At 43.5% G+C, this 57,671-nt stretch carries 51 protein-coding genes, 2 pseudogenes, 1 riboswitch and 2 other annotated features; of the genes and pseudogenes, 36 read left to right on the top strand and 17 right to left on the bottom strand.

Annotation, left to right across the window (positions count from 1 at the left end; translation table 11 throughout):
* Positions 1–183 precede the first annotated feature (183 nt).
* The 4 genes from dptF (at position 184) to dcm (ending at position 10,590) form a co-directional block, all read left to right on the top strand.
* Positions 184–2,517: a DNA phosphorothioation-dependent restriction protein DptF gene (dptF, locus tag AS888_RS03070; protein WP_061140731.1), complete on the top strand. Its 2,334-nt coding sequence runs from the start codon at positions 184–186 to the stop codon at positions 2,515–2,517.
* A gap of 3 nt (positions 2,518–2,520) precedes the next feature.
* Positions 2,521–3,906 carry a DNA phosphorothioation-dependent restriction protein DptG gene (dptG, locus tag AS888_RS03065; RefSeq protein WP_061140730.1) on the top strand — a complete coding sequence of 462 codons (1,386 nt, stop codon included), beginning with the start codon at positions 2,521–2,523 and terminating at the stop codon, positions 3,904–3,906.
* Entirely contained in the window at positions 3,887–9,013 is a 5,127-nt protein-coding gene (gene dptH / locus AS888_RS03060) for a DNA phosphorothioation-dependent restriction protein DptH (protein WP_061140729.1), read from the top strand. Before dptG ends, dptH begins: the two co-directional genes overlap by 20 nt.
* A 323-nt stretch (positions 9,014–9,336) precedes the next feature.
* Positions 9,337–10,590 (top strand): DNA (cytosine-5-)-methyltransferase, encoded by a 1,254-nt coding sequence (gene dcm / locus AS888_RS03055; protein WP_061140728.1) that lies wholly within the window; start codon positions 9,337–9,339, stop codon positions 10,588–10,590.
* 38 nt (positions 10,591–10,628) lie between these two features.
* Here the strand turns inward: dcm and AS888_RS03050 are convergent, their stop codons facing one another.
* A complete protein-coding gene (locus AS888_RS03050) occupies positions 10,629–11,066 on the bottom strand; it encodes a very short patch repair endonuclease (RefSeq protein ID WP_061140727.1) in 438 nt (145 codons plus the stop codon).
* Between the two features lie 354 nt (positions 11,067–11,420).
* Between AS888_RS03050 and AS888_RS26640 the strand changes: the two genes are divergently transcribed.
* Positions 11,421–12,755 (top strand): hypothetical protein, encoded by a 1,335-nt coding sequence (locus AS888_RS26640; RefSeq protein ID WP_061140726.1) that lies wholly within the window; start codon positions 11,421–11,423, stop codon positions 12,753–12,755.
* Positions 12,756–13,126: 371 nt separating this feature from the next.
* Here the strand turns inward: AS888_RS26640 and AS888_RS03040 are convergent, their stop codons facing one another.
* On the bottom strand, positions 13,127–14,029 hold the full coding sequence (locus AS888_RS03040) for a DMT family transporter (protein WP_061140725.1): 903 nt from the start codon (positions 14,027–14,029) through the stop codon (positions 13,127–13,129).
* A gap of 150 nt (positions 14,030–14,179) precedes the next feature.
* Between AS888_RS03040 and AS888_RS03035 the strand changes: the two genes are divergently transcribed.
* Complete coding sequence (locus AS888_RS03035) at positions 14,180–15,556, top strand: aminotransferase-like domain-containing protein (RefSeq protein ID WP_061140724.1); 1,377 nt, start codon at positions 14,180–14,182, stop codon at positions 15,554–15,556.
* A 61-nt stretch (positions 15,557–15,617) separates the two neighbouring features.
* On the opposite strand, the gene AS888_RS03030 is transcribed toward AS888_RS03035, so the two are convergent.
* Both AS888_RS03030 and AS888_RS03025 read right to left on the bottom strand, forming a co-directional pair.
* Complete coding sequence (locus AS888_RS03030; RefSeq protein WP_061140723.1) at positions 15,618–16,535, bottom strand: aldo/keto reductase; 918 nt, start codon at positions 16,533–16,535, stop codon at positions 15,618–15,620.
* A 492-nt stretch (positions 16,536–17,027) separates the two neighbouring features.
* Complete coding sequence (locus tag AS888_RS03025) at positions 17,028–17,522, bottom strand: L,D-transpeptidase family protein (protein ID WP_061140722.1); 495 nt, start codon at positions 17,520–17,522, stop codon at positions 17,028–17,030.
* Between the two features lie 196 nt (positions 17,523–17,718).
* On the opposite strand from AS888_RS03025, the gene AS888_RS03020 reads away from it, so the two are divergent.
* The 3 genes from AS888_RS03020 (at position 17,719) to AS888_RS03010 (ending at position 19,403) form a co-directional block, all read left to right on the top strand.
* Positions 17,719–18,057, top strand: coding sequence for a hypothetical protein (locus AS888_RS03020; RefSeq protein ID WP_061140721.1), 339 nt, complete (start codon positions 17,719–17,721; stop codon positions 18,055–18,057).
* Between the two features lie 100 nt (positions 18,058–18,157).
* Positions 18,158–18,883, top strand: coding sequence for a ZIP family metal transporter (locus AS888_RS03015; RefSeq protein ID WP_061141039.1), 726 nt, complete (start codon positions 18,158–18,160; stop codon positions 18,881–18,883).
* 163 nt (positions 18,884–19,046) lie between these two features.
* Positions 19,047–19,403 (top strand): hypothetical protein, encoded by a 357-nt coding sequence (locus tag AS888_RS03010; RefSeq protein ID WP_061140720.1) that lies wholly within the window; start codon positions 19,047–19,049, stop codon positions 19,401–19,403.
* A 59-nt stretch (positions 19,404–19,462) separates the two neighbouring features.
* On the opposite strand, the gene AS888_RS03005 is transcribed toward AS888_RS03010, so the two are convergent.
* Positions 19,463–20,281 (bottom strand): 5'-methylthioadenosine/S-adenosylhomocysteine nucleosidase, encoded by an 819-nt coding sequence (locus AS888_RS03005; RefSeq protein WP_397250838.1) that lies wholly within the window; start codon positions 20,279–20,281, stop codon positions 19,463–19,465.
* A gap of 229 nt (positions 20,282–20,510) precedes the next feature.
* Positions 20,511–20,615, bottom strand: a riboswitch (purine riboswitch).
* Between the two features lie 223 nt (positions 20,616–20,838).
* On the opposite strand from AS888_RS03005, the gene AS888_RS03000 reads away from it, so the two are divergent.
* The gene (locus AS888_RS03000) at positions 20,839–21,249 is read left to right on the top strand and encodes an NUDIX hydrolase (RefSeq protein ID WP_081092283.1); all 411 of its coding nucleotides are present in this window, start codon (positions 20,839–20,841) and stop codon (positions 21,247–21,249) included.
* 65 nt (positions 21,250–21,314) lie between these two features.
* Here AS888_RS03000 and AS888_RS02995 read toward each other — a convergent pair whose 3' ends face one another.
* From AS888_RS02995 to AS888_RS02985, 3 genes are all read right to left on the bottom strand, one after another.
* Entirely contained in the window at positions 21,315–21,671 is a 357-nt protein-coding gene (locus AS888_RS02995; RefSeq protein WP_061140717.1) for a hypothetical protein, read from the bottom strand.
* A 124-nt stretch (positions 21,672–21,795) separates the two neighbouring features.
* Entirely contained in the window at positions 21,796–22,719 is a 924-nt protein-coding gene (locus AS888_RS02990) for an NAD(P)-dependent alcohol dehydrogenase (protein ID WP_061140716.1), read from the bottom strand.
* Positions 22,720–22,807: 88 nt separating this feature from the next.
* Complete coding sequence (locus AS888_RS02985; protein WP_061140715.1) at positions 22,808–23,731, bottom strand: LysR family transcriptional regulator; 924 nt, start codon at positions 23,729–23,731, stop codon at positions 22,808–22,810.
* A 410-nt stretch (positions 23,732–24,141) separates the two neighbouring features.
* Here AS888_RS02985 and AS888_RS02980 point away from each other — a divergent pair, with 410 nt between their 5' ends.
* The 4 genes from AS888_RS02980 to AS888_RS02965 all read left to right on the top strand — a co-directional run bounded on the left by AS888_RS02980 (position 24,142) and on the right by AS888_RS02965 (position 28,248).
* On the top strand, positions 24,142–25,425 hold the full coding sequence (locus tag AS888_RS02980; RefSeq protein ID WP_061140714.1) for a GntP family permease: 1,284 nt from the start codon (positions 24,142–24,144) through the stop codon (positions 25,423–25,425).
* 36 nt (positions 25,426–25,461) lie between these two features.
* Positions 25,462–26,238 (top strand): 3-hydroxybutyrate dehydrogenase, encoded by a 777-nt coding sequence (locus AS888_RS02975; protein ID WP_061140713.1) that lies wholly within the window; start codon positions 25,462–25,464, stop codon positions 26,236–26,238.
* Positions 26,239–26,367: 129 nt separating this feature from the next.
* On the top strand, positions 26,368–27,795 hold the full coding sequence (locus AS888_RS02970) for a GntP family permease (protein ID WP_061140712.1): 1,428 nt from the start codon (positions 26,368–26,370) through the stop codon (positions 27,793–27,795).
* A gap of 198 nt (positions 27,796–27,993) precedes the next feature.
* Entirely contained in the window at positions 27,994–28,248 is a 255-nt protein-coding gene (locus AS888_RS02965; protein ID WP_061140711.1) for a sigma-G-dependent sporulation-specific acid-soluble spore protein CsgA, read from the top strand.
* A 41-nt stretch (positions 28,249–28,289) separates the two neighbouring features.
* Here the strand turns inward: AS888_RS02965 and AS888_RS02960 are convergent, their stop codons facing one another.
* Positions 28,290–28,919 carry a hypothetical protein gene (locus tag AS888_RS02960; RefSeq protein ID WP_061140710.1) on the bottom strand — a complete coding sequence of 210 codons (630 nt, stop codon included), beginning with the start codon at positions 28,917–28,919 and terminating at the stop codon, positions 28,290–28,292.
* A 147-nt stretch (positions 28,920–29,066) separates the two neighbouring features.
* Between AS888_RS02960 and AS888_RS02955 the strand changes: the two genes are divergently transcribed.
* From AS888_RS02955 to AS888_RS02935, 4 genes are all read left to right on the top strand, one after another.
* Positions 29,067–29,285, top strand: a complete 219-nt coding sequence (locus AS888_RS02955) for a DUF1659 domain-containing protein (RefSeq protein ID WP_061140709.1) — start codon at positions 29,067–29,069, stop codon at positions 29,283–29,285.
* Positions 29,286–29,322: 37 nt separating this feature from the next.
* Positions 29,323–29,541 (top strand): DUF2922 domain-containing protein, encoded by a 219-nt coding sequence (locus AS888_RS02950; protein WP_061140708.1) that lies wholly within the window; start codon positions 29,323–29,325, stop codon positions 29,539–29,541.
* Positions 29,542–29,582: 41 nt separating this feature from the next.
* Positions 29,583–29,750: a YvrJ family protein gene (locus tag AS888_RS02945; protein WP_260320094.1), complete on the top strand. Its 168-nt coding sequence runs from the start codon at positions 29,583–29,585 to the stop codon at positions 29,748–29,750.
* A 229-nt stretch (positions 29,751–29,979) separates the two neighbouring features.
* The gene (locus AS888_RS02935; RefSeq protein ID WP_221408554.1) at positions 29,980–31,317 is read left to right on the top strand and encodes a DUF3238 domain-containing protein; all 1,338 of its coding nucleotides are present in this window, start codon (positions 29,980–29,982) and stop codon (positions 31,315–31,317) included.
* A 44-nt stretch (positions 31,318–31,361) separates the two neighbouring features.
* Here the strand turns inward: AS888_RS02935 and AS888_RS02930 are convergent, their stop codons facing one another.
* Positions 31,362–31,754 (bottom strand): thiol-disulfide oxidoreductase DCC family protein, encoded by a 393-nt coding sequence (locus AS888_RS02930; RefSeq protein ID WP_061140705.1) that lies wholly within the window; start codon positions 31,752–31,754, stop codon positions 31,362–31,364.
* A 177-nt stretch (positions 31,755–31,931) separates the two neighbouring features.
* On the opposite strand from AS888_RS02930, the pseudogene AS888_RS26635 reads away from it, so the two are divergent.
* A pseudogene (locus AS888_RS26635) lies at positions 31,932–32,205 on the top strand (GyrI-like domain-containing protein); the annotation flags it as partial.
* A gap of 57 nt (positions 32,206–32,262) precedes the next feature.
* Positions 32,263–32,609 (top strand): annotated as a pseudogene (locus AS888_RS26270) (SRPBCC family protein); the annotation flags it as partial.
* A 523-nt stretch (positions 32,610–33,132) separates the two neighbouring features.
* On the opposite strand, the gene AS888_RS02915 reads toward AS888_RS26270, so the two are convergent.
* Positions 33,133–33,615: a hypothetical protein gene (locus tag AS888_RS02915; protein ID WP_155645362.1), complete on the bottom strand. Its 483-nt coding sequence runs from the start codon at positions 33,613–33,615 to the stop codon at positions 33,133–33,135.
* A 325-nt stretch (positions 33,616–33,940) separates the two neighbouring features.
* Between AS888_RS02915 and AS888_RS27025 the strand changes: the two genes are divergently transcribed.
* Complete coding sequence (locus AS888_RS27025; RefSeq protein WP_311316461.1) at positions 33,941–34,126, top strand: YjcZ family sporulation protein; 186 nt, start codon at positions 33,941–33,943, stop codon at positions 34,124–34,126.
* Between the two features lie 57 nt (positions 34,127–34,183).
* Here AS888_RS27025 and mle read toward each other — a convergent pair whose 3' ends face one another.
* A complete protein-coding gene (mle, locus tag AS888_RS02905) occupies positions 34,184–35,023 on the bottom strand; it encodes an alpha/beta fold macrolide esterase (protein ID WP_061140701.1) in 840 nt (279 codons plus the stop codon).
* Positions 35,024–35,326: 303 nt separating this feature from the next.
* Positions 35,327–36,103, bottom strand: coding sequence for a 3-hydroxybutyrate dehydrogenase (locus tag AS888_RS02900; protein WP_061140700.1), 777 nt, complete (start codon positions 36,101–36,103; stop codon positions 35,327–35,329).
* Between the two features lie 234 nt (positions 36,104–36,337).
* Between AS888_RS02900 and AS888_RS02895 the strand changes: the two genes are divergently transcribed.
* From AS888_RS02895 to AS888_RS24840, 7 genes are all read left to right on the top strand, one after another.
* Positions 36,338–37,282 (top strand): 3-hydroxyacyl-CoA dehydrogenase family protein, encoded by a 945-nt coding sequence (locus AS888_RS02895; protein ID WP_061140699.1) that lies wholly within the window; start codon positions 36,338–36,340, stop codon positions 37,280–37,282.
* The gene (locus tag AS888_RS02890) at positions 37,282–38,457 is read left to right on the top strand and encodes an acetyl-CoA C-acetyltransferase (RefSeq protein ID WP_061140698.1); all 1,176 of its coding nucleotides are present in this window, start codon (positions 37,282–37,284) and stop codon (positions 38,455–38,457) included. Before AS888_RS02895 ends, AS888_RS02890 begins: the two co-directional genes overlap by 1 nt.
* A gap of 64 nt (positions 38,458–38,521) precedes the next feature.
* Positions 38,522–40,192: a sigma-54 interaction domain-containing protein gene (locus tag AS888_RS02885; RefSeq protein WP_081092282.1), complete on the top strand. Its 1,671-nt coding sequence runs from the start codon at positions 38,522–38,524 to the stop codon at positions 40,190–40,192.
* Positions 40,193–40,764: 572 nt separating this feature from the next.
* Complete coding sequence (locus AS888_RS02880; RefSeq protein WP_061141037.1) at positions 40,765–42,150, top strand: GntP family permease; 1,386 nt, start codon at positions 40,765–40,767, stop codon at positions 42,148–42,150.
* Between the two features lie 29 nt (positions 42,151–42,179).
* Positions 42,180–42,875 carry a CoA transferase subunit A gene (locus AS888_RS02875; protein ID WP_061140697.1) on the top strand — a complete coding sequence of 232 codons (696 nt, stop codon included), beginning with the start codon at positions 42,180–42,182 and terminating at the stop codon, positions 42,873–42,875.
* A gap of 17 nt (positions 42,876–42,892) precedes the next feature.
* Positions 42,893–43,540, top strand: coding sequence for a 3-oxoacid CoA-transferase subunit B (locus tag AS888_RS02870; RefSeq protein WP_061140696.1), 648 nt, complete (start codon positions 42,893–42,895; stop codon positions 43,538–43,540).
* A gap of 164 nt (positions 43,541–43,704) precedes the next feature.
* Positions 43,705–44,607 carry a peptidoglycan-binding protein gene (locus AS888_RS24840; RefSeq protein WP_260320116.1) on the top strand — a complete coding sequence of 301 codons (903 nt, stop codon included), beginning with the start codon at positions 43,705–43,707 and terminating at the stop codon, positions 44,605–44,607.
* Positions 44,608–44,783: 176 nt separating this feature from the next.
* On the opposite strand, the gene AS888_RS02860 is transcribed toward AS888_RS24840, so the two are convergent.
* Positions 44,784–45,299, bottom strand: coding sequence for a GNAT family N-acetyltransferase (locus AS888_RS02860; RefSeq protein ID WP_397250650.1), 516 nt, complete (start codon positions 45,297–45,299; stop codon positions 44,784–44,786).
* Between the two features lie 143 nt (positions 45,300–45,442).
* Between AS888_RS02860 and AS888_RS02855 the strand changes: the two genes are divergently transcribed.
* The 4 genes from AS888_RS02855 (at position 45,443) to AS888_RS02840 (ending at position 49,573) form a co-directional block, all read left to right on the top strand.
* Complete coding sequence (locus AS888_RS02855; protein ID WP_061140695.1) at positions 45,443–46,903, top strand: sigma-54 interaction domain-containing protein; 1,461 nt, start codon at positions 45,443–45,445, stop codon at positions 46,901–46,903.
* A gap of 208 nt (positions 46,904–47,111) precedes the next feature.
* Positions 47,112–48,548: a lysine 2,3-aminomutase gene (gene kamA / locus AS888_RS02850; protein WP_061141035.1), complete on the top strand. Its 1,437-nt coding sequence runs from the start codon at positions 47,112–47,114 to the stop codon at positions 48,546–48,548.
* A 2-nt stretch (positions 48,549–48,550) separates the two neighbouring features.
* Entirely contained in the window at positions 48,551–48,817 is a 267-nt protein-coding gene (locus AS888_RS02845) for a YokU family protein (RefSeq protein ID WP_061140694.1), read from the top strand.
* A gap of 147 nt (positions 48,818–48,964) precedes the next feature.
* Positions 48,965–49,573 carry a DUF7010 family protein gene (locus AS888_RS02840; RefSeq protein WP_061141034.1) on the top strand — a complete coding sequence of 203 codons (609 nt, stop codon included), beginning with the start codon at positions 48,965–48,967 and terminating at the stop codon, positions 49,571–49,573.
* A gap of 38 nt (positions 49,574–49,611) precedes the next feature.
* Here AS888_RS02840 and AS888_RS02835 read toward each other — a convergent pair whose 3' ends face one another.
* Together AS888_RS02835 and AS888_RS02830 are read right to left on the bottom strand one after the other, a co-directional pair.
* Positions 49,612–50,238 carry a Type 1 glutamine amidotransferase-like domain-containing protein gene (locus AS888_RS02835; protein WP_061140693.1) on the bottom strand — a complete coding sequence of 209 codons (627 nt, stop codon included), beginning with the start codon at positions 50,236–50,238 and terminating at the stop codon, positions 49,612–49,614.
* Positions 50,239–50,269: 31 nt separating this feature from the next.
* Positions 50,270–50,545, bottom strand: coding sequence for a hypothetical protein (locus tag AS888_RS02830; RefSeq protein ID WP_061140692.1), 276 nt, complete (start codon positions 50,543–50,545; stop codon positions 50,270–50,272).
* A gap of 153 nt (positions 50,546–50,698) precedes the next feature.
* Positions 50,699–50,919: a binding site (T-box leader), on the top strand.
* Between the two features lie 31 nt (positions 50,920–50,950).
* Positions 50,951–51,174: a binding site (T-box leader), on the top strand.
* 60 nt (positions 51,175–51,234) lie between these two features.
* Here AS888_RS02830 and thrS point away from each other — a divergent pair.
* Positions 51,235–53,142: a threonine--tRNA ligase gene (gene thrS, locus AS888_RS02825; protein ID WP_397250835.1), complete on the top strand. Its 1,908-nt coding sequence runs from the start codon at positions 51,235–51,237 to the stop codon at positions 53,140–53,142.
* A 173-nt stretch (positions 53,143–53,315) separates the two neighbouring features.
* On the opposite strand, the gene AS888_RS02820 is transcribed toward thrS, so the two are convergent.
* Positions 53,316–53,942, bottom strand: coding sequence for a LysE family transporter (locus AS888_RS02820; protein ID WP_061140690.1), 627 nt, complete (start codon positions 53,940–53,942; stop codon positions 53,316–53,318).
* 245 nt (positions 53,943–54,187) lie between these two features.
* On the opposite strand from AS888_RS02820, the gene AS888_RS02815 reads away from it, so the two are divergent.
* From AS888_RS02815 to AS888_RS26625, 3 genes are all read left to right on the top strand, one after another.
* Positions 54,188–55,414, top strand: coding sequence for an MFS transporter (locus AS888_RS02815; RefSeq protein WP_061140689.1), 1,227 nt, complete (start codon positions 54,188–54,190; stop codon positions 55,412–55,414).
* A gap of 50 nt (positions 55,415–55,464) precedes the next feature.
* The gene (locus AS888_RS02810) at positions 55,465–56,880 is read left to right on the top strand and encodes an amino acid permease (protein ID WP_081092279.1); all 1,416 of its coding nucleotides are present in this window, start codon (positions 55,465–55,467) and stop codon (positions 56,878–56,880) included.
* Between the two features lie 118 nt (positions 56,881–56,998).
* On the top strand, positions 56,999–57,646 hold the full coding sequence (locus AS888_RS26625; RefSeq protein ID WP_260320093.1) for a hypothetical protein: 648 nt from the start codon (positions 56,999–57,001) through the stop codon (positions 57,644–57,646).
* Positions 57,647–57,671: the final 25 nt, after the last annotated feature.

Below are 57,671 nucleotides of genomic sequence, written 5' to 3'. Positions count from 1 at the left end.
AAACAAATGGATTATTACTCTAGGACCATTGTGAACCGTTTGCTATAATTAAACATGAAACTATAAGTATATAGTTTCATGTTTAATTTTTTCAAGGTAGAAAATGATCAGTGTTCATTTTTTTGAATATATATTTTTATAGGCTTTAAAAAAATCTAAAGACATACTGAGGTGTTTTAGTAATTGCAGAATAATAATTTTGGATTTTTAGAGGGGAAGTTTCCGAAATTAGCGGAAATTGGTCGGCAGATTGAAGATGTCTTTTATAATGATCCACAAACGGTTTTAATAAAAGGAAGAATATTTTCTGAAGAGCTATTGAAGGAAATTGCTAAGCAACATGAAGAGCTTGAAAATATAAGCTATTTAAAATTGGTGGAAAGGATCCAACTTCTAGAGAAAGAGGAGATTTTAACAAAGGATATTGCAAGATCTTTCGATACAATCCGTTATTTAGGGAATAAAGGAACACATGAATTCATTGATAATGATTTGGAAAATGCCTTCAAGATGCATAAAAGGTTGTTTGAAGTATCGGTTTGGTTCATGGAACTTTATGGGGATTATTCATTTGTTGCACAAAAATATAAATATCCTCAACCGAAAAGTGATTTGGATATATTTAGTGAACTTGAGGAAAAGACCTCAAGCTTAGAGAAAAAATTGGAATTGATATTGACAGCATCCAAAGCTGCTGCTGCGACAGTTGAAACTGAGAGCGAAGTCCCTGTAAATCGGGAAAGTACGCCACAGCCTAATCTCGTATATGAGAAAGAAATAAGTGACCAATTTGAATTCACTCTTGAAGAAGGAGAAAGTTATTTACTTAAAGAGCTATCGAAACTTAAGGAGTCTTCGCAAGAGGCCATCGAGAATTCAAATCAATTCAGTGGTTTTAAAGAATATTTACATGTGAAAAGGTCGATTCAAGATGATTTGGAGCAGGCATTGAATAGGTCGGTAAGTAGGAATCAGGCTCAGTTGATTTTCTTGTGTGGAAGTGTTGGTGATGGAAAATCCCATTTGCTTGCATATTTGAAAAATAAATATCCTGACTTGGTAAATCAGTTCATGATTCATAACGATGCCACCGAGAGTTTCGATCCGCAAAAGAGTTCTTTGGATACATTGGCTGAAATTTTGAAGCCTTTCAGTGATGAAAAAATTGAAGGTGCTCGAGATAAATTGATTTTGGCCATTAATCTGGGAGTCCTGAATAACTTCATGGAATCACCTTATGCGTTGGAAAACTTCAAGATATTATCTGAATTCATTAAAGCGGCCAATGTCTTTGAAACTTCAACCATTACGGAAAACAAAGAGAATGACAACTTTCATTTAATCAGTTTTAGCGATTATCAACCCTTTGAATTAACGGCAAGTGGATCTGTTTCGGAATATTATTCAACCCTTTTAGAGCGTTTAGTGAATAACACGGAGGAAAATCCTTTCTACCGAGCGTACTTAAGGGATAAGGAAAGGATAAAAGGTTTCTTTATCACTAACTATGAATTACTGATGTTGCCGGAAATTAGAAAAGGAATAGTGGATTTGCTAATTCAGGCTATCATCAAGCATAAAATGATCATTTCAACAAGATCTTTACTCAATTTCATACATGATATCATGGTTCCGGCTAATCAGGAAGTGGATTATATCAATTCTGATGCTGTTCAAAAGACGGAAGGTCTACTTCCTTACCTTCTTTTCGAAGGAAAGGATCGCTCCCATTTGTTGTCAGTGATTTCAGCATTGGACCCAATTCATAAGCGTACGGATGTAGTCGATCAAATACTGATTGAATTGAATAATTCATTGGATATCAAGGATACCTTTAATAAGTATATTGACCTGTCCTCCCTTGGAGATTGGGCAAAGGAAATAGAGGGTGTTGGTGCATTCCATGATTTAACGGAAGCCTCCCGTCATCTATATAATAAGGCGTTAATCCGCTTGGCTTATTTTTTAGCCAATGAAGTGAAGGAAGTCTTTGTGGACAGCGACTATAAGGAATATCTTTCATATTTATATCATTTTAATATAGGGGATAGGAATGGTTTGAGGAGGATAACGAATTTATTGAAAGAATCCATTTTCCTTTGGAACGGTACCCCAAAGAATGATTATGTATATATAGATAAATCGAATGAAAACATTCAAGTGGCGCAATCATTAATGATCAAACCTTATTTTGGGCACTTGGAAAGTGGTGGCGATGGTGTATTAAATAGGTTTCATTTGACGATTCATTTAGCATTTGGTGATGAATCAAGGAGAAATCCTTTCTTTATGGAGATTGATTATCCTTTATATGAAATGTTAGTTAAGTTGTCTAAAGGATATCGTCCCAATAAGAAGGATAAAGAAGATTGCATTCAATATGTTGAATTTATAGATAAAATCATGCAGCACGGAAATAGGGAAAAGGAGTTATTATTCGTAAACCTTCAATCCAATAAAACGTTTAAATTGATTTATGATGATGACTACGAAGAATTCACGTTCAGAAGGGATTAAGTGATGGTTGAGCAGAAAAATTTACAAGAATTAAGAGATTCCTTATCTATCAAGCCTGATAATGCAGGGCTTAAACATACAATCAATCGTAAGAGCACCTTTTTGCCATTTACCACGAGGGGTACGGAGCGACCTAAGTTCCGTAAGGGATTTGAAGGCGTTCTAGGTGAGTTTACCCGTAATATTTCATCAAATCATTTGAGGGAAAAGTTGAATCTTGAGGATTTGATTAAAAATATCAGCCAGGTAGTTGATGTTTCAGAAGAGGATAAACCATTCTTTGAACAAATACTACGCCTGTATTTACAAGATAAAAAGGGCAATATTAAAGTGTTCCACCCACACGTTTTTCAATACCTGCCCTTTAATGAGGGCCCTGAAATGAAAGGGGAACAGGAGATTGCCAAATTTTTGTCCGATGTCTTGATAGAAGCGGATAAGGAATTCGGGAAAATGTTTGAAAAGAATTCATCCGATGATTTAGTGGCGAAGTTAGTATTACATCAACTTGCCGGGGTGGAGAAGACAGATGCTAAAATAAAATATTCAAGCAAACTTCCATACATTTCAAAGATGTTTAAAGAGGATTTCTTGTTTTTGGCGCAACATGAGGATTACTTTAAAAGTCATTATGAAATATTCTTAAGTTATTATTACTTTTTTTATATTAACCAATTGACTTTAAAGATGTCTCAAAAAGCAAAAGGTAAACTCGATTTAAACAATGAAGTTTTTTACACTTTGGATTGGGAAGCAACGAGTAAAAATCGTAAGAGCTATGGTTATGGTTACCAAATGATCAAGGAAGCCGCACGTACTCTATTAATTGATATCAATAGTTTAGAGCATTTGAACTTCTTGATGGGAACGGATGATTCCCAGAGTTATTCTGAATTGCAGCTGACATATGAACAGTTGCCTTCTGATGAAAAAGAGGTGCTATTGGGCCTGCTTAATCAATGGATAGTGGAGTATCGCTTTCATCTAGCTCTACCCGAACAAAACTTACCTGAGAATTTAACATATGAAGATCTGGTTGCAAAGTTATATTCAAGCATTGAAGAGGCATACGAAAAGCCGACGATGCAAGGTCCACGAAATCGGTATAGTTTGTCAATTGAAGAAATCGGAAAAAAGTTCTTCCTGAAAACAAGGGGTTCATTAGGTTACATGTTGAATGTTAGCCAGGATTTATTATTGTTGTTAACCGCACTTAGTTTGAAAAAAGAACGAAAGTCATTAAAGCAGGTTTTCCTTGATTTGGAACTTCGGGGCTTATATTTAGATAGATATTCCCGAGAAGAAATCGTTAAATTATATGATAAATTGAATTTGTTAGACAAAAAGAGTGATAGTGGGGATGCCCAATATGTTAAACCAATTTTATAAATACCTATCTGAGAAATTAATCAATTATTTTAATCAAGTCACTTTACAAGGTGGAGAACGTTTTTATCTGCAATTTGATAATGAGGAACAAGTTAAAGCGTTTTACGAGTTCCTGGAATCTGATGAAACATCAGGCATTTTTAGATATCAGCATCATCAAGGCTCCCCGTATACAACTTTTTCGCTTCAATCCGGAAAAGTAAAAATCGTCGTTGCGGCAACATCCGAAAATGTGACCCCCGATTTCTTGGTAACACTTCGGAATCAAGTGGGGGAACAGAAGGGAATTTGGTCAGGAACGGCATTACTGAGCATTTGTCATGAAACACTGGACAGTATAAGGGGTGGAAGTAGTGACTTACAAAAAGAAGGAATGCCTTTCAATGTAAAGTCAATATTAAGGACTTTGAAAGAAGAAATCGAAAAGAATAAGTTCCTAGCAGCCGATCAAAAAGAGTTGTTGAAATTTCACCTTAACAAAAAATTGGAAGAATCTTTTATTCAATCATCATTATGGGATTATGAAGAGATATTAGGCTTCCTATCACAAGGACAGATAAAAAAAGAAGACTATTCCCATTTAGGACTTTTCTATGACGGGAAATTGGATCAGTATCCTCAAAGCCAAATGAAAAAAAGATTGGAAGAAAACTATGCTTTATTCGAAAAAGTGCAACATATACATGAATACGAAAACCTTCAAAATCAGTTGGAAAAAATATTTGATGATAAAGGTGTCCAAGCCTTACGTAAGGAAAGTTGGAATGAACTAGACTATGGATTTGTGAAGGAATCAGCAGATAATGTAGTAACTGGACGTACTCTTGGTTATATTGAAAGTCCGAAAAAGAAATCCAGTGAAGGGTTATTCTATTGGGAAAAGCCTCACAAAGATACCAAAGTTGGCCAAAGAAAGCGGCATTTGATTGTTTTTAATACAACAAAAGAAAGCCAAGTAAATCTTACCTTTGAATTTGATGAGCGTCTAAAAAAAGAATTCATCCATAAAAAATCCGAAAACTTGTGTAGTGTATCAGGGAAAAAGCTAGTGATGTCCCTAGCTCATGAACCTAAGAGCACCACTTTCCACCAAGTCGTCTATACACATAACAATCAATCGAAATCCAAGTATGATTTCAATATTGCCATTGTTGAATGCGACCAGGATTTCTTGGGGGAAATTAAAACACTATATGAAGTCAATAGTAAAACCAAAAAGATTATTTTAAATAAAAAAGACGAAATGATTACCTTTGGAGATAAAAATTCTGGTAGGAATGAAATATTCGTTGAAGAAGAAAACCAAGTCATCATGGAATCGGATCATGGGATTGAAATTTCAAATGCCTCTTCAGCTTGGAATGATGATAACTTACATTTCCAGATACAAAAGAATGGAGCTCTAATTCCATTCAATATAAAGGAAGAAATCTCTAGGGTAACACCCATTACGGGAAGAAGAATATGGAAACTTAAAAGGGAACAGTTAGAGGATTTCCATTTTGATGTCGAAAATAATAAGTTAAAACAAAACACACGTGAGTTTTCGGCACGTGAAGAAATAAAAGTATATTTATTGGATGAAAAAGAGTGGGTAGGTAAAGGACTTTTCCATGCGAAGCGAGAGGTAACTGGGCTTGAAGGTTTTAATCTTGATTTAAACGTGGAAATTGAACGGGCTTATAACGATTTGCTTGGGTATTATAAATCGCGAAACTTATTACCTAGTCTTTCATATATGAACGAAGAGCTTTTTGATTTATCCTTAAAGTACGTAAATTCTTTCATTGGATTGATTTCGGGAATTCAGGAGAATGTAATTTTGGCGGAACAATCCAAGAACTTATTTAAACTTGGAACAATCATAGAAGAAGATAAAATTTCATTTACACCTTTACACCCTTTAAATGTGGCATATCAATTGGAAATCAATAAAAGGTTGAAGAATGAGCCAATAGAATTGCATATATTGGATAGGCTACATCCCAATAATTTACTTCCATATATTTATGGGGAGGATAAAGAAATCTATCGCCCAATAAATCAGAAAGATGCTCCAGAATGGATGATTTATGAGCCGATGCAAAAAGTGGCAATAGGTGAATCAAATGCGTTCCTAGCTAATGTAGTGGAGGAAAAATTAAATCAATTCGTGCAGCACTTCCCTTTTCTATTTTTAAAACAATCTAAATCACCGATTCAAATAAATGTAATTAACATTAGTAATGATCATGAGGTGGTTAGAGGACTCATCAATTTCATCAAAAAGCAAATTGATAAAAAAGGTGCATCTGAAATCGTTCCGATTGAAGTTGCCCTTTATGATGATAAAGCTTCCGTCAGTGCCTTCGAAAAGTTTTCCATGAATGACGATGTGGAAGAATTTGAAGCAACGTTCAATGTATCATTAACTACCAAAAAATTGGATGCAGTTGATGTTTTAAGGTTGATTCGGGAAAACGTGCTCTATTATAAACCATTGAATGTAAATGAATATGGTTATGCCCATATTTCGTTTTATAAAATGATATCGAACGATTCACCAGCTAAAAATAAAATCCAGGATATTGATACTGGCTTGTCATTGAAAGGGCTTCTTTCATCCATATCATTCTTGGAAACGGAGAAGGATTATCGTACTGGTTTTGGGTTGAAGAACGCTGAACATCAAACCAATGAACTTATCTCTATTGCCATTTGTTTGAATGAGTTAGCCAGCAACCTCGATAGCGGGGGTACCAACCCTTATCGTAAGGATGAAACAATTGTTACAAGAACAGCCAATTATGATGAAGATATACTGAATCAATTGTATGATACGTCATATTGGGTGACTTTTATAGAACCTAATGTTGATTTGAACTTTTTCCAAAGTGCATCCCGGAACCTATTGGTAATTCATTATAGTGATCAATATTCGTCCTCCACACAGTATGATGCAATCACCGTTACGGATAAATCAGCACAATATAAATTAATAATCGAGCAATACCTAGCTGGTCAGGAAATCAATGCTCAGCCAAGTCAAATTGAAACGGCAATTCGTGGGTTCAATAGTTTGAATGGAGAGTGGCTACTCCGGATAATCGGCAGTAAAGGACAATTTTCCCGAGAAAAGGTAAGTATCATTTCAGCGATACGTTATATCCTCAGTACTTTGGATCACGAAAACATTCTTTGGGTACCTATATCATTAGAGGAAGTATTACGTATTGCAGGAGCAGTAAGGTTAACGAAAAGTGAAGGTGTATTTTCTGCGAAAAACCTTAATGTCAAAGGTATGCATAGTGATGATTTGCTTTTGATTGGCATTGAAACCAGAGGTGAGGATACCTTTGTGCATTATTATCCAGTAGAAGTGAAAATAGGTTTTAATCAAGAATCGACTATCGTTAAAGCAAAAGAGCAAATTAACAAAACTCAACAATTGTTTAAAACGCAATTAGCCAAATATAATGAGGATGACCAAGCATTATTCAAAAATGAATTCTTTAGGAACTTCTTCATCCAATTGTTATTGTCTAATGCTGAGAAATTGATTGATAATAATATCTGGCCCGAAAAGGATTACTCCCAAGTCCATTCCCTTAAAGAAAAATTGTTGAATGATGATTATCAATTAAGTAACCATCTTCAACCGTTTATCGGAAAAGGAGCGGTGTTATCCTTTAAGAAGGAACAAACATGGAGAGCGGTTAGACTGGATGATGATATTTTGGTCGTCGATTTAACTGAGGATGATGGATACTCAGGTGTGATCACTGAGATTGAAACCCTTAAAGCTAATATTAGAAGTGCAAAAACAGACATTAAACCAGAAAGTTTACTGTTCCATAAATATCGATTTAAAATAGTGGAGCCCACTGATCCACTGCCCGAAGATGTTACGGGAATAACTGGTATAGAAACACCAAAACCAAAACCAGAACCAGAACCAGAACCTGTTATCGTGGACCCGAGTATTCCAAACATTCCTGAGTTGAAGGATGTTAGGGTCCTTTTAGGAACTGTAGAAGGATCCGCAAAAAAAGTGTACTGGGAATACGGTCATCGAGAACTAGCAAATCGCCATATTTTGATTTCTGGAAAGTCAGGACAAGGAAAAAGTTATTTCATCCAATGTTTATTATTGGAATTATCCAGAAGCGGAATTTCCAACATCATTTTTGATTATACGGATGGATTTAAAAATTCTAAACTTGAGCCACAATTCAAAGAGCAATTAAGTGGGAGTTTGGAACAATTCCTCGTTGCAAGGGATAAGTTTCCGATCAACCCTTTCAAGCGTAATCAAAAGGAACTTGATGAGGATGAATACATGGATGAGGATAACACGGACATTGCAGAACGAATTAAAGGTGTATTCTCGTCGGTATACAAAGATTTGGGAATCCAACAGCAAAATGCCATTTATGAAGCTGTACTTCGCGGGTTGGATAAGTATGGGGACAGCATGGATTTAGAACTGCTTTTAGTGGAACTTGGGGAGGACAATACAGGTCCAGCCAAAACTGCACGGTCCCAAATCAAGCCACTTATAGATAAAAATCCATTCAAGAGCGATGGCGAATATAATTGGCAAAAAATTTTATCTCAAAAAGGTAAAGTGTTCATAGTTCAGCTTACAGGCTATAATCGGGATGTTCAGATGATGATTACTGAATTCATTTTGTGGGATTTATGGAATTATCAATTAAACCATGGAGATAAGACTAAACCTTTGGCTGTCATTTTAGACGAAGCCCAAAATTTGGATCACCGTGAAAAGTCTCCAAGCGCTAAAATTTTGTCGGAAGGAAGAAAGTTTGGCTGGTCAGGTTGGTATGCCACTCAATCATTCAGAGGTCAGTTTACCATCGATGAAATTTCCAGGTTGCAAGGTTCGAGTCAAAAAGTTTATTTTATGCCACCCGAAAATGAAATTAGTTCAATAGCCGCCAATCTCGCTCAAGATAGTCTTGCAAGAAAAGAATGGGAACGCAAATTATCCACATTAAAAAAAGGGCAATGTGTCGTTTCGGGACCTATGCTTCAGGACGATGGTACATTGAAACATAGTATGCCGATTGTAATTGATATAAGTTCATTGGATGAAAGATTGGAATGAAATACAGAAGGCTCCTGTTTTCTAGGAGCCTTTTAATATTTTTATTTTGTCTATCGTCTTGATATCATTTACATTGTACCCTTTCTTAATTAATGCTGCGGCATTTATATTTTAGTTCTCCATAGTATGGGTATTTAAAAATGGAATCATTAATTCTTTTACTATTACTTCTTTACACTTTAAAATGATAGAGATAGGATATATAATATTAAACTATTATACTCAGTAGCAAAGAGAATTTAAATAAATTATTTAAGGTAATCCTTGATTCTTTAGGGGATTATCATTCATTATAGGTATAAAAGCCGAAAGGATGTTCGGTCATGATAAATGCAATTGAATTGTTTGCGGGGGTCGGGGGGTTTCGCCGTGGCCTAGAAGCTGCAAAAGGATTTGAAGTGGTTTGGGGTAACCAATGGGAACCATCAAAAAAATCACAGGATGCTTTTGAATGTTATGCAAGACAGTTCGAAAAAGGCGTTCACTCCAACGAAGATATTACAACAGTGGACGAAAAGATGTTTGTAAATAAAGGGATTGAATTAATTGTAGGCGGATTTCCCTGTCAAGATTATTCAGTTGCCAGGGGTCTTTCCGGAGAAAAGGGAATCCAAGGTAAAAAAGGGGTGCTTTTCTGGGAAATAATGAGGCTAGTGGATGGAATCAGGCCAAAGTATATCTTGCTGGAAAATGTGGACAGATTATTGAAGTCACCATCGAAACAGCGGGGAAGGGACTTTTCCATCATGCTGGCAAGCTTCAGGGATAAGAATTATTCGGTTGAGTGGAGAGTAGTTAATGCCGCTGAGTATGGACAAGCCCAGAGGCGACGCAGGGTCTTCATTTTTGCTATAAGGAACGATACGCCGTATGCCATAAGCAGATTTAACGAAGGTGAAGCCGCCATGCTGCATGAGCGAGGTTTCTTCGCAAATGCATTCCCGGTGAAGTTGGAAATTTCCACAAAGCATAAGCCCGATTGTTTCATGATGGAAGAAGATCTTTTGGAAATATCGGATTCATTCTCGAAGACTTATTTGAATGCAGGGATAATGAGAAATGGCAAGGTTTATACTGAGCAACTGGTTCCCATAGAGGAGAAACCACGTATGTTAGGTGAAATCTTACAGTCAGGTGTCGATGAAAAGTATTATTTGAACGAAAGTGCAATCAACAAGTTTAAAGAGTTTAAAGGGCCGAAAAAGATTGAGAGAATTGCTGTGACTGGGCATAAATATACCTTCTCCGAAGGTGGGATGGCTTTCCCGGATGCTTTGGATAAGCCCGGCCGTACGATGTTGACAAGTGAAGGGACAGTGAATCGGAGTAGCCATGTGGTGGAAGACCCTGAAACGAAAAGGCTTCGCATCCTTACCCCGGTGGAATGTGAACGATTGAATGGGTTCCCTGATCATTGGACGGAAGGAATGTCCGAACGGATGAGGTACTTCTGTATGGGAAATGCCTTGGTGGTCGGACTTGTTGAAAGAATGGCCAAGCGAATTCTCGAAATCGAGGAAGAAGATGCGGAAGCCATTAAAGTGAATCCACAACAACTACAACTTAGTTTATATTAAATTTAGAGTGGTCCCTGGAAAAATTTTCAGGGGCATTTTTATTGTGTCTCATCTTCCTTGGCATTATCGATGAAAGTGGTGATTTTTTCGATGGTATTATCAAAATCCTTCCTTATTTCATGCTCCCATATTCGCAGGATATGCCAATTTCCATCTGTATAATATTTTGTGATTTCTAAATCGCGTTCTTGGTTTCTCTCAAGCTTCTTCACCCAGAAATCTATATTGCTCTTTGGCATTTTTCCGTGTATCGGGCAAAAGTGCCAAAAGCACGAATCGATGAATATGACGACTTTATACTTTTTGATGGCGATGTCTGGTGTTCCCATCATCCCCCTGACATTCCTCCTGAATCTATACCCCCTGTGCCATAGTTCATGTGAAACGAACGTTTCCAGCTTCGAAACGGCTTTAATGGTTGACATGATTTTACTCCGGGTATCTTTCGTCTCTGGTAATCGTGCTTTATTTTCCATTTGAAGAGTCCCCTTTCAGGAAGAGAAGTGTTGTCCATACTTTAATAGTACCAATTCTTCAGGTTTTCAAACATTGATTTAATTTCAATTTTAATTACTATATAAGAGAAAATTAAGAGAAAACTGTAAATCCGTAATAGTATATATATAATGGTATATATGTACCGTTATAATTCTGGATAAAATGAATTTTATTGAAAAAACAATGAGTGAAGAAGAAGCGGTAGTTCAAATTGAATCGAGATACAAAAAGGGTTATGTTGATTTAGGGACCAATAGCTCATCAAGTCGAGATGCGAATAACCAAAAATTTCAAGAGGTAATTAGACTATAGAATTAAAAGGAGAATAAAAAATGATTGAACCAAAAGCTTATGGATCATTTGTTAAAAGGGGAGAAAATATTTATAGAACATCAGCTTTCATTCAGTGGGGAGATTCGAAAGAGTCTATAGGGGCATGCATTTTACAGAATCCCGGATCAGCCAAACTTGATAAAAAATTAACTCAGTTACTTGATACAGTGGGTTCCGCCAGTGGTTGGTTAGCAGAAGATCCCACCATGAAACAGTTAGTGTCCATTGTCGAAGGGATTTATGGCGTAGATAAGCCTATTTCAGGTCGATTCCATATCTATAATATTTTCAACCTACAAAGTCCTACCTCAGTGAATGCCATTGATCATTTGGAAAATCTTGTCTCATCCGGGAAATATGACAATTCCGAATCATTAGTTAAAACAGATGAATTAAAATTGCATCCTTGGATTCTTCTTGGCTGGGGTGTTAGACAAGAGAATGGTTGGAAGAACTATCGACTGATAAAGGAGAAATGGCATAATCTAATAAGAGAATCAAAAGTACCTTGTTTTGGGAAAAAGCATCATAAAAGTGATGACTACTATCACCCATGCCCTCTCATTTCATCAAACAGACCCATGATGGCAAAAGAGCTGATAACGTTATACAAGCAGAAGTTTTGTATTCAACGATTTACAAGCTACGCAACAAAGCCTAATTTAATTCTCGAATCGAAACAGGTCGAAAAATATGACGATAAAGATGAACACTTCCATGGATGGTATAGGACGCCTGAAAATCCTGAATCAATTGTAAAGGGATTTTCTCACTTGAGCATCCAAAACGGTTATAAGCTAAGGGCGTATCAATTCAGTGATGGTGGTGGTAACGGAAATGGAATCGTGTGGGCAATTCCTGAAGAAAAGGAGTTACAGGATTCTGCAGATTGTGAGCGGTTGGATGAGTTTCTATCACCGCCAAAACCGGCAAATGCATTGTCGGATTATATGCAAGTCATCGAAGGAGATAAAACCCCTTTATCTTATTTACAGGCAGCGATCTCATATCATGAATTAAAAGAATTTGGAGCTCAATGGCATGGTACATCTTGGGGCAGAAATGTTATCTTGCCACAGCAAGAGGAATCAGGAGAAGAATCATTTGGGCGTTACATATATAATGAATGGGAAATGATCGAGGAAGAGCCTGAAATAAAAGAGCCTTATTTTTATTACAGTAAGGAAGGCAACCCCGTCATTGTATTTCAAACCATAAATGATATCGGCACAGTCACATGGAATAAGTACGTACATGTATTCAGTAAAGATGACTATACATTAAAAGTTGAACAAACATGTATTGCTACAGGAGGTTGTGGAATTATATTCTAATGGGTGGATTTATTGAAAGATACTTGGATCAAGACACTCCCCCAGATATATAGTCCTCATTTTTATGGGTGCTTGAAAAGACTAAAAGAGATATCCCGCCCCAGGGATGTCTCTTTTCCCAATGAACTTATAACACTCATCATCCCCTCATGCGTTACTACTTCTATCATACACGGTCCAAGACAATCCACTATCTGTTTGACGTCAGTCGCATATGTTAGACTTGAAAAGCTTAAACAGAGGTCATAAATATATGACAAATTATATTATTGGCCAACAAACATGATTTGACTTAGAAGCAGTAGAGAAAAAAATAGTGGCTACCATGTTTAACAAATGGTAGCCACTATTTTTTCATGAAAACCCACCCATCACCCCTCCCGAGCTACCTCCACTTTCTTCCTTACACGAGCACCCTTCCCAAAAACAACCGAAAGTACCACGATCACGGCGATTACAATCGTAAAATAGGTGATGGATTCGTTTAGGAATAGGGTGGCGAATAGGATCATCAGAAAGGGCTGCAGGTATTGGATTTGGCTGACTCTGGCTATTCCGCCCATGGCCATGCCGCTGTACCAGGCGACGTAGGCGAGGAATTGGCTGACGATGGCGAGATAGATGAAGCTGATCCAGGCTTGGATGGGCGCATGGAGCATTTCCGATGTTACGCTTAGGGCGACCGGGATGATGAAGAAGGGGGCGCCGATGATGATTGCCCAGGCGATCACCTGCCAGCTGCCTAGTTCCTTCGCTAATTTTCCACCTTCCGCGTAGCTGAGGCCGAGGATGATCACGGCTGTGAGTAAGGCCAGGTCGGCATATTGCAGGGAACCGAATCCAAGGTGGAGGGCATAGATGATGACCGCCAAGGAGCCGATTGCGCTTGAGATCCAGAATTTGAGCGAGGGGATTTCGCCGGCCCGAAGCATGGCAAATCCGGCTGTCGCTAATGGCAATAGCGCCACTTCCACTGCGCCATGGGAAACGGGCAGGTCTTCCATGGCCCACGAGGTGAGGAGCGGAAAGCCTAAAACGGCGCCGAGCGCAACGATCAGGAGACTTTTGAATTGTCGGGGTGAGGGGAATTTTTCCTTGCGAACGATCAATACGACCGCGACTAACATGGCCGCAACGACCGTTCTGCCTAAGCCGACGAGCGTCGTGCCGAAATGCTCGACGGCAATCCTCGTGGCAGGGAGCGTCAGGCTAAAGCAAATCACCCCGACCAATCCCACTAATAACCCCATTTTTTCTCTTTTTTCTCCCTGCATTCTATCCAGCTCCCATTCTGTTAGTTGTTTCAGATTTGTACCATTTATCAAAATAGTTTTGCTATAATTAACATAATATGAGTACAGAGATGAAAAATAAACCAGTTTTTTGTTAATCTGTCCTGGTACAGATGGAGGGAGGGCGACAGAATGAGCTCGAAATACGAAAAGATCATGGCGGACATGAAGCGCCGGCTGGAGGAAGGGGTGCTTACTGCAGGGAGTAAGCTTCCTTCTGTTCGGCAGGTGTCCGTGGATTATGGCTGCAGCAAGAACACGGTCATGAAAGCTTATGATGAGCTTGAAAAAGAGCATGTCATTTATTCGGTTCCGAAAAGCGGATATTATGTGGTCAATGACTTTCAACAAGCGAGGGAGGAGCAGGAGGTGATTGATTTTTTGTCTGCCGGTCCGGATAAAAATATCATGCCTTATGTGGAATTTCAGCATTGTTTGAATCAGGCGATTGACCAATATAAAGAAGAGCTTTTTGCCTATTCCGATCCACAAGGGCTGTACTCGCTGCGCGTGCAATTGGTGAAATATCTGCAAAGTTTACAGGTGTTCACCGAGGCGGAAAGATTGGTCGTTGTATCTGGCTCGCAGCAGGCCCTTCATTTATTGGTATCCTTGCCGTTTCCAAATGGGAAAAATAATATTTTAATTGAACAGCCTACGTATTTCGGCTTCATCGAGTCCCTCCATCTGCAGCAGGCTACCGTTTTTGGTATAGAATTAACGATGGAAGGAATCGATCTTGAGCGGCTGGAATACATGTTTCGAAATAATGATATAAAATTTTTCTATATCGTCCCGAGGTTTCACAATCCGCTTGGACATGGTTATACGAATCGTGAAAAGAAAAAAATCGTTGAGCTGGCGGAAAAATACGATGTCTATATCGTCGAGGATGATATTTTAGGAGACCTTGATCTTGATTCGAAAGCTGATCCGTTATTTTCCTTTGATCCTTCGGGGCGGGTGATTTATATTAAAAGCCTTTCGAAAATTTTTCTCCCGGGGTTAAGGATTGGTACGGTCGTTCTGCCAGCAATCATGATGAGGGATTTTTTGCAGGCTAAATTCTGTATGGATTTTACGAGCTCGGCCCTTTCCCAAGGTGCGCTGGAGATCTATTTGAAAAGCGGGATGTTCAATAGCCATCTCAAAAAGGTAAAAGAGGTGTACCGGAAGAAGATGCGCATCGTGCAAGAAGCCTGTGAAGCATGGCTGCCGGCTAACACCAGTTTTTCGAAACCAGCTTCAGGTTTTTATCTTTCGATCAGCTTGCCTGAGAATGTAAAGGCGAAGCAGGTCGTCCAGCTGCTGCACGAGCAGCATGTCTATGTGGATGATGCCTCCAGGATGTTTTTACCTCCATATAAAAAAGAAAACCTGATCCGATTGAGTATCTCCCAGGTGAATGACAGCCAAATTATCCCGGGGATCAAGCTGTTGGCTGACTGTATTGCCGTCCTTGACAGCAGGAAAAATCGTAGGCAGCCCACTAACTTCTTGCCCATTTAGGATTACCGCCACAAAAATAGAGCCCTCCAAAATTTTATGGAGGGCTCTTCATTATAAACCGTTACGGCAGCACATTGCCTGCCGCGCGATAGATGCTATACCATTCTTCGCGTGTTAGCTTGATTTCGGTTGCCTGGCAGCAATCCCTTAAGCGGCCTTCATTCATCGTTCCGATGACCGGCTGCATATGCGCGGGGTGGCGCAGGATCCAGGCGATCGCGATCGTCGTGTTGCTGACGTCATATTTGCGAGCGACTTCATCAATCTGTTTGTTCAATTCAGGGAACTTCTCGTTTCCGAGGAATACGCCTTCAAAAAATCCGTATTGGAACGGTGACCAAGGCTGAATCGTGATATCGTTCAGTCTGCAAAAATCGAGCACACTGCCGTCGCGGTTCACGGCTTGTTCATTTTCCATGTTCACATTAAAGCCATTGGAAATCATGTTGGCGTTCGTGATGCTTAATTGCAGCTGGTTGGCCACGATCGGCTGCTTGACCGATTTTTTCAGTAGCTGGATTTGCATCGGATTTTGGTTGGAAACGCCGAAATGACGCACTTTTCCTGAGTTTTCAAGAATATCGAAGGCTTCCGCCACTTCTTCCGGCTCCATCAACGTATCCGGGCGGTGAAGGAGGAACGTATCCAGATAATCCGTCTTCAGGCGCTTCAGGCTTGCGTCCACCGATTCGAGGATATGTTCCTTGGAAAAGTCGAACATCCCCTTGCGTATGCCGCATTTGGATTGCACGATGATCTTTTCCCGGATGCTTGCGTTCATCCCGATCGCGTCGGCGAATATTTCCTCACATTCGCCGCTGCCATAAATATCGGCATGGTCGAAGAAGTTCGCGCCCAATTCCAGCGCCGTTTGCACAAAGTGCTCCGCCTCGGTCTTGTCCAGCGAATTGATTCGCATGCAGCCGACTGAAACGACCGGCACCTCTAATGTACTGCTTCCAAGTTTCATTGTCTTCATTGAATGATATCCCCCTTATTTGTAATCGCGTACATGGTGTGTGAGTCCGTCACCTGCAAAGAAGAAATGTGCCAGGCCTGTCTTCACGTCACGAGTAAATCTGCCTCTCTCTTTTTGATTGTGACACACACTGCCAGTAGTTTTCAAGATTTAGCAACCGGTTACAGAATTCGGTTGATGTTTGGCGGATGCAGGTGGTGCCTATGAAGCAGGTTATTGTGACGGAATTCCTTTACATACTGGGGCAGCGCCAATGGCATTCTAAACTAAATCTAAATTAATGAGAACAAAAGGCGCGCGACGCCTGCGGGAAAAACGTGACCAATTAATTTATAGGGGGAGGTGTAGAAAGCGCCGAGGAGGCTCCCGGACCTCCTCTTGATAAGCGAGTGCCTGGAGTTGGAGTGAAAATGCAACATTACAAATTTATACAATCTAAAAAAAGCAGGCCAAACTCTACCATCATCGAGTTGGCCTTTCGTGTTTTAACCTCTACGGATGAATCGTCACCAATGTCCCGATCGGAACGATTTTAGATAATTCCTCGACATCCTTGTTGTGCATGCGAATGCAGCCCTTGGATACGGCTCTCCCGATCGAGCTTGGATCATTCGTTCCATGAATCCCGTAATGTTCCTTGGATAAACTCATCCACATCGTACCGAATGGGCCGCCGGGGTTGGGGTCTTTATTGACGATGATGAACCGGCCTACAGGGGTTCCGAACAATATCCTGCCAACGGCGATCGGGTATTGTTTTTGCAGGACGCCATCCTTCAGCAGCCTGAGTGTACGGTTGTTTATCGAGACATCAATTTGATAGGGAAGGGAGTCAGGTGGTGGAAAGCCGGGTATGACGATTGCTTGACCAGGGTAGATGACGTTAGGGTTTATGGTCGGGTTAGCCAGGATGATCGCTGCCAGCGGCGTCCGGTAGTCTTTGGAAATCTGCCCGAGCGTTTCCCCTTGCTTGACTGTATGGATCATCTAATCACCTCCATCGGATATCTTCGTTACCTTACATTGTATGTAGAGGAGAAAAAGTGTTTCGTGAAGCTGTTGTTATCTGTTTTTAATAATACGTATTGGTTCAGTAAATAAGCAGAAAAGGAACCGACATGAATGTTTGATACAATGAATTTTTTATCGAGTTGGATTTGACAGTGAAAGAGGGGGAATATAGGTGGAGGAGCATGTGAAAAAGGCGCTAGTGGAATGGAATGAAGAAATTAGCGATGTGCTGAATGGAATTGAAAAGGAATATGAGGACGTGAAACGGGAGCTTCAGGTTTATTCCTATAAATTCAATATCACCAAGCAGGTTGTCCAATCGACGATCAATGATGAAATTATCCGCAACATCCGTGAGATGTATCATAAACCGTTTGAACAGAAGCTGAACGAGTTGAAGGGATCGATCAAGGAGCTGGAGGAAAAGAGAAAGGTTTTCCACATGTTCGTTGATAAGATTGCGAAGGTTAGTGAAAGGGAGGAAGATAAACCGCAGGCATCCACCATCTAAGAGGGCGCCTATATCCCCGCGGCGCTGCTTTGCTTTGTCCTTGTTTACATACGGCACCAACATGGGTATCATGCTATAAAAAAGGAAAGTAGGGTATATGATGTGGAATGCGGTCTTTTGGGGAGGGGTTTCAGGTTCTGCTGTCCTGCTTGGCGCACTTGCGGCCATTTTCATTCCGATCAAGAAAAACGTCATTGGCTACATCATGGCATTCGGAACGGGGGTGCTGATCGGGGCGGCTGCTTATGAGCTGCTTGCCGATTCGGTGGATGATGGGGGCATCTGGGCAACGGCAATCGGCTTTATAGCCGGGGCCGTCGTGTTTACGGTCCTGGATTTCCTTGTTTCCAAAAAAGGTGCCGATCAACGGAAACGATCGAATAATAGCTCGTCGAAGGAAGCGGGCCTGGCGATTTTCATCGGGACGGTGATGGATGCCATCCCGGAGTCGATCATGATTGGCGCCAGCCTGTTAAGCGGCGGCTCGGTAAGCTGGCTGTTGGTGATTGCCATCTTCATCAGTAATATTCCCGAGGGGCTCTCTAGTACGACAGGCTTGCTCAATAGCAACTATTCCAAAAAGAAAATCATGCTGCTGTGGTTTTCCGTGCTGGTCATCTCGTCCCTATCCTCGATGGGTGGCTATCTGTTCCTCGACCATGCCCCGGATTATGCGATGGCAGCGATGGCAGCCTTTGCAGGCGGCGGCATCATCGCCATGATTGCGTCCACGATGATGCCGGAAGCCTATGAAGACGGAGGGCCGATCACCGGGATATTCACCGCTGCCGGCCTGCTCATCTCCTTGATTCTTGATTCGATGTGAAGCATGGAAGGGTCCCCTTGAAAAGTTGGGGACTTTTTTTGTGCCGGATCACCATGATAAATCTATCATCATCGAGAAAAATTGCTGGTGTTAAAATACCATTTCAAAACATATATTCAACTAATGCGATGGATTAGATTTTAGACATTGGGGAGATGGAGAGATGAACTTCGAGATGCAAATAGCGAATATGCTGGCTGATCAAATCAAGGGTTTTATTGAATTCGTCCAAAAACACCATCAAGATAAGAACAATATCTTTTGTTTACATATAGATAAATTGTATCAATTGAAGCTGCTTGTCGAGGAGTTTAAGTTTCAAGTATGGGCCGATGAATTGAAAAGGATCAACCGGTTCACCTGGGATGAAAACTACACGCATTTATTGGTTGATAGATTCAGAAAAGGCTATATCATCATCGAAGAATACGTAGGAAATAACTACGATGATTTATTCATTTTCACCGCCAGACTGCACACATTGAACAGCCTCAGCTTGATATTGTGCGGCGAGGAATGAGGCTTTCCACAAGGAAAGAGGCGCTAGATAGTGGTCTGCGCCTCTTTTGCATATAGAGCTTATTTGCTTGAAACCGTGGAGATATATTGTTTGACCACTTCATACACATAGCCTTGATTGGCGGTTGCTGTATTCGGGTTATATGTACCGCCATTCACTTTATTATTGGATAGCACCCGTATCCCTAGGAAGGGCACATCGTACGCTTTGGCGATTTGGGCAGCGGCGGCTCCTTCCATCTCTTCTACGGATGTACCATATTTCGTATGGAACCATTTGATCCGATCGACTTCATTATTCCAAACGTCCGCTGAACCGATCGTGCCATCGACAACCTTCCCTTTTGTGTATGTTTCCTTAACGGCATGTGCGGCCGCAAGCAAATCCTTATCACCTTCGTAGAAGCGTGGTTTTTCAGCATTAGGATCTTCCCCTGCACTTCCTTCAGACGCCATTAGATCCATCGGCTTCCATATAGTTGGATCGATGCCCTGGTTTTCAGCTTTATCTGCCGTTTTTAATGAACCTAGGTTTACCGTTTTTTGGCCCAAAACAATATCAAAAACGTTTAAGCTTGGGTCATGTCCTCCGGATGTTCCTTGATTGATGATGGCGATGGGGTTATACTTTTCAATCGCCACGGCAGTAGCGGCAGCGGTATTTTCCATCCCTTTACCCGTTTTCGCAACGATGACAGGGTAACCATCTAAAGTTCCCTTATAAAATACGAAATCCCCTGATTTTTCTTCTTTCACATCTTCCAATTTTTTCGCGAAATGTTCAGCCTCGATCGGCATCGGACCTTGAACCATGATCGGCCTTTGCGCCTTTTTTTCTTCCGTTTCATTTTTTAGTGTCGAACTGCAAGCTGCAACCATCGACACAAGCAGTAATGTAATGATGCCTACTATCGAATACTTTTTCAACAGGATGTTTCTCATCGTAATCTCTCCTTTATATTGGATGCACCCGCAGGTTTGGCCTGAAAGAAAAAAGCTCCAGAACGGCAGAATGATCCTGTCTCCTGGTGCTGCGAGCGTCAAAGCATCGGATAATAAAGCAAAAGCGAAGAACATGCTAAATCATGACCTGCTCAAATAAGAAGAGCGGGAGGATGCTTCAACTCGTAGACCAGTTCTTTCAGATGGGAACCAGGTAGAAACGCTCGGACCATATTTCCAAGCCTATACGAGTAATGATAGGTACGATTATCACTTTGCTAATATAACAAAGGAATGATCGAATAGCAATGAAAAAAGTGAACGTTCATAAAATAGTGTTGCATAATGTTCGTGTTTTGTGTATGATTTTTTCGAAAACTCACAAATTCATTGAGTGGAAAAAGGATTTTTGTAATGGTGAGAAGAGTGAGACAAATATAATGGGTGTACTCTTTTATGTTAATGGGAGGGATAGTGTGAGGAATAGAGGGTCAATGATCTTAATGGAAAAAGATAGCGTAGCCTTGATTAGAAGATATAGGGAAGGGACTGCTTATTATGTCTTCCCTGGGGGAGGCATCGAGAAAGATGAAACGCCTCAAACAGCGGCAAGAAGGGAAGCCTTTGAGGAATTGGGGCTGGTGGTGAAGGTTAAAGAATGCCTGTCAGTCATTCATTATAATGGGGTACACTTCTTTTTCTTAGGCGATATCGAGGAAGGTGTTCTCGGAAAGGGAAAGGGAGAAGAGTACACGGAGGAAAACGGAGTAAGAGGAACCTATCAGCCGTTGTGGGTGAAACTAGAAGACCTTTCAACGTTGGATGTACGTCCAAAAGAAGTAGCCGAAAAAGTGCAAAGCTTATATAGAATAAATTCAGAAAAACCTACGGAAAAATCCGTATGAGGTCATTTTTTTCTATCCTTTGATTTATAGATAGAAAAAAAGAATAGGTGCAGAAATGGCTGCACCTATTTTGTGACCCACCATAAAAAGATGACTATAGCGATGAGGGCAGAGATGATACGTAGCACGGCTTTCCATTTTGATGAAGCGTATAACCATACAAAGACACAGCTCACTATCATTCCAATTGAAAAAAACACAGCGCTTCCCGTTTTCAACCATGTGAATTCAAAAATCGGATGAAGCAATAAGAATACGAAGCTGAGTGCAACTAAGCCGTATGTAGCGGCAAAACGCTTACTCGCAACTTCAGTCATAAAGTCATGTCTTTCTTCCTTCGACATCTTTTTATAGCTCCGCCGCATCATGAAGGCTGGAATGACAATGATTAAAACGAGTCGTACAATGGCAACTATTTTCATGAAATCCTCCCGGAATCCCTAGCTACCTTCTATACGTTTATTCCTGGTTAAAGTTTCACCATGCATACGCTGATTGGAAGTAAGGGGAAAGCGGGTTAGGATTCAAAAAGAGAGTGATGTTATGTCACAGTTCGTCATGATTAATGGTTATCACGACATTTCCCTTTTTATGTCCTTTTTCGACATAGCGATGGGCTTCGGGAATTTGCTCGAACGGGTAGCATTTGTCGATGACCGGTTTTAGCTTTCCTGTTTCGATGAGTCCTTTGAGGTAGAGTAAATCGTCGGTAAGGATTTTGGCTATTCCTTGGCCCTCGACTGACACGTAGCGGCCATTCGGAGTTAGGAGCTTCTTGCAGCTTGCCTTGGAGCTTTTTCCGACTGCATCAAAGATGACATCGTATCGCTCCGGGCTTTTCGTGAAATCCTCTTTGGTATAATCGATGAGTTTATCGGCTCCGAGCGATTTCACCCATTCAAAATTGGCGGCACTGCATACGCCGGTAACCTCTGTGCCTACGATTTTGGCAAGCTGTATCGCCGAAGTCCCTACAGCTCCGGAAGCACCGTAGATGAGCACCTTTTGCCCAGCCTCGATTTGTCCTTTTCGAAAAAAATGCAGCGCTGTCGTTCCTCCGAATGAGAGGGCGGCCGCCTCCTGATAGGAAAGGTTGGCCGGTTTCATGGCCACGGCCCTATCCTCAGGCAAGCATGTGTATTCGGCATAAGCGCCAAAATTCATGCCTGTCATCGCAAAAATCGCGTCGCCGTTTTTGAATTTTTTCACCTTCGCTCCCGTTTCAACCACTTCCCCGGCCAGCTCCACGCCGAGGATGGCTTTGCGCGGCCTTGTAAGTCCCAGGAAGATCCGCATCGGGAGCCAAAGCAAGAAAGGGCTATGGAAACGGCGGACTCTTATGTCTCCTGAGGCAACTGTAGTCGCATGTATCTTTACGAGGATTTCATTGTCCCTCGGTGTGGGTTTTGCCACCTCCTGGAGCTCCAGTACATCGGGTGAACCATATTTGGTGCATACCATTGCCTTCATAAGCCAGTCTCCTTAGGAATCGAATCAATCTGTTCATCTTATGATGAAAGCCTCCATACATGCAAAAAAGCAGTGAATTTCGTAAATTTCACTGCTTTTCCTTTTCATTTGGATGATTGTCGCACTGCACGAAATGAATCCCTTCCTCCAGCAGCTTCAATAACTCTTTCAACGCGTAGGATTGGTAGGCGTCTTTTTTGGTGATGATCCCAAGTTTCCAATAAAGATTCGAGTGTTTTAGCGGCTTGATTGTAACATTTTCATTGTTTTGCTTACGATAGATCGATCTGGGCAGGAGGGTGATGCCCAGCTTGGATGAGACGAGCTCGATGATCAAATCCCATTGTGAGCTTTGGTATGAGATGTCCGGGGTGAAGCCATCCTTTTCACACGCCTGAATGATGTAGTCATGCAGGGTGAAGTCTTCTGAAAAGAGGATGAATTTCTCATCTTTCAGTTCAGCTAAAGAGACAGCGGGTTGCTGCGCAAGTCTGTGTTCTTCATGAAGGAATAAGACGAATTCGTCTTCAATGAAGGGGGAGATATGGAAGGTTGCATCACTGGCCGGCAATACGACGATGCCGAGATCAATTTCGCCATCTTCGACAAGCTTGCCGATCAGCTTGGCTCCAAGCTCCACCAACTGAAGGGAAACCTTCGGATAGCGTTCCTGAAAGCTGCGGGCAATTTCCGGGAAAAACAAGGTGCCGATCAGCGGAGGGATGCCGATTTTCACCTCGCCGGTCGTAATGTCCCTCAGGTCATCGAGGAGCACGTTCAATTCCGATAATGCCGCGAAGGCTTTTTGGCTTTGCTGATAGACGATTTGACCGGCATCGGTAAGGCGGAGGTGTCTCGTAGAACGGTCGAATAGCTCGACACGCAGTTCTTCCTCTAGTTTTTTGACAGCTTTACTCAAGGAAGGCTGGGTTAAATAAGATTGGGCCGCGGCATTTGTAAAGCTCTTGTGAAGGGCTACCTCCATGAAGGATTTTAAGTCTCGGAATTCCATATCTCTCTCGCTCCTATTTATTCGCCTTTGGCATGGATTGTATTCTTTTTATTCATTTTACTTATAAATTAAGTGGATGTAAACTATATGAAGATAAAAAAAGCAAGTATATATTACCCTATATCAAAAAAACATTCTCTTTTCTAAAAGGATCCAAAACAAGATTGCATTCTTTGTTAGTAGATATATTCCTTACTTATTGCTTGGCTTATTCATCTTTTTCGGAATACGGTCAAGGAATGGCTTTAAATTATCTTGGCATAATAAAAGAGAGTGTCCTGATAGATCATGTTTACAATTCTTTATGGGGTAGAGGCTGAAGTTTTCAGCCGAGAGAGATTTACACATCAAGGGGGAACTGGGATGGAAAGCAAAATGATTGATATCACCATGAAAAGAGGTGGTTCCGTGTGTTAAGTATCATTGTTGGCTTAGTATTGCTGATGGCTTTAGCCTATTTGGGATGGTCCATTATTTGGGTAGCACCATTGGTTGCTGGAGTAGTCGCATTAATGAGCGGATTGAATGTATTCGATACGTATACGGGCACATATATGACCGGATTGGTCGGTTTCGTACAGAAATGGTTCCCGATCTTCTTACTCGGAGCGATATTCGGGAAGTTAATGGAAGAAACGGGCGCAGCGAAATCCGTCGCCAAGAAGGTAACACAAATCATCGGTAAAAAGAGGGCGATTCTGGGTGTATTGATCGCTTCCGCTTTATTGACATATGGCGGCGTTAGCTTATTTGTCGTCGTGTTTGCCGTTTATCCGATTGCGCTGGCTCTCTTTAAAGAAGCCAATGTTACGAGAAGGCTGCTTGTTCCGACTTTCGCGCTTGGGGCATTCACGTTCACGATGACAGCCATACCGGGTACACCGCAAATTCAAAACCTGATACCGATGGAATATTTCCACACGACCCCAACTTCGGGGATGATCATCGGGATCGTCACTTCATTAATCATGGCCGTTGGCGGGTATTTCTGGTTATCTTATAGGGAAAAATCACTTTCCGCCAAGGGAGAAGGCTTCATCGCAACGGACGACTCGGTCACGGCTTCAGCCGAGGACGAAAAAATCCCGAACTGGATCTTGTCTTTGGTTCCGCTTCTGATCGTTGTCCTATTACTTAATGTTGTGAAATTAGAGCCGATTTATGCCTTATTATTAGGGGTCCTGAGCATAATGCTCATTAATATCAAGGATTATAAAAAGTTCATATTCTCTGTGAACGAGGGAGCAAAAGGGTCGGTTATGGCGATCCTGAATACGAGTGCTGCCGTTGGATTTGGCGCTGTCATTGCGGTCATACCTGCATTCGATAATATCACTTCCTGGCTGCTGAATATTTCCAGCAATCCGCTCGTTGCCGAATCACTTGCCGTCCAGATCATGGCCATCATTACAGGTTCTGCTTCGGGCGGTATGGGTATTGCGCTTAATGCACTTGGCGATACGTTCTACAGCTTGTCGCAATCGACGGGAATCAGCCCGGATGTATTCCACAGAATGGCCGCAGTTGCTTCAGGTGCATCCATTTTCCCGAACAACGGCGCGCTATTAACACTTCTAGCGGTAACAGGTTTAACACATAAAGAAACATATAAGGATGTTTTCATGGTAGCCTTCATCATCCCGACCATTGCGATGATCGTCGGGATTATCATGGGTGCCATCGGAATCGTCTAATCAATAAAAACGTATACAAATAGGAGGAAATTTATCATGGTTGAAAACAAAGTCGTCATCATTACAGGTTCTGCTCGCGGTATTGGATTTGAAATCGGCAAACATTTCGCTCAAAGCGGAGCGAAAGTGGTTCTATCCGACATTAATGAAGAAATGGTAAAGGAAGCGGCAGCATCCCTTAAAGCGGAAGGCTTCGAATCGATCGGTATCAAAGCCGATGTAACGAAAGAAGAAGATATCGTAAACATGGTGAAGGAAGCTAAAGAAACATTCGGTTCCGTAGACATCGTCATCAACAATGCCGGGTTGCAGCACGTATCGCCAATCGAGGACTTCCCGACTGAAAAATACGAATTGATGATCAAAATCATGCTGACGGCACCGTTCATGCTAACGAAAGCCGTATTCCCGATCATGAAGGAACAAGGCTTCGGACGCATCATTAACGTTTCTTCCATTAACGGAGTCATCGGCTTCGCAGGTAAAGCGGCTTACAACAGTGCGAAACACGGGGTGATCGGTTTAACGAAAGTTGCTGCCCTTGAAGGTGCAGAGCACGGAATCACGGTCAATGCATTATGTCCTGGATATGTGGATACACCGCTTGTTCGCGGACAAATGGCAGACTTGGCGAAAACACGCAATGTCCCGCTTGAGGATGTATTGGCAGAAGTCCTTCTTCCATTAGTGCCTCAAAAACGTTTATTGGATGTTAGTGAAATTGCTGATTATGCATTGTTCTTGGCAAGCGATAAAGCGAAAAGTGTAACAGGACAAGCTGTCGTCATCGATGGCGGCTACACAGCTCAGTAATAGGAATAACGTATAACAAACTGAAGGTGAACCCTTCCGTCCAATTTAAATGGACGGAGAGGTTCACTTTTGGCGTATATATGACTGATTTGGGGGAATTTTTCAAAGTTGGATTAAAGGGGGATTTACATGGACTTACTGATTATTTTACTATCGTTAGGATTGCTGATGTTTGCAGCCTATCGCGGGTATTCCGTTATTTTATTTGCACCCATCTTTGCACTTTTACCGGTTTTTTTCATCGATCCGAGTAACATCCTTCCGTTCTATTCGGGTGTATTCATGGAAAAGATGGTCATTTTCATCAAAAATTATTTTCCCGTCTTCCTATTAGGGGCCATATTCGGGAAAATCATTGAAATGTCGGGAATCGCCGAATCGATTGCGAAGACGATCGTGCGCCTGATCGGGGCCAAACAAGCGATGCTGACGATTGTCCTCTTGGGTGCGATCTTAACCTATAGCGGCGTGAGCTTGTTTGTAGCGGTGTTCGCGATTTATCCTTTTGCCGTTCAATTGTTCAAGCAAGCCGACATTCCGAAAAGGCTGATGCCTGCAACCATCGCACTTGGTGCATTCACGTTCACGATGGATGCGTTACCCGGCACACCGCAAATCCAAAATGTCATTCCAACAGCCTTCTTTGGTACGGACATTTATGCCGCTCCATTACTTGGCAGCATAGGCGCCATTTTTGTCCTATCGGTCGGCTTGACGTATTTGGAAAGCAGAAAAAGGCGTGCCAAGAAAGCCGGAGAAGGCTATTATGGCACGGCGGAGGAAAAGGAGGCGGCCGCTGAATCGGAAAAAGGCGAGCCAGCTCCGGATTTACGAACCAATCAAACGGCATTACGGCAAATTTTAGCCTTCGTCCCCCTTGGATTAGTGGCCCTCATGAATAATTATCTATCGAAAGCGATACCGAAATGGTACCCGAATGGATTTGATTTTTCAGCAATCGGGCTTGAAACCTATTCCGTGGATGTAGCGGCCACCGCTGCCATCTGGGCGGTTGAAATCGCCTTGGTCGTCGGCATCATCACGGCCCTTGCTTATGATTGGAAACGAGTGACGAAAAACATGAAGGAAGGCCTCAATACCAGTATTGGTGGCTCCTTGCTTGCCGTCATGAACACAGGATCCGAGTACGGCTTCGGGGGAGTCATTGCCGCCCTCCCAGGATTCGCCAAAATCAGCGACAGCATATCCGGTGTATTCTCGAATCCGCTCGTCAATGGTGCCGTCTCCACCAGCGCACTCGCAGGCATAACGGGATCCGCCTCAGGAGGAATGGGAATTGCACTAAGCGCCATGGCCGACAAATACAATCAGGCCATCGCCGCGGCAAACATCTCACCCGAAGTGATGCACCGCGTCGTCGCCATGGCATCAGGCGGCATGGATACCCTCCCGCATAACGGAGCCGTCATCACCCTGCTTGCCGTCACCGGACTAACGCATCGACAATCATACGGCAACATCTTCATGATCACCGTCATCAAATCACTCGCTGTCTTCGTCATCATCGCCCTCTACACCTGGTTTGGCATCGTGTAATGATGACACAGCATGAACTCGCGAGAAAAGTCCGAATTGGCGAGTAAAGCGCCGAAACTCGCGCGAACCCGAAAAAGGACCCAAGCGTAATGGGTCCTTTTTTTATAAAACTCGAAAAATAAAGCAAGGAATGCATCCGCCCATAATAGGGGAAGGTATATATAAGCTGTAAACCTAACAGGGGAGAGGGATGGAATAATGGATCGTACGCTTGGTTACTTACGTGAGATCTTGTCAAACTATACGGATCAAAATCCTGCAGCGCAGGGCATATATAATAAAATCAAGGGTGGCCATCTTCAATCAGAAGAAGATCTCATCAATGTGCTTACCGGTAAAGAAGCCAGTTTCCTGAATCATATCCTGCCGCAGGAAATCAAGCATGCCAAAGAGTCCAGTGATACGGAGCGGGTCACTCAATTATCGGAAGTTTATGAACTGATTTTGATGTAATGAAACCTTGTCCATGATGTGCATGGACAAGGTTTCTTTCGTTAATCCATTTCGCTCAGTTTATCCATGTGGCTTGCGATCATGGCGATGATGGTGCTTGCCTCTTCCTTGCTGAAAATAAAGTTCGTTTCATCCTTTAACATGTCATCATCCGCTGTTCGAATCCGATTGATGCGCTTTAGCACGCCATCACCGGTTTCCTGGACGATTCCGAATTGATAGGTGACCTCCACTTCATTTTCCTTCATATAAGCGGTCACTTCAGGCGTTTCCCAATCGACATCAATTTCGTAAATCTCCACATCATCATGTTCTTCTAATGCATCGGCATCAAGATCATATTCATCGTCAGTGTCGTTTTCTTCCAAATAGATATGGAAGCTTTCGTGCACAGCATCCACGATATCTTCAATATCAGCCAAAACCACCTTGCTGACCTGGCCCAATTCCTGCTCGAAGAATTCGAGGTAAAATTCTTCATTATGCGGATCGAAAAACACCGAGGCGAAATAATCCCTCTCATGGTCATCGAGCTCTGTATAAAATTCGATGCGTGGATGCTTAGATCCCCGCTCCACGATCATGCTGCCATTTCGGTCGTACTCATCGCAAATCGAGGTAAGATGATCCTGCAATTCTCCGCTTATTCTGTCGAACCATTCTAATGACATGACTGATCCACTTCCTTTCTCGAATATTATTTCCCATTAAAAGGTGAACATATCGTTCCAGTTAAAACCAAATGCCAACTTTTTACTAAGACCATGCTACTTTCGGCTCGGAATAATGTATATAGAGTGCGAAAGGGGGTGAGAGACATGGCCAACCAAATTCCAGTATCCAGTACGCTCCGGGTCGATTTTGAAACAGGGCTGAATGAAAAAGGGAACATTACCTTCAAACGTAAATCCTTCACCAACATCAAGACCGAGGCGACGGCTGATCAGTTATTTTCAACAGCTGCGGCGATCGCAAGCGTGCAGACTTATCCATTGGGCGAAGTGACGAGGGTCGATACGTATTCATTGATGGGCTAATTGGTGCATGAAACCGACCGGAGGGAGGTGATGTCAAGTGGCTAAAGTGTTGGAAATGATATTCGAGACGGAGGAAGGAAAATCAGCGACGATTGCCGTAGAAAATCCGAAAAATCCGATTCATGTAAATACGGTTAAACTGGCAATGGAACAAGTCATTGCTGGGAATGCTTTCATTTCTGCCTCAGGTGGATTCGTTGGCGTGAAGGGAGCACGGCTTGTTGAGCGGAATGTCGAGGATTTGGAGCTTAACTAACTTAGGAAGTGTTTCCTTGACCGTACACCCTGGAAGGTGAGGTGAAGAAAAAAGTGGATCAAATCCTGCCGTTTGTCAGTGATATTGGGTTTCCGATCATTGTTACCCTTTATTTGCTTCATCGGATTGAAACGAAACTGGATACCTTGAACGAAACGCTTGTAGAGCTGCCAGATCGTCTGCGAGAGGGGATTCCAAAATCGGGATAAAGAAGGGGGAAAGCATCATGAGTGGTAGCATTCATGATGCTTTTTTCGACGAAAAAATGAATAGACATATAAAATCGCCGTTAAATGTAAACAAGACCGTGGGCATGCACTTCCTCATTTTTTTTAGGTTAATGAACGTGGCAGCACATCGCAAAGTGTGCCCCGAGTTTAAAATGGGTAAAGGAAAAAAAAGATACACCTATCAAAGGAAGAGGTGTTGATGATGTGGATGACTCATTTTTCATTTCCAGGCTTAAAACAACGTGGAGTTAAAATCACCACTCGGCAATCATTGCTGGCTCTCGGGATTGCAGGGATCGCTTATCTCGTTTCGCATAAGAGGCTGCATCGGGCCGTGATCAAGACGACGTCCTTGATGTGCAAAATTGAACGGAAGGAGACTGCCATAAAGCTTGTCTGGCCGGATGAAGGGCGATTTTACCGGGTATTTAGAGGTTTACAGCCGATTTATAGCGGGAAGGAGCCTTATGTAGCGGAACAAGGTCTGGCAGCAGGAACGATCTATACGTATATGATCGAGAGCCTGGATGGGGAGAAGCAAGTCAAAAAAAGGATGAAAATACAAACATCGACGACCGCCGAGAATAAAAAGGAGGATAATATCCTTTTGGATCTGGTCTTCACGACGATTGTCGCCAAAGGTCAAATCAGCCTCGAATGGGAACCGATTAAAGGGATAGAGGAATACATGATTTTCCGGAACGGCGTAAAGGTCGGGAAGGTGCATGGATGTTCCTTCAGTGATCGGAGGATTAGCGAGAACCAAGGATACACGTACACGATCAAAGCGAGGCGTCCCCTCCCGCGTTCGGAGCAAGAAACATATGCCGTTAAATCGTTTTTGGCGAGTATGGTCGGCGTCTTTAAAAAAGGTTCTTCCCAAGCACAGGCAGCGATTGAGGAAATAACGAACACCAAAAAGGTAGGACCCGTGAAGCAGCTGTTGCAATCGGTTAAAGAAAGCAAGGCGGATGACCAAAAGCTGAGACATTGGCGGCTTCGTTATTCCACCTTTTTACCGGAGGAGTGGCTGAAGAACCCCAACCTTGCTTCCAAGGTTCCATATTTTAAAGGGGACAATCGGGGCTTCGATCCCGATTCATCCCGCTATAGGACCAGGGTCGATCTGACGATTCAAGAGAAGGAGAAGGATGCGGAAATCGAGTTTTCCAAAGCGGTCGGAAAAAGTGAGGCATACGACAAGGATTTTGTTTTTCTCGAGGAAGGTGTGGCATCTGACGAAGACATTGTAGTGAAACACGTGTTAGCCAATAAAGAGAAAACGACGATTCAACTGACACACTCTGTCGGGAACCCGATCATTCTTTCTCCTGCGGTGGATTATAAAGTGATCGGGACCTTTTACCGAAATGGCGAAATCAATATTGCCGGCTATCATGACCAGGCACCCCATCACGAAGTTTATCTAAAGGAAACAGATGAACAGGAGTGGGAGCCCCTGCATCAAGCGAAGAGTAAAGGCCTTGAAATGATGGCCCGCCCGACGGCCAATCATCTATGGAGATATTCCACCTTTATACAATGAAAAGGACGGAGAGCCGCTGATGGCTCTTCGTCCTTTTTCTTTTCTTATAAAAAGCGCTTCCGAACACTAGGCGATGGCAGCATACAGCTTTCTTCCTTCTTCCCGAACCATTTGTACCGGTTTTTGGCAATGAAGTCATAAACCATATTCCGGATGAAGCTTGGAACGACGATGAAACCGTAACACAGCTTCCATGCCCCTTGTAACCTGCGGGAAATCCTCAAGGCTGCAGACGATTTATAATGGGCTTGGTCCTTCTCGATCAGCACCATGCTATCGATGTCCGCAGGAACATCGTACTTTTTCAGCAGCTCCTGCCCTGCCTCGCTTTGAAGAGAAGCAAAATGAAAAAGCCCCTTCGGATCCCGCTTTATAATGAACTGCACGCTCGCATCACAAAAGTTGCAATCCCCATCAAACAATATCACCGGATTCATGAACATTCCTCCTAAAGAGAGACGTTTATTCCATTCCTGCCTATATCATACACTACCCGTTTTGGGAAAGCGAAAACGTATGGAACTGCATGGAGTTTTAAGATGGTGGAAATGAGGGTTTGTTCCGGAAAAGTCACTAAATGGGTTGGAGTGAGGAGCGCGTTTATATTTATTGGTCCCGATCATTTAACTCAGCTTGAAGTTGATGCATCTGCAAGGGCATGTTCGAAGCAGTCGGTCCCTTTCCTGATCACTGCAAATTATATGGGGACGCATTTATTCTGAGTGGTTTCCGTTATCAAATTATGAACAAATAGAACTGCCGGAAATCCTTTGGAACGAAAATAAAGATAGTACTTCACCAACATTTAGAAGTGAAATATGTATGCCTGTGGAAAAGGTGGATCCAGGCAAAGGAACTATGAAGGATCCAGGAATAAAGGGTAGGTAATATGTACAAAATCTAGCTATAATGATGGTTAGAAGGGGTTTATATTAGGAGGTTGAAAGCGTGGATATCCATACCAAAAAGACGGCGAGTACAAAGGAAATTGCTGTTGATGTGTGACAGAAGGGTTATTGGAGGAGGGAGATACTGTAACTTGGGAAGCCGTTCACGTTGGAATCAAACAAAGGCTGAAGGCCCAAGTGACATTAATGGAAAAACCAAATAAGTTTGTGGACATTATGGTGAAGGGAGCCTTCCATTCCTTCTAACACACACATCTGTTCATAGATGAGCAGGGCGGGACTATAATGATAGATAAATTTCAATTTAAATCACCGTTCGGTCCAATTGGAGTTTTAGCGGATAAGTTGTTTTTGGAGAAAAAGATTGCTGAGAATATGCACTAACCTTTTTAAACCAGAAGGCTGGAATTGCAATTGACTGGTGGAATAAAACTCTGCGAGTAATAGAATACCAGTTATTAAAGAACAATCAGGTGCGTTAGCTGAAGATCGAAGCTGTTATTTATCACCAGCACCTTTGTTGTCAGCAATTGGCTCGGCTCAGCGGTACAACCTTGTTTTAGGCCCGCGGATACAACCGGCCTTTGATTATCGTTACGATCAAATCGTTTGGCAGCGATTGGATCTTTTATTGTTTAATATAAGAATAACACAATCAGAACAAATGTTCCAGTGTTTAGTTGCGGATTTATTACATTTTTTTGAAAAATTACTCAATATGTTTTCGGGCTCTATGGCGGGACGTGCCATCAGGTTAAAACAATACGACTATTTTGTGTCAACTCTACCTTATCTATGAGTTGCTTTGGCGGCGTTTAATAGAGTAAATGAACTGCAGGATAAAAGAAGCTAATTTCTTTTATCCTTTTCATTTTGCCACACTGCAAACTGGTCAGGATAACAGAGGTCAGGTATTTGACGGATATACGTTAATGATTTCATCCAGTGCAAAAAAGAGTATGGCGCAAATAATCGCCGGTATAAACAAGCCTGGCATGATGAAGTATGTAATCAGTCCAAAGGCTATATGAATGAATCCAGATAACCAGGTACGGATCGTGAAAAACCTGATTGAAATAACTTCAGCCATAAGCGAGGCGGGTAAGCCGTAAATGAAATTTCCCAATAAGCTATAAAAAAGCACAGCCATAAGAAGGGAAAGGTGATCACCAGATAAAATGGATGATGGTTCTTCGAAAATCGAGATTAGAAATAGGCCCAATGTAAAGGTCAATGAGGAGTACAGTGCCGCTTTCATTTTTCTGCATTTGTCTTTGAACATAAGCTTCCTGATTGAAGGGATTGAAAATGCCATCGTTAGGGCAGCAAGTGAAGCCTTGATGATTATCGGCGTTTCTGAAACAAGTACGATTAGCAACACAATCAGCATGGAGAAAACAAAAATATAAGAATTTCCTTTTATCATACATACCTCGAGCCTTTTTAGCTTCATTGTACAATAAGCCGAAGCTAGCAGGAATGGGTTACATGCTCATTTTTTCGGGCCATGGAGTGAGTCACGTCTTCTTTCACGATAAGATCTCCGTCATGAAGGAGGCCCGAAACTAAAAACGTCCAGTTTGCTCTTGAGAGGTAGTTGTGGGTGGTTCATACAAAGTTTCTGGTGATTATTGTGTCATTATCCTAATTAGAACATAAAGTGAATTAACCCATTTAATTTTTCAAGTTCTAAAACAAATAAGGAGATGTTTCTATTGTCTAATTGTGGTCATGAATCAAATTGCGGTTGCGATAACGGTGTTGGCGGTTTTGGTGGAGGTTTCGCTTTTATAGTCGTTTTGTTTATCCTCTTAATCATTGTCGGAGCGGCTTGCTTCGGCGGCGGTGGCGATAACGGTGGCGGTTATGGCGGCGTTCAAGGATATGGCGGTTACTGCTAAAACGTATTAAGAAAAGCCGACCTTTAAATGGTCGGCTTCTTTTATGGCTGATTCTTATCATGAAGTAAGCTTTTTAACGGAATCGATGATGTCATCCCAGTCTTCACGATGAATTTCATGCCCCGATCCCTCAAGTGTCACGAATGAAGCTTGAGGGATTGCTTTTGCAAGCGCAAGTCCATGTTCGTATGGCAAGGCTGGATCTTCTGTCCCGTGGATGATGAGGACAGGCGCCGTGATCTCCCCCATTCGATCGTAATATTCGTCCCCGCCGGCAAGCATGGCATGATTGAATCTGCTTGGCAGCTGTTTGGCGCGCTCTGCTTCTCTTTTAGCCAGTTTATACATTCTTTCCTGCTCATAAGGTTTCGAACCGGCCAGCGTTTTCCAGCCATCCGCAAGAAAGGCGATGACCGACTCCTTGTTTGCCCAATCCACGGAAGCGCTTTTCGCGTGATGATCCAATATGCTTTGGTCCATTGGCGGCAGTTCTTCCATGACAGTCCCGAACACACTTGATGCGATGAGCGTAAGCGTAGTGACGCGTTCCGGATATCTTAAGGCAAGGATTTGGCCGATCATACCGCCCATGGACATGCCGACGATATGAGCTTGCTCTATGGAATGAGCGTCCAGGACACCCGCGGCGTCGTCAGCCAAGTCCGTTATGGTATAGTTGGAAGTGCCGGGTTCATAAACGGTCGATCGTCCCAAATCCCGATGATCGTATCGAATGACAAACCTCCCCTGCTCGGCGAGGCGGATACAAAAGTCCTCATCCCACCAATCTAAAGAAGACATCGCTCCCATGATCAAAAGCACAGCAGGGTCTTTGGAGTTTCCGAAACTTTCTGTACATATATCGACTTTATTTATTTTCACGATTTGTTCACTCATGTTTTACCCTCCGTATTAAATATGATTTAATTGCGCAAATCCATACATTCTTTCCGGAGCATGATTGGCCAGCCCTTTTAATTAGCGCAGTCTAACCCACTTAATAATCATGACGAAGCCTCCTTTTAAGGGTCGTATCCCTATATTACTGTAACATGAGGGAATTCTTTGTTCCACCATTTTCTTCCACTTCTTTTCCGATCCAAACGACTGTCTAGTTATCCCATGAATACAAAAAAGCCCGAATGATGAGCACCTTTGTTGGTGTTGTTTAATCGGGCTTATTGCTGATATATTTTCTTTTTATTGAGCTGTATATCCGCCATCCAATACAACTGCCTGGCCTGTGATGCCCCGTGCTTTGTCGCTTGCGAGGAAGATGGCGTAGTCGGCAATTTCACTAACATCCAGAAGGCGTTTTTGAGGCACTAGCGGAAGAAGGACTTCTGCCAATACATCTTCTAGAGGAACATTGCGTGTTTTCGCCAAGTCTGCCATTTGTCCGCGGACGAGCGGAGTGTCTACATATCCAGGGCAAAGGGCATTGACGGTTATGCCCTTTGCGGCGCTTTCCAAGGCGGCGACTTTCGTTAAGCCGATGACACCATGTTTGGCGCTATTGTATGCCGCTTTGTTGGCGAAGCCAATTAGACCGTTGATGGAAGAGATGTTGATGATCCTGCCGAAGCCTTGTTCTTTCATGATGGGCAAAACGTTCTTGATCGCGATGAAAGGAGCGGTCAGCATGATTTTGATCATCAGTTCGAACTTTTCGGTTGGAAATTCTTCAATCGGCGCCACATGCTGAAGGCCGGCGTTATTAATGAAAATATCGATTCGTCCATATTTGTCTTTAGCTTGATTGATCAGTTGGATGATATCGTCTTCAACGGTTACATCTGCTTTTAAGCCGATAACGTCCAAGCCTTTGTTTCTTAGATCTGAAGCAGCTTTTTCAACTGTGTTTTGATCAAGATCGGATAAAACGACCTTCGCGCCATTTTCGGCAAAAATCTTTCCAATTTCAAACCCGATTCCTCTAGCCGATCCGGTAATGATCGCCACTTTGTTGTTAACCATCTTACATTCCTCCAAAAAAAATGTAATGGTCCAATCTGTCCATTTAAAAAAAAGGGAGATTCCTCAAGATAATGTTGGAAATGAATAGGGAAGTTATAAAAATATGGGTTAGGTTAATGAGTAAGAGTCTATCATGATTTTTGGCATAACAAAAGAATTTTGTTTTTTCGTTATCGGTGGCACGAATATTGCATGAATGAAAGGTGAGGACATAAAACGGAAAGGGGAATTAGGATGATTAACAAAATAGCGATTATCGGTTCAGGTGTCATGGGGAGTGGGATCGCGCAGTCATTTGCCGTTAGCGGGTATTCCGTCACGATTAACGATATCCAGGGAGAATTCTTAGCGCATGCCAAAAACCGGATTTCTGAGAATCTATCCCTGCTGATTGCGGAAGGGGTGTTGACCGATCAGGAAAAGCAAGACGCTTTGGCGAATATTACCTATAGCATTGATTTGGGAGCGGCCTTAAGGGAAGCCGATTTTATCATTGAAGCGATCCCGGAAGTCATCGAGCTGAAGTTGAGTCTCTATCAGCAAATGGAGAACATCATCAAACCGGATGCGATTGTTGCTTCCAATACATCGACTTTTCCGATTTCCCAATTGATGGAGAAGGCTTCGTTTGCAAACAGGATGGTGATCACGCATTTCTTCAATCCCGGCCATCTGGTTCCATTGGTTGAAATTGTTCAGCATGACGAAACAAAACCGGATATCGTCGAGACAACCCTTGCTTTGATGCGTAAAATCGGCAAGTCTCCGATTCTCTTGAAAAAAGAAATACCAGGCTTCATTGCCAATCGCCTCCAGACTGCCTTGATGCGGGAAGCCTTTCATCTATTAAAAGAGGGTGTTGCCGATGCTGAGGATATCGATACGGCGATAACGGCCGGACCAGGCTTTCGCTGGGCATTTACCGGGCCGATCGAGATTGCCGATTTTGGCGGACTGGATACATGGCAGCGTGTTTTTGATAATGTTTCACCCAAGCTTGATCAGAGTAAGGAAGCTCCTGTGTTGATTCGTGATTTGGTGGAGGAAGGGAAGCTTGGGGTAAAGTCGGGAGAAGGGATCTTTACGTATGAAGGATCTGCCGCTTCCGAGAAAATCGATGAGCGGGACCGTCATTTCATTAAACTGGCAAAATTAAAAAGGGAGAAGGAGGAAGTATGATGAGAGAAGTAGTGATTGTAGGCGCAGCTAGGACACCGGTTGGTACATTTGGAGGAAGTCTTGCCAATGTTTCAGCGGTTGAATTGGGAGTTGTGGCAGCCAAGGAAGCGATTAAACGGGCAAAAATCCCGGCTGATTTGATCGATGAGGTGTTGGTCGGGAATATCCTGTCTGCTGGATTAGGGCAAAATGTGGCACGTCAGGTTGCGATTCATGCAGGCATTCCGGAAACGACGCCGGCTATGGCCGTTAATAAACTTTGCGGGTCCGGACTCCGTACAGTCATAATGGGAGCACAATTCATTGCCCTTGGTGATGCGGATGTGATTCTTGCTGGAGGGATCGAAAGCATGAGCAATGCCCCGTATTTACTTCCCAACTATCGCTTTGGCCAGAAAATGGGGAATGCCGAAGCCGTGGATTCCATGACGTATGATGCCTTAACGGATGTCTTCAACCAATATCATATGGGCGTGACTGCGGAGAATATTGCCGAGCAATGGGAAATCAGCCGGGAAAAGCAAGATGAATTCGCTTTGAATAGCCAAATGAAGGCTGAAAAGGCCCAGCTTGAAGGACGGTTTGCAGATGAAATATCCCCTGTTGAATATAAACGCCGCGGAAAGACGATCTTGGTGGACCAGGATGAACATCCGCGTCATGGGCTGACGATCGATCAGCTAACGAAGCTGCGTCCTGCTTTTAAGGAAAACGGAACGGTGACGGCCGGCAATGCATCGGGAATCAATGATGGGGGAGCGATGCTGGTCCTGATGTCCAAGGAAAAAGCAGACGAGCTGGGACTGGAAGCGCTGGCAACGATCAAATCCTATGCCAATGCCGCCCTCGATCCGAAAATCATGGGCTACGGGCCAGTTCCTGCGACAAAAAAAGCTCTAGAGAAAGCGGGAATGACAATCGATGAAATCGATTTGCTGGAAGTGAATGAAGCCTTTGCGGCGCAGTCACTCGCCGTGCTTCATGACCTTGAATTGAATCCGGGGAAAGTGAATGTGAATGGCGGGGCGATTGCATTGGGTCATCCGGTAGGTGCATCTGGTGCCCGCATCTTAGTGACTTTACTGTATGAAATGAAGCGCAGGGACGCAAAAACCGGCCTTGCCACCCTATGTATTGGCGGCGGACAAGGAACGGCGCTGATTGTGGAGCGGTAATCCCTTGACTTCAATTTCCTATGATATAATGAGGGAAAATTCAGACGGGTTAAGGAGAATAAGGATGGCAAGCGATAGTGAAACTGTTCAGTTGGAATTAGTGAAGGCGATAGTGGAAGAATTGCCTGTAGGTGTTTTGGTAACGAAAAACGAAAATGAAATCTTTTTATGCAATCGCATATTATCAGAGATATTCCCTGAGGATCAATTTGATCGGCAAATAAATGTGCTGATGGAAAAAAAGCTTAGACCAGCTGTCAATACGCCCATCCGTTTGAACGATCACAATGGGATTGTCAGAAAAACCATCATTCAAATCGGTGCTGAGCAGTATCAGATTTATCTACTATTGTTTACGAATAATAAAAGTGATTTTCTTAATGTCGATAATCATGAAGAAATTCTGTTCAAGGATATCATTGAATTTGCCTATGACGGGTTGGTGATGGTCGATACGGAGGGGTATGTCCAAATGCTGAGCCACGCTTATGCGGATTTTCTGGGGGTCGATCAGGAAAGCTCCATAGGGAAACATGTAACGGAGGTCATTGAAAATACGCGGATGCATGTGGTCTCCAAAACAGGCAAGCAAGAGGTCGCCGAATTACAGAAAATAAAAGATAACTATATCATCGCGACACGCTCCCCCATACGGAAACAAGGTAAATTAATAGGAGCGGTCGGGAAGATTCTTTTTAAGAATGTCGGGCAATTCACCGCTCTTTCCAAGCGGATAAACTCACTTGAAGTAGAGCTGAAAAAGTACAAAGGTGATTTTCGCGAGAGGAATAAAGCCTCCTATACGTTTGATCATTTGATGGGCAGAAGTCCCGCATTCATGGAAGTGAAAGGTCAAGCCAAAATTGCCGCGAAAAGCGATTCGAATGTGTTGATCTTGGGCGAAAGCGGAACGGGTAAGGAGCTGTTTGCCCATTCCATCCATAATGATAGCAGACGGGCGATGGGCGTGTTCGTCAAGGTGAACTGTGCCGCCATCCCGGCAGAGCTGCTGGAGTCGGAGCTTTTTGGCTATGAAGAGGGTTCCTTCACTGGTGCAAAAAAAGGCGGAAAAGCAGGGAAGTTCGAAGCAGCTGAAGGGGGAACGATTTTTCTCGATGAAATCGGTGAGCTGCCGCTGCATATGCAGGTGAAGCTGCTTCGTGTGCTCCAAGAAAAAGAAATCGAGAGGGTCGGATCGACGGGAAGCATTCCGATTGATGTCCGGGTAATCGCTGCAACGAACCGCAATTTGGATGAAATGGTCTCAAAAGGGGAATTCCGGCTTGATATGTATTATCGGCTAAAGGTCATGCAATTTCAGGTCCCTTCCCTGAAGGAGCGGCCGGAGGACATTGAAATACTGGTCAATCATTTTGTCGAAAAGTACCAGAGCCTCATGAAAAAGCGTGTAATCGGGATGAGCGACCAAGCATTACGGCTGCTGCGACATTATGGGTGGCCGGGCAATATTCGTGAGCTGGAGAATATCATTGAACGGGCAATGAATATCGTGGAAGAAGGGGAAAGGATATGTTCCAAGCACCTCCCGAAAGAAATCACGGGTCAGAAGGAAGCGGTCACGATCCGCACCTTAGCCGAGGTGATGGATGAGACCGAGCGGGCTGCCATCCTTTCCTGCCTGGAAATGACTTCTGGCAATAAGTCGGAAACGGCAAAGAGACTAGGGGTCAGCCGAACGACGCTTTATGAAAAAATGAATAAATATGGTTTATGATGATAGGAAAATAGCTGTTTGCCCATCTATTTAAATGTTAAAATATTGGTAATTGGGTGGGCATCCGCTCAGAAGCAATCCCGGAAGCGTAACGTTTGCGCCTATTTTATCCTTTCAAAAATCGTGGTGTGTCAGGGAATCCGTACATAAAACAAGATAGTTTTGAGATGTTGTATGAAAAGGCTTACACTTTTTAACCTTTTCTGCTTATCTGTAAGGAAAACCTGACAGTTACCAGGGATTTTAGCTTGTCCCATTTATAAAAACGTAACGAATAGACCTTGAAATCAAGTTGGCACGACAATTGCATTATTAAATTAGTGAATGGCCAATCTGTCATGATAAATGCTGTTTGCACGTAAAATGAAAAGAAAATTCATCATTCACCAAGAAAGTTGAAAGCGTTATCAACGCTTGGAAAGTTTGGGGAGATCATTCAGCTTGACTTGGGGAAGGCAGGCTTGGATGGAACAAAGGAAAAAATATGGGATTTAGGGAGATTGATATTTTTTACTAAGAGATTTCCGTCTCATTTTGGGGCAAAGGGAGAAAAAAGAAAAGGGGGAAATGAGTTGGTGATTCAAATTTTAGCCATTGTCGTGGCGCTGGGACTTTTAATCTTTTTAGCCTACCGGGGCTATCCGGTCATTATCATAGCGCCGCTTGTTACATTGTTGGCGGTCATATTATCCGGCGGTCACTTGCTGCCGAGTTATACAGAGACATACATGACGTTCGCCGCTAACTATATAAAAGCGTTTTTTCCGATATTTTTATTAGGGGCCGTATTCGGAAAGGTCATGGAGATGAGCGGTGCAGCAGCATCCATTGCCAAGACCATCGTAAAATCACTAGGCTCGAAGCAGGCCATCCTGGCCGTCGTGCTTGCCTGTTCGGCGCTGACATATGGCGGGGTTTCACTGTTTGTCGTGGCATTCGCCGTTTATCCATTTGCAGCAGCCATTTTTAAAGAAGCCGACATTCCAAAGAGATTGTTGCCGGGAACGATAGCCTTAGGCGCTTTCACTTATACGATGGATGCTCTTCCTGGAACACCTCAGATCCAAAATATCATTCCAACGAATTATTTCGGAACGGATACCTATGCAGCTCCCATCATGGGGATCATTGGCGCAATCCTTGTATTCACAGGAGGAATGCTTTGGCTGGAACGCCGTCGTAAACAAGCGGTGGCAAATGGGGAAGGGTACGGGGAAGGGCATATCAATGAACCCGAAAGTGCAGAACAGCAAAACCTGCCTAACTTCTGGCTCTCCCTCGTACCGCTCATCCTTGTCGTCGCTTTCAACTTCGCTTTCAGCCGCAGCGCCATTTCGGTTAAGCATTGGTATGACGGATCGATGCTGAAGGAAACATTCAACATTGCCGATGTAAGCACAGTCACTTCATCGTGGTCGCTGATCGTTGCCCTCACAATCGGTATCATAGCCGCCATGCTTTTGAATGTCGGACGCATAAAGGTCAAATTGGCAAGTGGTTTGACGGCTGCTGCGATGGGATCTTTGCTTGCCATATTCAATACCGCATCTGAAGTCGGTTTTGGGAATGTCGTAAAAACGCTTCCTGGATTCTCGGTCATTCAAAACTGGGTGTTCAATGCAAGCGGCAATCCACTCGTTTCCGAAGCTGTTGCCGTCAATGTACTGGCAGGGATCACCGGATCGGCATCCGGCGGACTTTCGATTGCGCTGGAAGTGATGGGAAGTCACTATATGCAGGTGGCCCAAAATGTCGGGATCACCCCGGAAATGCTTCATCGAATTGCATCCATGGCATCCGGCGGGATGGATACGCTGCCGCATAATGGCGCCGTCATCACCTTACTTGCCATTACGGGGCTGACACATCGCCAATCGTACAAGGATATCTTTGCGATTACGGTCTTGAAAACAGTGACCGTGTTCATCATTGCTTTTGGAACATCATTGTTTATTTAAAAGAATAGATTAGGAATGGAGATGGGAAAATGAGTAAATTGTTATCATCTTTTGACAGCGCTATTGAACATATCGAGAATGGAGCTACCATTATCGTTGGCGGGTTCGGATTAAGCGGAATTCCAGAAAAACTAATCATTGCTTTGCGTAACAAAGGTGTAAAGGATTTGACGGTCGTCAGCAACAATTGCGGGGTCGATGATTGGGGTCTGGGACTTTTGCTTGAAAATAAACAAATCAAAAAAATGATAGCCTCCTATGTCGGGGAAAATAAATTGTTCGAGCAGCAATTTTTAAGCGGCGAGCTGGAGGTCGAGCTAGTTCCCCAAGGAACGCTTGCTGAGCGATTAAGAGCGGGCGGAGCGGGCATTCCTGCCTTTTATACAGCCACGGGAGTGGGAACGGAAGTCGCCAAAGGGAAGGAACATAAAGAGTTCGATGGCCGCACATACATCATGGAAAAAGGGATCGTCGGGGATTTTGCCTTTGTCAAAGCTTGGAAAGCGGATCATTTCGGTAACCTCGTATATCGAAAAACAGCCAGGAATTTCAATCCTGTCGTTGCCACAGCGGGGAAAGTCACGTTGGTCGAAGTGGAGGAGCTTGTGAACACAGGGGAGCTTGATCCGGATGAAATTCATACTTCAGGAGTTTATGTACAAAAAGTGCTTGTAGGAAATGACTATGTAAAACGTATTGAAAAACTTACAACTGCTAACGCATAAAAAGGAGGAGTATTCAAATGACAAGACAACTGATTTTAGAACGGGCCGTTAAGGAAATCCAAGATGGGATGTGTGTGAATTTAGGGATCGGGATGCCGACCTTGATTGCCAATATGATCCCAAATGACTTCAATGTCATGCTTCAATCGGAAAATGGCTTACTCGGAATCGGACCTTACCCACAAAAGGACGAAGTCGATCCGGATTTGATCAATGCAGGGAAAGAAACGGTAACGGCCAAAGCGGGCGCATCCTTTTTTGATAGCGCTGAATCGTTCGCGATGATCCGCGGCGGCCATATCGATCTAGCCATTTTAGGCGGGATGGAAGTTTCGGAGACTGGGGACTTGGCCAACTGGATGATTCCTGGCAAGATGGTCAAAGGAATGGGGGGCGCAATGGACCTCGTCCAAGGCGCAAAACGCATCGTTGTCATCATGGACCATGTGAACAAGCATGGTGAATCCAAAGTGAAAAAGAGCTGTACATTGCCATTGACAGGAGAAAAGGTCGTCCACTGCCTGATTACCGAATTGGCTGTTTTCCATTTTTCCGAAGCGGGAATGGAATTGATTGAATTGCAAAATGGCATAACACTTGATGAAGTGAAAAGCAAAACAGAGGCTGACTTCACCATAAGTCCCTCTATTGAAATCAGGGCATAAGATTAATAAGAACTATTAGACTATTTCCATTCGCAACCAGGCGAATGGAAGTGGTCTATTTTTTGTTGCACCTCTTTTGTTTCATGATTCCTCATGCTACTTTTCCGTTAAAAAGGCTTATATAAAGGGTGATGGAAACGTAAAAAGGAGGGATGGCATTGAACGTGGAATTACGAACATTATTGGATCGATCAGTGAAGAAGATGGGTATAGGGATGGATGCAGTAGTGAAGGCATCAGCATTGGAGATGATCGAACGGGCTTATACAGAAGGGATCGCTGTACAAATAAGCGCAGGTTACCGCTCTTTGGAAGAGCAAGCCGCGCTTTATGGTCAAGGACGAATCTACAGGTACAATGGAAAAAATTATAGTGATCCGGCTAAGCCTGTTGTGACGAACGCTAAGCCAGGCCAATCTTATCATAATTTTGGACTGGCCATCGATTTCTTCCTTGTGAGTGATGATGGCAGGAAAGCGATCTGGACGGTGGATTCAAGGTGGCAGCGTGTGGCTGCGATAGGTAAAAAGTTAGGATTCGAATGGGGCGGAGATTGGCGTACATTCAAGGATTATCCCCACTTGCAAATGACGGGTGGCTTAACCCACATACAATTACAAGCAGGGAAGAAACCGCATCTTACCAACCTATTCAAAACAACAAAGGGCAGTAAAGGAGATAGCCAAATCATTTCCATTCAGGAAACAGTAAATAGCCGCTATAAAACGAATCTGGCGGTCGATGGTTTTTTCGGCCCCAAAACTCGATCAGCTCTTTTAAAAGGAGTACAAACGGAGCTTAATAAGCAATATAATCATAGACTTGCGGTCGATGGAAAATGGGGGCCAAAAACCAAGGCTGCGATGGTCACATTGAGTATAGGAGCTACGGGCCCTATCACATGGATACTGCAAGCAGCACTCTATATGAAAGGATTCGATCCCGGGCCACTTGACGCACGATTCGGCAGCAAAACCGAGGCGGCATTATCCAAATTTCAAAAAGCAAGCAGCATTTCTGGGGATAGCCAAGCCAACAAAGAAACATGGAATAAATTGCTTGCTTGATAGAGTATGATCTTGGCGGATAGGATGGTAAACCCATCCTGCCCGCCTGAAGGCTAATTCGTCCCAGCCCAAGAATAATTCGTCCTATTCGGGAATCATTCGACTTTCCCGGGAAATAAATTCACCTAAACCTAACAGAATTCGACTTTTCCCACTGGAAAACAGCCGCTATTGTTTCATTCAAGCTCCAAGCACCAATCATTGCATTGCATGAGGCTCCCTGGCGGATATTCGAATTCACATTCGGAGATGAGATTGAAATCAAGCTTGCGGCAAAGGGCATTGGATGCGGCGTTATGGACGGATGGAAATGCGTGAATGGAGCTGTATTTGCGTTCGTCCTTGAGTTTGGCGATGACAGCCCTGACGGCTTGTGATGCAATGCCTTTCCCCTGGAAAGAGTGGAGGACACTCCAGCCGATTTCATACACATTTTCATCGTTCCAGACGGTTTGCCAGTAGCCTACGGAACCAACAGCTTCGTCCTTTGGCAGGATGATGCTGAACATGCATCCCCTGTTTCCGATTTCAAGGTATCGTTTGTGGCGTTTTTGGATTTGTTCTGCACTCTCTGGACCACCAAGATGCTCCATCATTTTCGGTTCATTGAGTTGAAAAAGTAAATCAAGATCCTTCTCTTCCCAAGGTTTAATTTCTAATTTGGTTTCATTCCTTTTTAAAATACCATTCACCCCCTTTTATTTATAGGTTTCCCTGTAGAAAGGGAAACTCCTTTCTTCTCTTCAGAAGCTTTATCATTTCTATGATTCTATTTACCATTAAATGATATAATTTACAGGTAATTCTATCAAGTGACGAGAACGGAGATGAAGAAATGAAATCTTCAGTCAATCAGTTTTCCACGCAATTTGAATGGATATTGAATGTGATAAATGTGGGTGTCCATATCGTGAATAAAGATGGGGATACGGTTTTTTATAATGAAATGATGGCACATATCGATGGGCTGGCTCGCGAACAGGTGCTCGGGGAGAATATCTTTCAGCTTTACCCGTCCTTGACCGATGAGTCGAGTACGCTGCAGGCGGCGTTGGACAAGGGCATCGAAACGAATGAGTCGATTCAAACGTATGTGAATGTAAAGGAGAAAAAGATAACGTCGATCAATAGCACGTATCCACTATATGAGGATGGCGAGATCATCGGGGCAGTCGAGATCGCCAAAGACATTACCAAGGTCATGAACATGTATGACCAAATCGTCGATTTACGCTCCCAGCTTGCCGAGACCTATAAGAAAAATAAGTACTTCGAAGGGACGGCGGCTTATCATTTCAGTGATTTGATCGGGAGCAGTCCCGCTTTTCAAGAAGCGATATCATTGGCCAAAAAATCGGCCCGCAGCCATTCCCCGGTCATGATTTATGGACCGACGGGAACGGGGAAGGAATTGGTTGCGCAAAGTATCCATAATATAAGTGCCCATCGCCATCAGCCATTCATTGCGCAAAACTGTGCGGCCGTCCCAAAGGAATTAATGGAAGGTCTGTTGTTTGGCACGACGAAAGGGGCTTTCACGGGAGCAGTGGATCGACTCGGGATTTTTGAACAGGCCAATGGCGGTACGCTGTTTCTTGATGAATTGAATAGCCTCGATCCTGGATTGCAGGCGAAATTGCTGCGGGTGCTGCAGGAGGGTGAGGTGCGCCGCGTCGGAGGGGCGCAGGAGCAAAAAATCAATGTGAAGATCATTGCGGCGATGAACATTTCTCCAGAAGAGGCGCTAGAGCGGGGAATCATTCGCTCCGATTTGTTTTTTCGCCTGAATGTCGTGACGATCGCCATGCCTTCTCTTAAGGAGCGTAAAACAGATATAGCGGAAATCGCCCATCACTTTATTCAGAAGTTCAACAAATCATTTTTTTCGGACGTGCGCGGGATCAGTCAGAAGGCGATGAATCGGCTTCTTCAGTATCCGTGGCCCGGAAACATTCGTGAACTGGGCCATGCCATCGAATTGGCCTTTAACGTCATGGATGCTGGGGAGGATATGATTGATGAGCATCACCTTCCGGCCTATCTTTTTCCTTCAGGCAAATACACTCCCCCCAGTGCACAGAGCCTGCCGCCCATATTAACGGACAAGATGGATTTACCTGTCGTCCTTGAGGAACTGGAAAAGGAAATGATCATCAATATGTTCCGGAAATACAACGGGAATATCAGCAAAACGGCTGAGTCCCTCAATATTACCAGACAAGGATTACAATATAAGTTAAACAAGTACAAGATTGAAAAGGTGTATACGGCGGAATGGAAGGAATCAAGAGGATAGAAATGAAGGTAAAGTATTTTGTATGAGATGCAAAGAATTTGGCTGCAAAATATTGGGCGTTTAGAAAAGAATTTTGCGGCCCGCACGCCCGCATTCCCCTCTTATTCTGATGTTTTCCTTCTCAAAAGAGTTGGCATCATTCTTGCGAGAGTATATCGATAAGTTCTTAGAATAAGGGGAGGGGATTTTTAACATGAACATGATGGGAATGGAAATAAAACATAAAGAGTACCTTGGCGGGCGCAGGCATTATCATGATATCGAGCTTTGGAAGGACGTCAAGGAAGAGCAGTGGAACGATTGGATCTGGCAATTGACCAATACGATCAAAACCTTGGATGATTTGAAAAAGGTCGTCAATCTGACTCCGGAGGAAGAGGAAGGAGTCCGGATCTCGACGCAGACGATTCCTTTGAATATAACGCCCTATTATGCTTCTTTGATGAATCCTGATGATCCTCGCTGTCCAATTCGTTTACAGTCGGTACCGCTCTCGGCAGAAATGAACAAGACGAGATATGATTTGGAGGATCCGCTCCATGAGGATGAGGATTCACCAGTTCCAGGCTTGACGCATCGGTATCCGGACAGGGTGCTGTTCCTCGTTACGAACCAGTGCTCGATGTACTGCCGATATTGCACGCGCCGCCGTTTTTCAGGCCAGGTGGGAATGGGCGTTCCAAAGAAGCAATTGGATGGAGCGATCGAATATATAAGAAATACACCGGAAGTGAGGGACGTGCTGATTTCCGGAGGGGACGGATTGCTGATCAATGATAAGATCCTCGAATATGTATTGAGCAACTTGCGCGCCATCCCGCATGTGGAGATCATTCGGATCGGTACACGGGCCCCGGTCGTTTTTCCGCAGCGGATTACGGAAAATTTATGCAATATTCTGAAGAAATACCATCCGATTTGGTTAAACACCCATTTCAATCATTCGCTTGAACTGACCGATGAAGCGAAAAAGGCTTGCGATATGCTGTCCATGGCAGGCGTCCCGCTCGGTAATCAGGCGGTCATCCTCGCTGGCATCAACGATAGTGTCCATATCATGAAAAAGCTGATGCATGACTGTGTCATGGCCAGGGTAAGGCCTTACTACATTTATCAATGCGATCTATCCGAAGGGATTGGCCATTTCCGGGCCCCGGTTTCAAAAGGATTGGAAATCATTGAGGCGCTGCGTGGCCATACATCGGGATATGCGGTGCCGACCTTTGTGGTGGATGCGCCTGGCGGCGGAGGAAAGATAGCCCTGACTCCGAATTACCTGCTATCCCAAAGCCCGGATAAGGTCGTATTGCGGAACTTCGAAGGTGTCATCACGAGCTATCCGGAGCCGAAGAATTATGTTTCCGGCAGTGCCGACGCGTACTTTGATGAAGTGTATGGCACCGAAGACCGAAAAGCAGCCGTGGGGATATCCGCGCTCATGACGGACGAAAAATTCAATTTGGTGCCAGAGGGCTTGCGCCGTCTTGATAAGAGAAAGGCCTATGAAAATGCGGCAGAACATGCCTCATTGAAGGACCGTCGCGATAAACGGGATGAAATGAAGGAGAAATTGAGGAAAGCGCAAGAAAAAAAGAATGCCCTGGCCCAAAGTGAACCAGTGGAGCCGGAAGGCAAGGAGGGATGAAGATGGACTGCTTGTGGTGCAATGCCCCTAACGTTGAAGAAAGTGAAAAGAAGGACTGTTTCTGGATCATGCCCGATGGGAAGCGATCGATAAAGCTCCTGCAGGTTCCTGCCATAAACTGCCCGGAATGTGGGATATATGTGTCCGATCATAGGAATCAGAAGGTGGATGAGGCCTTATCCATACATGATCTGAGTCAATATCCTGACGAGTTCGCCTATGATCAGCTTCTTGCGGCGCCAGTCAAGCAACTATTCAATTGGAAATGAAATCGCGGGAGAAGCGGATGATAGCCATCCCTTCTCCCGCAATCATATCTCCCTTTCGCTTTTTAGGTAAATGGATCATGAATAATCGGCTAATTTCTGCAGTATGATGGTTTATGTATGATATTACTGAAGATGAAAGGAAACGGGATGATGCAAACGAAAGAAGCATATCGCGGTACAGGAATTGGAGTCATTTTCATGGCGTTCTTCGGTACGCTGTGGGCAGGTATCGGTGTAATGGGATTGCAAGAATGGGGCTTTCCGTACGTGGAACTCGCCGCCATACTGGTTGGATTCCTCCTGCTTATCGGAGGCATTTCACTGTTACATGCGGCACAAGAAATGCCGCATCAAATTACAGGGAAGCTGAAGCGAATCCGATTCTGGTTCAATATCGTCTTCATCGCCGAAGGTTTGCTGATCGGGGCAGCCATAGCCATCTGTAACGCGACCCATCAAACCGATCTTATACCTGGCGTCATCGCTATTATCGTGGGCCTGCATTTCTTACCCCTGGCATCGCTTTTTCAAATCAAGCTCTACTATTTGACCGGAACGCTGCTTTGCTCGTTGGCACTTATCACGTTACTGGCCGCTCCAAGCGCCTTCATGCTTGGAGGTCATGAAATTACTGCAAAATTATCACTGCTCGGCTTTGGCTGCGCCCTGATCTTGTGGTCCACTGGACTTACCTTAATGCTCCGTGTGAAGAATGCAACGGGATCGGTTGGTCACACCGAAGACCATCCAAGCTGAATAACTTTCTCAAGAATGTTTCCAAGCAACTCCTTCACTCAGGGAAAGCGTGTACCATTTTGAAAGAAGTATATATCATTCACCACTTTATAGAGTTCGCCGTTCTTTGTGAAAAGGGCACTTCCATCTGGAATGGCATATATTTTTCGTTCAGTTGAAAGGGGAAGCAATTCTCCATCTATCTTAGCTTCGTAATGGACTTCAACGCTGAACTCAACTAATGCCAAGCCTTTGATCATTATCGTTTCTGGATAGTCTGTATCTTTCGTCATTATGCAATCCGTGCAGAAGGCTAACGAACCCGCACTATATCCAATCAATAAGCCATTAAAGTTTTTCAAGATCGGTGTAAGGCCTTTATTTTCCATGACAGTGATCAATCGTTCTGGCCTGCCGCCAATAAAATAAAGAGCATCATATTCGTTTAGGGCTTGTTGCATCTCTTGCTCCGAAAGGTTTTCTCTCAATAAGTCAACACTAGCATGTTCCATGATGGAAAAGGCTTTCTTGACGGTTGCCAGCCAGCCTTCGTACCGGGAAACATCGGTTGCAAACGGGATTATTAAAATTTTGGCATGGGGCTTCATCATGTTTGAAAGTTCCAGGTACACTTCAGCTAATTCGGAATTCGCGTGATTGCCGCCGCCAATGAAACAAATGTCCATCTATGGATCGCCTCCCAGTCGTTAGAGCAAATTAATTCCTCATCCATGTTAACAGCCTGATGATTTGAAAGGGTTCATTCCAAACCAGGATGAAGCTTAAAAGAAAGAACGTGGCGACAGCCAAAAATTTCGTCTTTCCTTTTTCCTTTTTGAATATGGCCGCGAAACTTAATAGCATGCCGAGTAATAATGCCCCGAATCCGAAGACCATTAAAAAATCGAAGGCTTCTTTGCTGACAAAAGAAAAGCCAAATGCTGCGGCACCCATCACGGCGAATCCGATCGACCAGCTGCTTAAATTTTTCATGGGACCCTCCTTTTTTTACTAATTATACCAAATGGTAGAGTGCTAGGATAGGGATTATTCATTTGGTAAAAGTAATATTTTTTGGAATAAAATGTTGTAACTTTCAGGGATTGGTTGTAATATGTATAACAATATAAAAATCGATTTGCAATAGCATAAGCCATGATGAGGACAACAATCATTTTTACGGTCTTAAGAGAGGGAAGGATAGCTGCGAACTTCCTGGCTTAGGAAAATGATTTACCGCCTTTGAGCTTTTATTGGTGAACGAGAGTAACCGATATCGTCTAAGCTGCGTTACAAGCTCCAGAGCCATAAGTGATGATACTTATGGGAAATTGGGTGGAATCACGGGTAACGCACTCGTCCCTTGCTTAGGGATGAGTGCGTTTTTTTGTTTATAAAACCATTGCGATGAAAAGGACAATAATCATTTTTACGGTTTTCAGAGAGGGAAGGGCAGCTGCGAACTTCCTGGCTTAGGAAAATGATTTACCGCCTTTGAGCTATATCAGTGAACTTTTAGTAGCTGATATCGTCTAAGCTGCGTTACAAGCTCCAGAGCCATGAGTGTTTTCTTGCTTATGGGAAATTGGGTGGAACCACGAGTAAACGCACTCGTCCCTTGCTTAGGGATGAGTGCGTTTTTTTTATTATTCTAAAGGGGTGTTCATGTAATGGATGAAAAAATGATCAAAATCCGATTCCCGGATGGGAAGCAGAAGGAATATCCGATGGGTGCGACAGTGGGAAGCGTGGCAGGCTCCATCAGCTCAAGCTTAAGGAAAAAGGCAGTTGCAGGAAAGCTCGATAAGCAACTGGTCGATCTACATTTCCAATTGAATGAAGATGCTGAACTCTCGATTTTAACACTTGATTCGGAGGAAGGACTGCACGTGTTGCGGCACACTTCGGCGCATATTTTGGCCCAAGCGGTGAAGAGACTTCATGGCACGGCGAAACTGGGCTTGGGTAAGGTCATCGAGGATGGGTTTTACTATGATTTTAAGCTCGATCATCCTTTGAGCGCAGAGAGTCTGCAAGCCATTGAAAAAGAGATGGAAAAAATCATAAACGAAAATCTGGAAATAAAAAGGAGGGAGGTTTCTTATGAAGAAGCGGTGAAGCTATTCGAAAGTCAAGGAGAGTCATTCAAGCTGGATATTGCGAGGAACATCCCGAACGGTGAAAAACTAACGCTTTATCAACAAGGGGAGTTTATTGACCTTTGCCGCGGACCGCATCTTCCCTCGACATCTTTGGTAAAAGCATTCAAGTTGACACGTGTTTCAGGTGCCTATTGGCGGGGAGACAAACGAAATGAAGTTCTTCAACGGGTATATGGGGTCGCCTTCGGAAGGAAAAAAGATTTACAAGATCACTTGGATTTTATGGAAGAAGCAGCCAAGCACGATCACCGGAAATTAGGGAAGCAGCTCGAACTATTCATGTTTTCCGAGGAAGCCCCTGGAATGCCGTTTTATTTACCGAAAGGACAAATCATCAGGAATGAGTTGGAGAAGTTCTCGCGTGAGCTCCAGGGCGATGCTGATTATGACGAGGTTCGCACGCCGTTCATGATGAATCAGCGGTTATGGGAAAGATCGGGCCACTGGGATCACTATCATGAAAATATGTACTTTACTGAGGTCGATGAGACAAAATTCGCGATGAAGCCGATGAATTGCCCGGGTCATATGCTTATCTTCAAAAATAACCGCTATTCCTACAGGGACTTACCCATCAGGATGGCCGAGTTCGGTCAAGTCCATCGCCATGAATATAGTGGAGCATTGAACGGAATGCTTCGGGTCCGGACATTTTGCCAGGATGATGCTCACCTATTCGTCCGGCAGGATCAAATCGAGGGGGAGATCAAGCAGGTGTTTCAACTGATTGACGAAGTGTATCGTACATTTGGATTCGAATATTCCGTGGAGCTCTCGACTCGACCAGAGGATTCATTGGGAGATGACTCCCTTTGGGATGCCTCTGAAGCAGCCTTGAAAAATGTGCTTGCCGATATCGGCATACCTTATCAATTAAATGAAGGCGACGGAGCATTTTACGGGCCGAAAATTGATTTTCATATTAAGGATGCATTAAAACGGAGCCATCAATGTGCAACCATTCAACTTGATTTTCAAATGCCGGAAAAATTCGATTTGACTTACATCGATGAAGAAAATGAAAAAGTCCGCCCGGTCGTCATCCATCGTGCGATTTATGGCTCGATTGATCGTTTTTTTGGTATCCTGATTGAGCATTTTGCCGGGGCTTTCCCGGTATGGCTTGCCCCGGTACAGGTTCAACTCATCCCTGTCTCGCATGTTCATATTCCATTTTGCCATAAACTCCAAAAACAGCTCAAAAGACTCGGCATAAGAGTGACAACAGACGAACGAAACGAAAAGCTGGGATATAAAATCAGGGAAGCCCAGATGGGGAAAATTCCATATATGCTTGTCCTTGGCGATAAAGAAGAGCAGGAAAATCAAGTCAACGTCCGGAAATACGGCGAGCAAAATTATGAATCAAGTTCAATAGATGCATTCATCAACAAACTGCTCCAACAAATAAAAGTACGCAGCAACTAGGAGTGAACTCTCACGTAAATCACGAATAGACGGCGAAATTCCAGGAGAAACACGAATTCGCGAGTAAAAGCATCATACCTTCGAGAAAAGTTCCCATTTCCGTCAAAGCGCCCCCCTGTTGATGGCAAAAGCCTCTGCTCGGGGGCTTTTGCTATCAACAGGGGGTGTTTCGTTTATGTAAATAGTACTTTTGCGGCCTGAATGGCAAAGTATATGCCGATTCCGATTAGGGATAGCCCGGAGATGACGGATATGCCAACAAGGATGGGTTTGGATAAAAAACGTCTGAAGCTGCTGGAGATGATGGCCATTGTGGTATCCCAGGCTAAGAGGCCGAGAAGGATGCCTGAGCTATATAGAAGTATGTGATGAAAGTCGTATTTAGTCGTGGTGTTTGCCAGGATCGAGCCGTAAATACCGAGCCAGAACAAAATGGATAAAGGGTTCGAGAGGGCCATGATGAATCCTGATGCAAAAGAAGAAAAGTGGGATTCTTTCACATTCCGTGCATTCACTTCTATTTTACCTGCACTAAAAAGGCTTTCAATACCGGTATAAGTCAGGACAAAAAAGCCAAAAAGCCATAAAAATGTTTGCATGAAGGAGTTTTCCAGAAAGCGGCTGACCCCGTAATAGACAAGGAACAAATAGACAGCATCCGCTAAAATGGCACCCCAGCCGAAAATCCAGGCGTGCCAAAACCCTTTCTTGATTCCTTTGTCCAATTGCCCGGCGTTAATGGGGCCGATTGGTGCCGCTAAGGATAGACCCAGCAATACATAGCTAAAAAAAATGGCCAATACAACATCACCTCATCATGAAATACATCTGCTTAATTGAATGTATTCACGAAAATGGACTTGTACCACTTTTTTTGACTTGGAAAACGAACCATTCATTATCCAAGGGAGCCGCTGAATAAATCTTTGCGCCCTACAACATATTAATTAAAGACATCAAAATTCAATGAAGGACGATTGAGTCATCAATTTTTTTTGCCTTTGTATGCTGAAAGTCGTGTTTATAATGGATGAGGAGTGTAGGTATGGAAGGTCATGAGAAAAATAATGTCAGCATATGGTGCTTGATCAGTATGGCGTCAATCCCATTAGTTATGACACTTGGAAATTCAATGCTTATCCCGGTATTGCCCATTTTTGAGAAAAAGGTGGGGATATCTTCATTTCAATCAAGCATGGTCATTACAAGTTATTCGGTAGCTTCCATTTTTTTAATCCCTATCGCAGGTTATTTATCCGATCGTTTCGGACGGAAAATGGTCATCCTGCCGAGCCTGGTTCTTGCTTTGATTGGCGGTTTGGTTGCAGGATATGCATCGTGGAAGATCGATGATCCATATACTTGGATCATCATTGGGAGAGTGCTGCAAGGGATCGGTGCTTCTGGAGCCTCGCCAATCATCCTGCCTTTAGTCGGGGACTTATACAAGGATGATGATGAAAAAACGAGTTCGTGCTTGGGCATCATCGAAACATCGAATACATTTGGAAAAGTGCTGAGCCCGATATTAGGTTCCCTTTTTGCCGCATTTATATGGTTTTTACCCTTTTTCTCGATTTCCTTCTTCAGCTTGATATCAATCGTCTTAGTCTTTTTCTTCATTAAGGTACCAAAAGAAAAGGACGAACCGAAGAAATTAAAGGAATTTTGGCATGATACGAAACAAATCTTCAAGAAGGAAGGCAAATGGCTGTATACCGTATTCCTGATTGGTGTATTTGTTATGTTGGTTTTGTTCGGGGTCCTTTTCTTTTTGTCGGAAAACCTGGAGAAAATACATCATCTGCATGGAGTCAAGAAAGGCTTCGTCATCGCGATTCCGCTGTTTTTTCTTTGTGTTTCTTCCTATATTGCAGGAAAGAAGATCAAAGGTGAATTACCGATCATGAAAAAGATCATCATGATCAGTTTGGCAACGCTGTCGATCAGCCTGGTCTTTGTCGGATTCACTAAGGATAAGGTATTCCTGCTCCTGCTCGTTACAAGTCTGGTGGGCATCGCAATTGGTGCTTTACTGCCGACGCTCGATGCCATCATCACCCAAAATATCGAAAAGGAACAGAGGGGGACGATAACCTCCTTTTATATGTCCTCAAGGTTCATCGGAGTCGCAGCGGGCCCACCTGTCATGTCACTTGTGATGAAGAACTATCTAAATATGAGTTATATCATCTCTGGAATCATGGGCATTTGCATCGTATTGATCGTGCTGAAATGCATTAGTTCGGATAAAAAAGAAGCGGCCCAGTAATAAGTCGGATTCCGCTTTATCAACACTATGAAGAATGGAGGGGGAGCGTCATGGTAAAAGCCAATTGTACTCCAGCTAAAGGGAAGAAAAACATGGAGGCATCTGATTCAGGCGGGCAAACTGGCGATATGAAATGGTGGCAGCTGTCATTGGTCGGTGTAGGATGCACGATCGGTACTGGATATTTTCTTGGATCGACAATCGGGATTATCACAACGGGTCCATCGATAGTGTTTTCCTTTATATTGGCTGCCCTTGGTACGTATATCGTGTATAACCTGCTCGCCAAAATGACGGCAGAAGACCCTCAAGAGGGCTCCTTTTGTTATTATGCCAATAAAGCATTCGGCCGTTGGGCTGGCTTTAGCTGCGGCTGGAATTATTGGTCCTCGAATATTTTGATCATGGGCAGCCAGTTGACCGCCTTGTCGCTTTTATCGCAATTTTGGTTCCCGAGTGTACCGCTATGGTTATTTTCCGCCGGGTTTGCTTTTGTTTCAATCGTTGTGGTATTGATGGGAACAAAAGGATTCGATAGGATTGAAAACCTCCTTGCGATCATAAAAACGGCTGCAATCGTCATGTTCATCATCCTTGCAGCATGTGCCGTGCTTGGTTGGTTCGGTCTCGATGGAGAGAAGCCGCCGTCATTTCCCAATACGTATAACGAATTATTTCCAAAAGGGCTCAAAGGGTTTTGGACATCGCTCATTTATGCCTTTTATGCATTTGGCGGCATTGAAGTGATCGGATTGATGGCGATGCAGCTTAAAAAGAAAGAAGAGGCACCCAAGGCAGGGACGATCATGCTGTTGGGACTGACGATCATCTATGTAGTCTCATTGGGACTGGCTGTCACGATGGTTTCGCTAGGGGCGTTCAGTGAGAAGGAGAGTCCTTTTGTAACCGCGTTGGATAGTTATCATCTGGCTTTTTTTCCGCATGTTTTTAACGGGGCCATCATCGTGGCTGGATTTTCGACGATGACGGCTTCATTATTCGGTGTGACCAATTTATTGGTAACGATTGCCGATGATGGGAATGCCCCTTCGTTATTCATGCAAAAGATTAAAAAATTCAAGGATCTGCCATTGCCGTCACTATGTCTTGGGGTGCTGGGGCTTTTAGGCTCGATCATCACTGCCCTGCTCCTGCCAGGCAAGATTTATGAATACATCACGACAGCTGCCGGTATTTTACTATTATATAACTGGTCCTTCATCATCCTTTCTTCTTTCAAGATCTTGGAAAGCAAAGCGTGGAGCAAGGGCACAGGCGTTTTTGGCATGCTGTTGATTTTTGCTGCGGTCAGTGGGACCTTGCTCGAAAAGGAGATCCGTCCCGGATTTTTCATAAGCCTGTTGTTCGTGGTGATAATCGGACTTGCGGCCATTTTCATGAAGTTCAAGGTTTGGAACAAGAACAAGGCGATGGCGGCGAAAATGAGGAAATCGGAACTGGATTGACTTACGGAACCCCGGCTGCAAAAGTAGTCGGGGTTTATTCTTTCAACCGAAACCTTTTGGCGGAAGGATCGTAAGTATAGGGGGTTAAAAAAAGTATCAAGAGAGATGAGGATAGCGGTTGAAAAAAATAGGCATTATTTTACTTACCATGCTGGTGGTGGGACTGATGGGGTGTGCACCAGCGAGTCGGGATGAGACGGACGAGCATCCTGAAAAAGAAACATTGGAAGGCGACAAGGTTGAACCGGTGAAAGAAACAGCTAAATCTACTTATTCGGTCGAAGGCTATATAGCTGAGGTGAATTCGAATCTGGAATTGCAATCCGAAGCCTTGATCAACAACCTTCAGAAATTGCATACGTACACCTTTTATTCACAGGTGGAATTATTGGATTTCGTATCCTTTCCAGAATCCTCGGAGCTGTCGATTACCATGTTCTCGATGGATCGACAGGCGAATGAAGTGTTTTACGACGGGAAAGATCCTGCCATATTTGGGGGGAGTGTGAGCATCATCGAAGGTGTGAACTATGGGGAACGCTTTGGCGGCCAATCAGAAGAGTTCTGGGAATTTTACGAAGCCAATAGTGAAGAAATCGAGGAAGAAGAGAAGCGGGCATTTGCAAATTGGTTCGCAGAATGCTGGGAAAAAGCAAACGGGAAATCGGTGCCGCTGCCCGCTTACTTCTCCATCCAAGATGATACGGAATCCTTCGATTTAAAGAAAAATGATTGGATCATGGATGAAGAGATATGGTCTTATTAAAACCTGGAAAAGGCAGCCAAATGGC

Source organism: Peribacillus simplex, assembly GCF_001542915.1.
GTDB lineage: Bacteria > Bacillota > Bacilli > Bacillales > DSM-1321 > Peribacillus > Peribacillus simplex_B.
The sequence above is the reverse complement of the archived record's forward strand: the minus strand, read 5'-3'. Positions and strand labels throughout refer to the sequence as shown.

What these genes read in the sequence shown, in the direction of transcription:
- dptG (WP_061140730.1), top strand. Translation starts at nt 2,521, where the DNA reads ATGGTTGAGCAGAAAAATTTACAAGAATTAAGAGATTCCTTATCTATC.
- dptH (WP_061140729.1), top strand. Translation starts at nt 3,887, where the DNA reads ATGTTAAACCAATTTTATAAATACCTATCTGAGAAATTAATCAATTAT.
- dcm (WP_061140728.1), top strand. Translation starts at nt 9,337, where the DNA reads ATGATAAATGCAATTGAATTGTTTGCGGGGGTCGGGGGGTTTCGCCGT.
- AS888_RS03050 (WP_061140727.1), bottom strand. Translation starts at nt 11,066, where the DNA reads ATGGAAAATAAAGCACGATTACCAGAGACGAAAGATACCCGGAGTAAA.
- AS888_RS26640 (WP_061140726.1), top strand. Translation starts at nt 11,421, where the DNA reads ATGATTGAACCAAAAGCTTATGGATCATTTGTTAAAAGGGGAGAAAAT.
- AS888_RS03040 (WP_061140725.1), bottom strand. Translation starts at nt 14,029, where the DNA reads ATGCAGGGAGAAAAAAGAGAAAAAATGGGGTTATTAGTGGGATTGGTC.
- AS888_RS03035 (WP_061140724.1), top strand. Translation starts at nt 14,180, where the DNA reads ATGAGCTCGAAATACGAAAAGATCATGGCGGACATGAAGCGCCGGCTG.
- AS888_RS03030 (WP_061140723.1), bottom strand. Translation starts at nt 16,535, where the DNA reads ATGAAGACAATGAAACTTGGAAGCAGTACATTAGAGGTGCCGGTCGTT.
- AS888_RS03025 (WP_061140722.1), bottom strand. Translation starts at nt 17,522, where the DNA reads ATGATCCATACAGTCAAGCAAGGGGAAACGCTCGGGCAGATTTCCAAA.
- AS888_RS03015 (WP_061141039.1), top strand. Translation starts at nt 18,158, where the DNA reads ATGTGGAATGCGGTCTTTTGGGGAGGGGTTTCAGGTTCTGCTGTCCTG.
- AS888_RS03010 (WP_061140720.1), top strand. Translation starts at nt 19,047, where the DNA reads ATGAACTTCGAGATGCAAATAGCGAATATGCTGGCTGATCAAATCAAG.
- AS888_RS03005 (WP_397250838.1), bottom strand. Translation starts at nt 20,281, where the DNA reads ATGGTTGCAGCTTGCAGTTCGACACTAAAAAATGAAACGGAAGAAAAA.
- AS888_RS03000 (WP_081092283.1), top strand. Translation starts at nt 20,839, where the DNA reads ATGATCTTAATGGAAAAAGATAGCGTAGCCTTGATTAGAAGATATAGG.
- AS888_RS02995 (WP_061140717.1), bottom strand. Translation starts at nt 21,671, where the DNA reads ATGAAAATAGTTGCCATTGTACGACTCGTTTTAATCATTGTCATTCCA.
- AS888_RS02990 (WP_061140716.1), bottom strand. Translation starts at nt 22,719, where the DNA reads ATGAAGGCAATGGTATGCACCAAATATGGTTCACCCGATGTACTGGAG.
- AS888_RS02985 (WP_061140715.1), bottom strand. Translation starts at nt 23,731, where the DNA reads ATGGAATTCCGAGACTTAAAATCCTTCATGGAGGTAGCCCTTCACAAG.
- AS888_RS02975 (WP_061140713.1), top strand. Translation starts at nt 25,462, where the DNA reads ATGGTTGAAAACAAAGTCGTCATCATTACAGGTTCTGCTCGCGGTATT.
- AS888_RS02970 (WP_061140712.1), top strand. Translation starts at nt 26,368, where the DNA reads ATGGACTTACTGATTATTTTACTATCGTTAGGATTGCTGATGTTTGCA.
- AS888_RS02965 (WP_061140711.1), top strand. Translation starts at nt 27,994, where the DNA reads ATGGATCGTACGCTTGGTTACTTACGTGAGATCTTGTCAAACTATACG.
- AS888_RS02960 (WP_061140710.1), bottom strand. Translation starts at nt 28,919, where the DNA reads ATGTCATTAGAATGGTTCGACAGAATAAGCGGAGAATTGCAGGATCAT.
- AS888_RS02955 (WP_061140709.1), top strand. Translation starts at nt 29,067, where the DNA reads ATGGCCAACCAAATTCCAGTATCCAGTACGCTCCGGGTCGATTTTGAA.
- AS888_RS02935 (WP_221408554.1), top strand. Translation starts at nt 29,980, where the DNA reads ATGACTCATTTTTCATTTCCAGGCTTAAAACAACGTGGAGTTAAAATC.
- AS888_RS02930 (WP_061140705.1), bottom strand. Translation starts at nt 31,754, where the DNA reads ATGAATCCGGTGATATTGTTTGATGGGGATTGCAACTTTTGTGATGCG.
- AS888_RS02915 (WP_155645362.1), bottom strand. Translation starts at nt 33,615, where the DNA reads ATGCTGATTGTGTTGCTAATCGTACTTGTTTCAGAAACGCCGATAATC.
- mle (WP_061140701.1), bottom strand. Translation starts at nt 35,023, where the DNA reads ATGAGTGAACAAATCGTGAAAATAAATAAAGTCGATATATGTACAGAA.
- AS888_RS02900 (WP_061140700.1), bottom strand. Translation starts at nt 36,103, where the DNA reads ATGGTTAACAACAAAGTGGCGATCATTACCGGATCGGCTAGAGGAATC.
- AS888_RS02895 (WP_061140699.1), top strand. Translation starts at nt 36,338, where the DNA reads ATGATTAACAAAATAGCGATTATCGGTTCAGGTGTCATGGGGAGTGGG.
- AS888_RS02890 (WP_061140698.1), top strand. Translation starts at nt 37,282, where the DNA reads ATGAGAGAAGTAGTGATTGTAGGCGCAGCTAGGACACCGGTTGGTACA.
- AS888_RS02885 (WP_081092282.1), top strand. Translation starts at nt 38,522, where the DNA reads ATGGCAAGCGATAGTGAAACTGTTCAGTTGGAATTAGTGAAGGCGATA.
- AS888_RS02875 (WP_061140697.1), top strand. Translation starts at nt 42,180, where the DNA reads ATGAGTAAATTGTTATCATCTTTTGACAGCGCTATTGAACATATCGAG.
- AS888_RS02870 (WP_061140696.1), top strand. Translation starts at nt 42,893, where the DNA reads ATGACAAGACAACTGATTTTAGAACGGGCCGTTAAGGAAATCCAAGAT.
- AS888_RS02855 (WP_061140695.1), top strand. Translation starts at nt 45,443, where the DNA reads ATGAAATCTTCAGTCAATCAGTTTTCCACGCAATTTGAATGGATATTG.
- kamA (WP_061141035.1), top strand. Translation starts at nt 47,112, where the DNA reads ATGGAAATAAAACATAAAGAGTACCTTGGCGGGCGCAGGCATTATCAT.
- AS888_RS02845 (WP_061140694.1), top strand. Translation starts at nt 48,551, where the DNA reads ATGGACTGCTTGTGGTGCAATGCCCCTAACGTTGAAGAAAGTGAAAAG.
- AS888_RS02840 (WP_061141034.1), top strand. Translation starts at nt 48,965, where the DNA reads ATGATGCAAACGAAAGAAGCATATCGCGGTACAGGAATTGGAGTCATT.
- AS888_RS02835 (WP_061140693.1), bottom strand. Translation starts at nt 50,238, where the DNA reads ATGGACATTTGTTTCATTGGCGGCGGCAATCACGCGAATTCCGAATTA.
- AS888_RS02830 (WP_061140692.1), bottom strand. Translation starts at nt 50,545, where the DNA reads ATGAAAAATTTAAGCAGCTGGTCGATCGGATTCGCCGTGATGGGTGCC.
- thrS (WP_397250835.1), top strand. Translation starts at nt 51,235, where the DNA reads ATGATCAAAATCCGATTCCCGGATGGGAAGCAGAAGGAATATCCGATG.
- AS888_RS02815 (WP_061140689.1), top strand. Translation starts at nt 54,188, where the DNA reads ATGGAAGGTCATGAGAAAAATAATGTCAGCATATGGTGCTTGATCAGT.
- AS888_RS02810 (WP_081092279.1), top strand. Translation starts at nt 55,465, where the DNA reads ATGGTAAAAGCCAATTGTACTCCAGCTAAAGGGAAGAAAAACATGGAG.